At 73.3% G+C, this 55977-nt stretch carries 53 protein-coding genes and 1 riboswitch (2 of these 54 only partly in view); of the genes, 23 read left to right on the top strand and 30 right to left on the bottom strand.

The window, feature by feature from the left end:
• The 3 genes from ACZ6N8_RS12780 to ACZ6N8_RS12770 all read left to right on the top strand — a co-directional run.
• A protein-coding gene (locus ACZ6N8_RS12780) for an ROK family protein (protein ID WP_466009843.1) crosses the window boundary here: on the top strand, positions 1 to 925 show its 3' portion. 326 nt of this gene lie to the left of the window's left edge; the window shows 925 of its 1251 coding nt (coding positions 327–1251); its start codon lies beyond the left edge, outside the window; its stop codon occupies positions 923 to 925.
• A 136-nt stretch (positions 926 to 1061) separates the two neighbouring features.
• Positions 1062 to 2027, top strand: a complete 966-nt coding sequence (locus ACZ6N8_RS12775) for an ATP-binding cassette domain-containing protein (RefSeq protein ID WP_466009701.1) — start codon at positions 1062 to 1064, stop codon at positions 2025 to 2027.
• A complete protein-coding gene (locus ACZ6N8_RS12770) occupies positions 2024 to 2851 on the top strand; it encodes an ABC transporter permease (protein WP_466009699.1) in 828 nt (275 codons plus the stop codon). Before ACZ6N8_RS12775 ends, ACZ6N8_RS12770 begins: the two co-directional genes overlap by 4 nt.
• A 51-nt stretch (positions 2852 to 2902) precedes the next feature.
• Here ACZ6N8_RS12770 and ACZ6N8_RS12765 read toward each other — a convergent pair whose 3' ends face one another.
• The 4 genes from ACZ6N8_RS12765 to ACZ6N8_RS12750 all read right to left on the bottom strand — a co-directional run bounded on the left by ACZ6N8_RS12765 (position 2903) and on the right by ACZ6N8_RS12750 (position 7018).
• Positions 2903 to 4513 carry a metallopeptidase domain-containing protein gene (locus tag ACZ6N8_RS12765; RefSeq protein WP_466009697.1) on the bottom strand — a complete coding sequence of 537 codons (1611 nt, stop codon included), beginning with the start codon at positions 4511 to 4513 and terminating at the stop codon, positions 2903 to 2905.
• A gap of 200 nt (positions 4514 to 4713) precedes the next feature.
• Complete coding sequence (locus tag ACZ6N8_RS12760) at positions 4714 to 5703, bottom strand: ABC transporter permease (protein ID WP_466009695.1); 990 nt, start codon at positions 5701 to 5703, stop codon at positions 4714 to 4716.
• Positions 5700 to 6590: an ABC transporter ATP-binding protein gene (locus tag ACZ6N8_RS12755; RefSeq protein ID WP_466009694.1), complete on the bottom strand. Its 891-nt coding sequence runs from the start codon at positions 6588 to 6590 to the stop codon at positions 5700 to 5702. Before ACZ6N8_RS12755 ends, ACZ6N8_RS12760 begins: the two co-directional genes overlap by 4 nt.
• A 20-nt stretch (positions 6591 to 6610) precedes the next feature.
• Complete coding sequence (locus ACZ6N8_RS12750) at positions 6611 to 7018, bottom strand: GntR family transcriptional regulator (RefSeq protein WP_466009693.1); 408 nt, start codon at positions 7016 to 7018, stop codon at positions 6611 to 6613.
• A gap of 180 nt (positions 7019 to 7198) precedes the next feature.
• Here ACZ6N8_RS12750 and ACZ6N8_RS12745 point away from each other — a divergent pair, with 180 nt between their 5' ends.
• Entirely contained in the window at positions 7199 to 8467 is a 1269-nt protein-coding gene (locus ACZ6N8_RS12745; RefSeq protein ID WP_466009691.1) for an Nramp family divalent metal transporter, read from the top strand.
• Between the two features lie 12 nt (positions 8468 to 8479).
• Here ACZ6N8_RS12745 and ACZ6N8_RS12740 read toward each other — a convergent pair whose 3' ends face one another.
• Both ACZ6N8_RS12740 and ACZ6N8_RS12735 read right to left on the bottom strand, forming a co-directional pair.
• On the bottom strand, positions 8480 to 8752 hold the full coding sequence (locus tag ACZ6N8_RS12740) for a hypothetical protein (RefSeq protein WP_466009689.1): 273 nt from the start codon (positions 8750 to 8752) through the stop codon (positions 8480 to 8482).
• Positions 8753 to 8868: 116 nt separating this feature from the next.
• On the bottom strand, positions 8869 to 11151 hold the full coding sequence (locus ACZ6N8_RS12735; RefSeq protein WP_466009688.1) for a M64 family metallopeptidase: 2283 nt from the start codon (positions 11149 to 11151) through the stop codon (positions 8869 to 8871).
• Between the two features lie 355 nt (positions 11152 to 11506).
• On the opposite strand from ACZ6N8_RS12735, the gene ACZ6N8_RS12730 reads away from it, so the two are divergent.
• Positions 11507 to 12616, top strand: a complete 1110-nt coding sequence (locus tag ACZ6N8_RS12730; RefSeq protein ID WP_466009686.1) for a lectin — start codon at positions 11507 to 11509, stop codon at positions 12614 to 12616.
• A 59-nt stretch (positions 12617 to 12675) separates the two neighbouring features.
• Here the strand turns inward: ACZ6N8_RS12730 and ACZ6N8_RS12725 are convergent, their stop codons facing one another.
• On the bottom strand, positions 12676 to 13632 hold the full coding sequence (locus ACZ6N8_RS12725; protein WP_466009684.1) for a hypothetical protein: 957 nt from the start codon (positions 13630 to 13632) through the stop codon (positions 12676 to 12678).
• Positions 13633 to 13776: 144 nt separating this feature from the next.
• Between ACZ6N8_RS12725 and ACZ6N8_RS12720 the strand changes: the two genes are divergently transcribed.
• The 4 genes from ACZ6N8_RS12720 (at position 13777) to ACZ6N8_RS12705 (ending at position 17777) form a co-directional block, all read left to right on the top strand.
• Positions 13777 to 14877 carry an NHL repeat-containing protein gene (locus tag ACZ6N8_RS12720; protein ID WP_466009683.1) on the top strand — a complete coding sequence of 367 codons (1101 nt, stop codon included), beginning with the start codon at positions 13777 to 13779 and terminating at the stop codon, positions 14875 to 14877.
• 47 nt (positions 14878 to 14924) lie between these two features.
• The gene (locus tag ACZ6N8_RS12715) at positions 14925 to 15974 is read left to right on the top strand and encodes an NAD(P)H-dependent flavin oxidoreductase (protein ID WP_466009682.1); all 1050 of its coding nucleotides are present in this window, start codon (positions 14925 to 14927) and stop codon (positions 15972 to 15974) included.
• A 67-nt stretch (positions 15975 to 16041) separates the two neighbouring features.
• Positions 16042 to 17133 carry a cellulose binding domain-containing protein gene (locus ACZ6N8_RS12710; RefSeq protein WP_466009680.1) on the top strand — a complete coding sequence of 364 codons (1092 nt, stop codon included), beginning with the start codon at positions 16042 to 16044 and terminating at the stop codon, positions 17131 to 17133.
• Between the two features lie 14 nt (positions 17134 to 17147).
• Positions 17148 to 17777 carry a CG0192-related protein gene (locus ACZ6N8_RS12705; RefSeq protein WP_466009679.1) on the top strand — a complete coding sequence of 210 codons (630 nt, stop codon included), beginning with the start codon at positions 17148 to 17150 and terminating at the stop codon, positions 17775 to 17777.
• A gap of 41 nt (positions 17778 to 17818) precedes the next feature.
• Here the strand turns inward: ACZ6N8_RS12705 and ACZ6N8_RS12700 are convergent, their stop codons facing one another.
• The gene (locus tag ACZ6N8_RS12700; RefSeq protein ID WP_466009677.1) at positions 17819 to 19855 is read right to left on the bottom strand and encodes a glycosyl hydrolase family 28-related protein; all 2037 of its coding nucleotides are present in this window, start codon (positions 19853 to 19855) and stop codon (positions 17819 to 17821) included.
• 219 nt (positions 19856 to 20074) lie between these two features.
• Here ACZ6N8_RS12700 and ACZ6N8_RS12695 point away from each other — a divergent pair, with 219 nt between their 5' ends.
• From ACZ6N8_RS12695 to ACZ6N8_RS12685, 3 genes are all read left to right on the top strand, one after another.
• Positions 20075 to 21175: a PIN domain-containing protein gene (locus ACZ6N8_RS12695; protein WP_364371970.1), complete on the top strand. Its 1101-nt coding sequence runs from the start codon at positions 20075 to 20077 to the stop codon at positions 21173 to 21175.
• Positions 21176 to 21349: 174 nt separating this feature from the next.
• Positions 21350 to 21571: a hypothetical protein gene (locus ACZ6N8_RS12690; RefSeq protein ID WP_030335934.1), complete on the top strand. Its 222-nt coding sequence runs from the start codon at positions 21350 to 21352 to the stop codon at positions 21569 to 21571.
• A 177-nt stretch (positions 21572 to 21748) separates the two neighbouring features.
• A complete protein-coding gene (locus ACZ6N8_RS12685) occupies positions 21749 to 21907 on the top strand; it encodes a hypothetical protein (RefSeq protein WP_364371966.1) in 159 nt (52 codons plus the stop codon).
• A gap of 3 nt (positions 21908 to 21910) precedes the next feature.
• Here the strand turns inward: ACZ6N8_RS12685 and ACZ6N8_RS12680 are convergent, their stop codons facing one another.
• The 5 genes from ACZ6N8_RS12680 to ACZ6N8_RS12660 all read right to left on the bottom strand — a co-directional run bounded on the left by ACZ6N8_RS12680 (position 21911) and on the right by ACZ6N8_RS12660 (position 27051).
• Positions 21911 to 23050: a carboxypeptidase-like regulatory domain-containing protein gene (locus tag ACZ6N8_RS12680; protein ID WP_466009675.1), complete on the bottom strand. Its 1140-nt coding sequence runs from the start codon at positions 23048 to 23050 to the stop codon at positions 21911 to 21913.
• Positions 23051 to 23214: 164 nt separating this feature from the next.
• The gene (locus ACZ6N8_RS12675; RefSeq protein ID WP_466009673.1) at positions 23215 to 23766 is read right to left on the bottom strand and encodes a DUF1062 domain-containing protein; all 552 of its coding nucleotides are present in this window, start codon (positions 23764 to 23766) and stop codon (positions 23215 to 23217) included.
• Between the two features lie 192 nt (positions 23767 to 23958).
• Positions 23959 to 25020, bottom strand: coding sequence for a Gfo/Idh/MocA family oxidoreductase (locus ACZ6N8_RS12670; RefSeq protein ID WP_466009671.1), 1062 nt, complete (start codon positions 25018 to 25020; stop codon positions 23959 to 23961).
• 88 nt (positions 25021 to 25108) lie between these two features.
• Positions 25109 to 25774: a response regulator transcription factor gene (locus tag ACZ6N8_RS12665; protein ID WP_466009669.1), complete on the bottom strand. Its 666-nt coding sequence runs from the start codon at positions 25772 to 25774 to the stop codon at positions 25109 to 25111.
• Positions 25762 to 27051, bottom strand: coding sequence for a sensor histidine kinase (locus ACZ6N8_RS12660; RefSeq protein WP_466009667.1), 1290 nt, complete (start codon positions 27049 to 27051; stop codon positions 25762 to 25764). The genes ACZ6N8_RS12665 and ACZ6N8_RS12660 overlap by 13 nt, the downstream gene beginning before the upstream one ends.
• Positions 27052 to 27213: 162 nt before the next feature.
• On the opposite strand from ACZ6N8_RS12660, the gene ACZ6N8_RS12655 reads away from it, so the two are divergent.
• From ACZ6N8_RS12655 to ACZ6N8_RS12635, 5 genes are all read left to right on the top strand, one after another.
• Entirely contained in the window at positions 27214 to 27909 is a 696-nt protein-coding gene (locus ACZ6N8_RS12655) for an SDR family NAD(P)-dependent oxidoreductase (RefSeq protein WP_466009665.1), read from the top strand.
• On the top strand, positions 27903 to 29537 hold the full coding sequence (locus tag ACZ6N8_RS12650) for an MFS transporter (protein ID WP_466009663.1): 1635 nt from the start codon (positions 27903 to 27905) through the stop codon (positions 29535 to 29537). Before ACZ6N8_RS12655 ends, ACZ6N8_RS12650 begins: the two co-directional genes overlap by 7 nt.
• 54 nt (positions 29538 to 29591) lie before the next feature.
• Positions 29592 to 30359, top strand: a complete 768-nt coding sequence (locus ACZ6N8_RS12645; protein ID WP_466009661.1) for a TetR/AcrR family transcriptional regulator — start codon at positions 29592 to 29594, stop codon at positions 30357 to 30359.
• Between the two features lie 115 nt (positions 30360 to 30474).
• A complete protein-coding gene (locus ACZ6N8_RS12640; protein ID WP_466009660.1) occupies positions 30475 to 31677 on the top strand; it encodes a low temperature requirement protein A in 1203 nt (400 codons plus the stop codon).
• Between the two features lie 7 nt (positions 31678 to 31684).
• A complete protein-coding gene (locus tag ACZ6N8_RS12635; protein WP_466009658.1) occupies positions 31685 to 33865 on the top strand; it encodes a hypothetical protein in 2181 nt (726 codons plus the stop codon).
• 19 nt (positions 33866 to 33884) lie between these two features.
• Here the strand turns inward: ACZ6N8_RS12635 and ACZ6N8_RS12630 are convergent, their stop codons facing one another.
• From ACZ6N8_RS12630 to ACZ6N8_RS12620, 3 genes are all read right to left on the bottom strand, one after another.
• Entirely contained in the window at positions 33885 to 34280 is a 396-nt protein-coding gene (locus ACZ6N8_RS12630) for a hypothetical protein (protein ID WP_466009657.1), read from the bottom strand.
• Positions 34277 to 34726: a hypothetical protein gene (locus ACZ6N8_RS12625; protein WP_466009655.1), complete on the bottom strand. Its 450-nt coding sequence runs from the start codon at positions 34724 to 34726 to the stop codon at positions 34277 to 34279. The genes ACZ6N8_RS12630 and ACZ6N8_RS12625 overlap by 4 nt, the downstream gene beginning before the upstream one ends.
• 307 nt (positions 34727 to 35033) lie before the next feature.
• Positions 35034 to 35930, bottom strand: coding sequence for an alpha/beta fold hydrolase (locus ACZ6N8_RS12620; protein ID WP_466009653.1), 897 nt, complete (start codon positions 35928 to 35930; stop codon positions 35034 to 35036).
• 156 nt (positions 35931 to 36086) lie between these two features.
• On the opposite strand from ACZ6N8_RS12620, the gene ACZ6N8_RS12615 reads away from it, so the two are divergent.
• On the top strand, positions 36087 to 39380 hold the full coding sequence (locus tag ACZ6N8_RS12615; RefSeq protein WP_466009652.1) for a BTAD domain-containing putative transcriptional regulator: 3294 nt from the start codon (positions 36087 to 36089) through the stop codon (positions 39378 to 39380).
• Between the two features lie 97 nt (positions 39381 to 39477).
• Entirely contained in the window at positions 39478 to 41052 is a 1575-nt protein-coding gene (locus tag ACZ6N8_RS12610) for a Na+/H+ antiporter (protein WP_466009651.1), read from the top strand.
• 28 nt (positions 41053 to 41080) lie between these two features.
• Here the strand turns inward: ACZ6N8_RS12610 and ACZ6N8_RS12605 are convergent, their stop codons facing one another.
• From ACZ6N8_RS12605 to ACZ6N8_RS12590, 4 genes are all read right to left on the bottom strand, one after another.
• Complete coding sequence (locus ACZ6N8_RS12605) at positions 41081 to 41812, bottom strand: amino acid ABC transporter ATP-binding protein (RefSeq protein ID WP_364371918.1); 732 nt, start codon at positions 41810 to 41812, stop codon at positions 41081 to 41083.
• Positions 41809 to 42588: an amino acid ABC transporter permease gene (locus tag ACZ6N8_RS12600; RefSeq protein WP_466009649.1), complete on the bottom strand. Its 780-nt coding sequence runs from the start codon at positions 42586 to 42588 to the stop codon at positions 41809 to 41811. Before ACZ6N8_RS12600 ends, ACZ6N8_RS12605 begins: the two co-directional genes overlap by 4 nt.
• A gap of 45 nt (positions 42589 to 42633) precedes the next feature.
• Complete coding sequence (locus ACZ6N8_RS12595; protein ID WP_466009648.1) at positions 42634 to 43539, bottom strand: ABC transporter substrate-binding protein; 906 nt, start codon at positions 43537 to 43539, stop codon at positions 42634 to 42636.
• 271 nt (positions 43540 to 43810) lie between these two features.
• A riboswitch (SAM riboswitch) is annotated at positions 43811 to 43922 on the bottom strand.
• A gap of 85 nt (positions 43923 to 44007) precedes the next feature.
• The gene (locus tag ACZ6N8_RS12590) at positions 44008 to 45948 is read right to left on the bottom strand and encodes an APC family permease (protein ID WP_466009646.1); all 1941 of its coding nucleotides are present in this window, start codon (positions 45946 to 45948) and stop codon (positions 44008 to 44010) included.
• 225 nt (positions 45949 to 46173) lie between these two features.
• On the opposite strand from ACZ6N8_RS12590, the gene corA reads away from it, so the two are divergent.
• The gene (corA, locus tag ACZ6N8_RS12585) at positions 46174 to 47301 is read left to right on the top strand and encodes a magnesium/cobalt transporter CorA (RefSeq protein WP_466009645.1); all 1128 of its coding nucleotides are present in this window, start codon (positions 46174 to 46176) and stop codon (positions 47299 to 47301) included.
• Between the two features lie 15 nt (positions 47302 to 47316).
• Here corA and ACZ6N8_RS12580 read toward each other — a convergent pair whose 3' ends face one another.
• The gene (locus ACZ6N8_RS12580; RefSeq protein ID WP_354821650.1) at positions 47317 to 47502 is read right to left on the bottom strand and encodes a hypothetical protein; all 186 of its coding nucleotides are present in this window, start codon (positions 47500 to 47502) and stop codon (positions 47317 to 47319) included.
• Between the two features lie 212 nt (positions 47503 to 47714).
• The gene (locus ACZ6N8_RS12575) at positions 47715 to 48230 is read right to left on the bottom strand and encodes a 2'-5' RNA ligase family protein (RefSeq protein WP_466009643.1); all 516 of its coding nucleotides are present in this window, start codon (positions 48228 to 48230) and stop codon (positions 47715 to 47717) included.
• A gap of 77 nt (positions 48231 to 48307) precedes the next feature.
• Here ACZ6N8_RS12575 and ACZ6N8_RS12570 point away from each other — a divergent pair, with 77 nt between their 5' ends.
• Positions 48308 to 48817 (top strand): mycothiol transferase, encoded by a 510-nt coding sequence (locus ACZ6N8_RS12570; protein ID WP_466009641.1) that lies wholly within the window; start codon positions 48308 to 48310, stop codon positions 48815 to 48817.
• Positions 48818 to 48827: 10 nt separating this feature from the next.
• Here the strand turns inward: ACZ6N8_RS12570 and ACZ6N8_RS12565 are convergent, their stop codons facing one another.
• From ACZ6N8_RS12565 to ACZ6N8_RS12555, 3 genes are all read right to left on the bottom strand, one after another.
• Positions 48828 to 49874 (bottom strand): NAD(P)-dependent alcohol dehydrogenase, encoded by a 1047-nt coding sequence (locus ACZ6N8_RS12565; protein WP_466009639.1) that lies wholly within the window; start codon positions 49872 to 49874, stop codon positions 48828 to 48830.
• Positions 49875 to 49956: 82 nt separating this feature from the next.
• A complete protein-coding gene (locus ACZ6N8_RS12560) occupies positions 49957 to 50178 on the bottom strand; it encodes a hypothetical protein (protein ID WP_466009637.1) in 222 nt (73 codons plus the stop codon).
• Positions 50179 to 50286: 108 nt separating this feature from the next.
• Entirely contained in the window at positions 50287 to 50790 is a 504-nt protein-coding gene (locus tag ACZ6N8_RS12555; RefSeq protein ID WP_466009635.1) for a DinB family protein, read from the bottom strand.
• Between the two features lie 128 nt (positions 50791 to 50918).
• Between ACZ6N8_RS12555 and ACZ6N8_RS12550 the strand changes: the two genes are divergently transcribed.
• Positions 50919 to 51869 carry a DUF72 domain-containing protein gene (locus ACZ6N8_RS12550; RefSeq protein WP_466009633.1) on the top strand — a complete coding sequence of 317 codons (951 nt, stop codon included), beginning with the start codon at positions 50919 to 50921 and terminating at the stop codon, positions 51867 to 51869.
• A 58-nt stretch (positions 51870 to 51927) separates the two neighbouring features.
• Here the strand turns inward: ACZ6N8_RS12550 and ACZ6N8_RS12545 are convergent, their stop codons facing one another.
• Complete coding sequence (locus ACZ6N8_RS12545) at positions 51928 to 52296, bottom strand: hypothetical protein (protein ID WP_357986232.1); 369 nt, start codon at positions 52294 to 52296, stop codon at positions 51928 to 51930.
• Between the two features lie 166 nt (positions 52297 to 52462).
• Positions 52463 to 53095: a hypothetical protein gene (locus ACZ6N8_RS12540; RefSeq protein ID WP_466009631.1), complete on the bottom strand. Its 633-nt coding sequence runs from the start codon at positions 53093 to 53095 to the stop codon at positions 52463 to 52465.
• A gap of 195 nt (positions 53096 to 53290) precedes the next feature.
• On the opposite strand from ACZ6N8_RS12540, the gene ACZ6N8_RS12535 reads away from it, so the two are divergent.
• Complete coding sequence (locus tag ACZ6N8_RS12535; RefSeq protein WP_364371874.1) at positions 53291 to 53461, top strand: hypothetical protein; 171 nt, start codon at positions 53291 to 53293, stop codon at positions 53459 to 53461.
• A 37-nt stretch (positions 53462 to 53498) separates the two neighbouring features.
• On the opposite strand, the gene ACZ6N8_RS12530 is transcribed toward ACZ6N8_RS12535, so the two are convergent.
• The 3 genes from ACZ6N8_RS12530 to ACZ6N8_RS12520 all read right to left on the bottom strand — a co-directional run.
• On the bottom strand, positions 53499 to 54362 hold the full coding sequence (locus tag ACZ6N8_RS12530) for an alpha/beta hydrolase family protein (RefSeq protein ID WP_466009629.1): 864 nt from the start codon (positions 54360 to 54362) through the stop codon (positions 53499 to 53501).
• A gap of 100 nt (positions 54363 to 54462) precedes the next feature.
• Positions 54463 to 55719: an SGNH/GDSL hydrolase family protein gene (locus tag ACZ6N8_RS12525; protein WP_466009628.1), complete on the bottom strand. Its 1257-nt coding sequence runs from the start codon at positions 55717 to 55719 to the stop codon at positions 54463 to 54465.
• 178 nt (positions 55720 to 55897) lie between these two features.
• On the bottom strand, positions 55898 to 55977 hold the final stretch of the coding sequence (locus tag ACZ6N8_RS12520) for a hypothetical protein (RefSeq protein ID WP_466009626.1). Its footprint extends 619 nt past the window's final position; 80 of the gene's 699 nt are visible here — the last part of the coding sequence; its start codon lies beyond the right edge, outside the window; it ends in the stop codon at positions 55898 to 55900.

Raw genomic sequence — 55977 nt, 5'->3', positions numbered from 1 at the left:
CCGGTTGCGTGCCGCCCGGGTCGGCCTGGGCGGGCGCATCCTCGACCTGCGGGAGGTCGCCCGGCCCGGTGGCATGTCGGCGGTCGACGCCGTCGGGCCGCTCGCCGACCTGGTCCGCGACATGGAACGCGCGGTGGCCCCCGACGCGCTACTCGTCGGCGGCGCGGTCGCGGTGACCGACACGTCCCGCAACCCGGACGGCGAGATCCTGGTCGCCGGCGTCGAGGCGACCCTCGGCGCGGCGCTCGAGGCCGAGCTGTCCGCCTGCCCCGGCTTCGTGGCCGGGGACCTGGCCGACATCGCCGGGCTGGCCGAACACGTACGCGGCGTGGCGGCAGGCGTCGACGACCTCATCTACCTGCACGGCGACGTCGGGATCAGCGCCGGCATCATCGTCGGCGGCCGGCTGGTGATCGGCCACCGGGGGCACAGCGGCAAGGTCGGCCACATGGTCGTCAACCCGAACGGGCTGCCCTGCGGCTGCGGCTCGCGCGGCTGCTGGGAGACCGAGATCGGTGAGGCGGCGCTGCTGCGGCACGCCGGCCGGGACCCCCGCGACCGTACGGCGGTGGCCGCGGTGCTGCGCGCGGCGGAGCACGGCGACCCGACCGCGCGGGCGGCGGTCGAGCGGGTCGCCGACTGGCTCGGCTTCGGCGTGGCGAACCTCGTCAACGTGGTCAACCCGGACGCGGTGGTGTTCGGTGGCTCCCTTCGCGACATCTTCACCGCCGGCGCGGACACCGTACGCCGCCGGCTGGACACCATGCCGCTGCCGGGTTCCCGGGAGCACCTGCGCCTGCGCGCGGCCGCGCTCGGCCGGGACGCCGTTCTGATCGGCGCCGCCGAACTGGCCTTCGACAAGCTGCTTGCCGATCCGCTCAACGTCGGCGTCGCCGGACAGCGGGGATCCGCCGGCTCGGCCTAGGGATCCCCGCGCGGGATCCGGCAGTTGCCGCACCACCCGATCGTCATCGCGCTGAAGCCGGCCGGAACTCCTTCCCGTATTTGCTACCGTATGTCGTACGGTAGGCGCCGGTGGTCGCTACGGAGGGGAGATCGACGTGACAGCGAGCGGTGCGGCGATAGTCGCGCAGGGGCTGCGTAAGCGGTATCGGGACCGGTTCGCCCTGGACGGCTTCGACCTGCGGGTGGACGCGGGGACGGTGTGTGGCCTGCTCGGTCCGAACGGGGCCGGCAAGACCACCTCGGTGCGGATCCTGTCCACCCTGCTGCGGCTGGACGGAGGTCGCGCCGAGGTCGCCGGCTTCGACGTGACCCGCCAGCCGGACCAGGTGCGCTACCGCATCGGGCTGGTGGGGCAGCACCCCGCGCTCGACGAGGCGCTCAGCGGCAGACAGAACCTCGTGCTCTTCGGGCGGCTGTTCCACCTGGGGCGGCGCCGGGCCCAGCAGCGGGCGGTCGAGCTGCTGGAGCGGTTCGGCCTCGACGATGTCGGCGAGCGGCCGGTCCGCACGTACTCCGGCGGGATGCGGCGGCGGCTGGACCTGGCATCCGGCATGATCCTGGCCCCCGCCGTCCTCTTCCTCGACGAACCCACCACCGGGCTGGACCCTCGCGGCCGGAACGAGGTGTGGGTGTCGATCCGGGAGCTGGTCCGCGCCGGCACCACAGTGCTGCTCACCACCCAGCACCTGGACGAGGCCGACCAGCTCGCCGACCAGATCTCGGTGGTCGAGGCCGGTCACGTGATCGCCGAAGGCACACCCGACGACCTCAAGGCCCGCCTCGGCGGCGACCGGATCGAGCTGGTCGTCGCGGACGCCGCCGATCTCGCCACCGCCGTCACCCAGGTGCGCCGGGTCGTCGACGACGAGCCGACGGTCGACCCCGACCGGCGTGCGGTGAGTGTCGGCGTCGGGCATCGCGCCGGTGCTCTCGTCGAGGTGTTGCGGGCACTCGACGCCGCGCAGGTCACGGTGGCCGACGTCGCTCTCCGTCGCCCCACCCTGGACGACGTGTTCCTGCACCTCACCGGGCACCGGGCCGTGCGGGAGGTGACCGCGTGAGCACCACGACCCTGCCCTCGGCGGTGGACCTGACACCCGGCCGGCCCGCCGCGCTCACCGACAGCGGCACCCTCGTCTGGCGCGGCCTGGCCCGGTGGAGACGCGAGCCCGGGCCGCTTGTCGCCTCGCTCGGCTTCAACATCCTGATCGTGCTGATCTTCGCCTACCTGTTCGGCGGGGCGTTGCAGGTGCCCGGCGGGGGCAGCTACCGGGAGTTCCTGATGCCCGGCATGTTCGTGATGACAATGGTGTTCGGGATCAGCCTCACCACGATCGCCGTCGCCGAGGACCTGGAGCGCGGCATCACCGACCGGCTTCGCGCCATGCCTGTGTCACCCTTCGCGCCGCTCGTCGCCCGGGCGGTGACCGATATGCTGTTCGCCCTGGTCACCCTCGCGGTGCTGCTGGCCGCCGGCCTCGCGGTCGGTTGGCGGGCGCACGGCGGCGCCGGCGCCACGCTGGGCGCGGTGGGGCTGATCCTGCTGCTGCGGTTCGCCCTGATCTGGGTCGGCATCTTCCTCGGCCTGGTCACCAGGGGGCAGACGGCCGTGGTCGCCGTGCAGACCCTGGAGTTCCCGCTCGGCTTCCTCTCCAACGCGTTCGTCGCACCGGCCACGATGCCGGCCTGGCTCGGCGCGGTGGCCGCGTGGAACCCGCTGTCGGCGACCGTCGGCGCCACCCGCGAGCTGTTCGGCAACCCCGGCTGGGGAGGTGACTCGTGGGCGGCGCAGCACTACCCGTGGCTGGCGGTGGCCTGGCCGATCGTGCTTGTCGCCGTGTTCCTGCCGCTCTCGGTCGCCAGGTACCGGCGGCTGGCCGGCTGAGCGTCCAGGCGTACGCGCCCCCGGTGGCCGGGCCACCGGGGGCGCGGTCGGTCACCCGGCGGGGCGCAGCACCCGCCCCGGGCCGGCTGCGTTGTCGGCGGCGGCCTGGCTGCGCTGCGTCCCGGTGACGCAGACGTCGTCGCCGATGAACGCCTCGCGCCACACGTAGCCGGCGACGCAGGTGTGCGGGCCGTACGGGCCGTTGACCCAGCGGCTCGCCGCGGCCGCGTTGTCCGCGAGCACCTGGGAGCGGGTCGCGCCGGTGACGCAGACGTAGTCGGACTGGTCGGCGTCGCGCCAGACGTACCCGCTGACGCAGGTGTTCGGGCCGGAGACGAGCCGGGCCGGGTTGCGCCGGGACGCGGCCGCGGCGTTGTCGGCGGCGGCCTGGCTGCGCTGCGTCCCGGTGACGCAGACGTCGTCCCCGGCGTACGCCTCGCGCCACACGTAGCCGGCGACGCAGGTGTGCGGGCCGTACGGGCCGTTCACCCAGCGGCTGGCCGCGGCGGCGTTGTCCGCCCAGACCTGGCTGCGGGTGGCGCCTGTGACGCAGACCAGATCGCCGGCGCGGGCCTCGCGCCACACGTAGCCCTGGAGGCAGCGGTTCACCACGTCGGTCGTCACGGTCACCGAGGCGGCGTTGCCGGAGAGCCAGTTCACGCCGATCTGCACGCCGTTGGCGTTGAGCGACTGGGCCGGCCCGCCGCCGGGGCCGGTACGCAGCAGGGTCGGGGTGCCGTTGCGGACCTCGTGCAGCAGCACCGTGTCGGCGGGGATGCCCGCGCTCCAGCCGGTCTTACGGCGGAACTCGACCGTGTAGTAGTGGAACAGGTCGGCCGGATCGAACGGGATCCGGACCAGCTGCGGGCCGCTCGCGGCGGGCACCTCAAGCGGGGCCAGGGTGAGGGTGCGGGAGCCGACCCCGTCGGCGGCCATGGTGAACACCCGGTTCTTGGGCAGCCAGCCCAGCTCGTCGCGGTGCGGCCCGTTGAGCCCTACCGCGCTGGTGCCGTAGTTCGCGGTGCCGAAGGCGTGGATGTGCATGGCGCTCATCTCGTCCCACGGGTCGTCGTACTCGCCAGGCTGGGACCACGGCGCGTTCTGGTACGTGGTGTCGTTGGAGAAGGAGTGCCCCAGGTTGTAACCGTGCAGCATCTCGTGCGCGGCGAAGCCGACGTTCCAGGCGCCCGGGTCGAGCAGCACCCGGCCGCCTGCCGCGCCGGAATCCACCCAGTCGTTGAGCATGACCGCGATCCGGTTGCCGGCGGGCACCGCGTAGCCGGCGGTCGCCGCCGTGTCCACGCAGCGCTGGATCCGGGTCCACCTGTCGATCGACCCGAACTGCGCAAGCGTGTACGGCATCGTGTACCAGCCCCGCACCACCGACCCGGCCAGCGACACCCGTCCGCCGGACTGGTCGGCCAGGTAGTCCGCCACCCCGCCGGTGCCGACCCCGGCCGCGGTGAGGAAGTTGGCGAAGTGCGACGGCGGTTGAGGCTCCGCCGGTTTGTCGCTGAACTTGCACAGCAGCACCGACCAGGCGGTGGCGTTGCGGATCGGGCTGGCCGTCGCCGGGGCGGCCGGCAACGCGACCGCGCCCAGCGCGGCGCAGGCGAGCGCCACGGCCGACGCGGCGACCCGACTGAGGATTCTGGACTTCACGCGTACGCTCCCATCTCCACGGCCCGGCCAACCCGGGCCCGGAGTCCACATCGGAGCACCGTGGGTGAGTGAATCGGCACGTTGAGTCGCGTTGGCGACGGGCCGGAATCCGACTTCGCGGGCTCGTACTGACTGTCGAGCGCCTGCGCCCACGGGTGATCGCCGGGGCCCCCGCACCCCGACGAGCGCCCGCCGCCGCGCTACGCGATCCGGCGGATCCGCCGCACCGCGAGGTAGAGCAGGAGCAGGGCCAGGGCGACGAAGAGGCCCGTCTCGATGCCCTGGAACAGCCAGAACCGGTCCGCCGGCTGGTACAGCTGCCAGTTGTACGCGCCCGGTTCGAGGCCCAACTCGGCACCGCAGACCCGACCGTCAGGTCCCTTTCCGCCGGGCGGACACTGGATCCGGGTGTCCTGGGCGATCAACGTCCCGTCGGGGTTCCGGACGCCCTGGGTGAGGATCCAGTCTCCCCGGCTGATCTCCGGTGGCCCTTCCCCCTCGATCGGGAAGGTCTGGGTGCGGGCCGGCTGGTAGCGCGGTCGGGCCAGGATCTCCACCGCCGCCCGTACACCGATGTAGCCGGCGAGGGTGATGCCCATGGCGGGCAGCATCCGCTTCCACACGGTGCCGGCGAAGACGCCAAGCGCCACGGCGAACAGGGTGTACCCGATCGGGACGACGCCCTGCAGATCGAAGACGATCATGCCGAGCCGGCCCTCGTGCGCGGCCTTGGTGAGCGGGTCGACCCACCACGACATGCCCAGCCCGTACAGCGCCGCGAGGACCACGACGGCCCCGCCCACCAGTCCGAACTTCACCAGGGCCCAGCGGGTCCGGCCGACGCCCTGGGTCCAGACGAACCGGTGCGTGCCGTGCTCCACCTCGCGGGCGACGAGCGGAGCGCCCCAGAAGAGGCCGACAAGCGCCGGCAGGGTGATCAACAGCACGGCCACCAGGTTGAGGCTGCCGTACCTGTTGCCGAAGCGGCGGAAACCCGCGTCGCAGGCCTCCCGGGTCGCCGTCGCCACATTGGTGTCCGCGAGCTGGCGTGCGCAGTCCGTCAGCCCGAGGTCGCTGAAGGTGTTCCGCATCGACAGGCCGATCGGCACCAGCAGGGCGGCGAGCGCCGCGAGCCCGACCAGGGTGTAGAACGCCTGCTTGCGGTGTTGCCGCCAGGTCAGCCAGATCATGCCGCCACCCCCCACTCGCTGTGACTGGTCTGCGTGGTGCCGTCGGCCAGGTAGGCCAGCACGACGTCCTCCAGGCTGACCTCGCGGACCGTCCAGGCCGGGTTGGTGACCGGACCGTCGGTGCGGACCAGCAGCGTGGACTGCCGGTCGGTGTGGCTGGCCCGGACCACGGCGGCGACGCCCCCGACAACGCCGCCGTCGTGCCGGGGACCGACGAGCTGCCGGTGGGCGGCCACCAGGTCGTCGACCGCGCCGGTGAGCTGCACCCGGGCCGAGTTGAGCACGATCAGGTAGTCGCAGACCCGTTCGAGGTCGGCCAGCAGGTGCGAGGAGAGCAGCACCGTGGTTCCGGAGTCCGCCACGCTGCCCATCAGCGACTGGAGGAACTCCCGCCGGGCCAGCGGGTCGAGGCTGGCCACCGGCTCGTCGAGCAGGAGCAGCCGGGGCCGCTTGGCCAGCGCCAGGGCGAGCGCCACCTGGGCCCGCTGCCCGCCGGAGAGCTTGCCCACCGGCCGGTCCGGTGGAATGCCGAGCTGTGCCAACCGGGTACGGGCCAACGCCGCGTCCCACCGCCTGTTCAGCTTGCCACCGGCGAAGACCAGCTCGGCGGCGGTGAAGTCCCGGTACAGGGGCGTGTCCTGGGCGACGAACCCGATGTCGGCCAGGCCCTGCGTGTCCCCGTACGGGGACCTGCCGAACACCCGCACCGCTCCCGCGTCGGGCTTGAGCAGCCCGACGGCGAGGTGCAGCAGGGTGCTCTTTCCCGCGCCGTTCGGCCCGACCAGCGCGGCGATCCGGCCGGCCGGCAGGTGCAGTGAGCAGTCCCGCAGCGCCCAGGTGCTGCCGTACCGCTTGCCGAGCCGGTCGGCCTCCAAGACCATGTCCATCCGCTGTCCTCTCGTTCCACTCATGCGGGTTCGGGCTGCGGGGTGTCGTCGGCGAGGGTGGCGCGCAGCGTGGTCTCCACCAGGGCGATGACGTCCTCGGCCGTGAGGCCCGCGGCCTGCGCCCGGTGCAGCCAGGCGACCAGGTCGTCGCGCAGCTCGGCCTGGTTGGGCAGGGACGCGCCGGCAAGCGTGCGCTGCACGAACGTCCCCACCCCGGGTCGGCCGCCGACCAGACCCTCGATCTCCAACTCGCGGTACGCCTTCAACACCGTGTTCGGGTTGATCGCCAGTGACTGGGCGACGTCCCGGACCTTCGGCAGCTGGTCGCCCGGTGAGAGCAGGCCGACCCGTAGCGCCTGTTTCACCTGCTGCACGAGCTGCATGTAGGTGTTCACCTTCGACCGGCTGTCCAGCACGAACTCGATCACTCGTGATGATCCTTCCTCTTGTCCTACGACAGTAGGACTAATAGACAGCTTCGACGCACGGGTCGTACCTGTCAAGCGACTCGGCGCCAGTGGTGGCACCGGCGGGCCACGGATTGGCACCCGCGGGCCAGCGGACCGGGAAGGGGACGGCAGGCGATCCGCGCGACGGAGAGGTGGGCGATGGTCACCAGGCAGTTCACTGCGCCGACGGCGACACCGTTGCAGACGGCCCGCGCCCGGGGCCGGGTGCGCGGACGGCTGATCCTGCTCGGCCCGGCGTTCGTCGCCGCCGTCGCGTACGTCGACCCGGGCAACTTCGCGACCAACTCGGCCGCCGGCGCCCGCTACGGCTACCTGCTGGTCTGGGTCGTGGTGGTGGCCAACCTGATGGCCATGCTGGTGCAGACGCTCACCGCCAAGCTGGGCCTGGCCACCGGGCGCAGCCTGCCGGAGCTGTGCCGCGAGCGCCTGCCACGGCCGGTGAACCGGATGATGTGGGTGCAGGCCGAGCTGGTCGCCATGGCCACCGACCTGGCCGAGGTGATCGGTGGCGCGGTCGCGCTCTACCTGCTCTTCGGTATCCCGCTGCTGCCCGGCGGGATCATCATCGGCACCGCCGCGTTCGCCGTGCTGGCCCTGCGCTCACGGGGCTTTCGCGCGTTCGAGATCGGCATCGCCGTGCTGCTCGGTGTGATCGTGCTGGCCTTCGCCGCCAACCTGCTCGCCTCCGGCTCCGACCCGGGCTCCGCCGTCGCCGGCCTGGTGCCCCGGCTCCAGGGCACCGACAGCGTGCTGCTGGCCGCCGGCATCCTCGGCGCCACGGTCATGCCGCACGTCATCTACGTGCACTCCGCGCTGACCCGCGACCGCATCCCCGCCGCCGACGACACCGAACGTCGCACGCTCTTTCGGGGCCAGCGCACCGACGTGCTGCTCGCGCTGACCGCCGCCGGGGCGGTGAACCTCGCCATGCTGCTGATCGCCGCGGCCAGCTTCCGGGGCGGGGGCCCGGCCGGCGCGGACAGCCTGGAGGGAGTGCACGCCGGCCTCGGTCAGACGATCGGCACCGCTGCGGCGTTCGGCTTCGCCATCGCCCTGCTGGTCTCCGGGCTCGCGTCCACGAGCGTCGGCACGTACGCCGGTGAAGTGATCATGCAGGGCTTCCTGCGGCGGCGGATTCCCCTGCTGCTGCGTCGCCTGGTCACCCTGCTGCCCGCGCTCGCCGTCCTCGCCATCGGCCTCGACCCTACCCGGGCGCTGGTGTTGTCCCAGGTCATCCTCAGCTTCGGCATCCCGTTCGCGCTGATCCCGGTGGTCGCCTTCACCCGCCGCCGTGACCTGATGGGAAACCTGGTCAACCACCCCCTCACCACCGCCGCCGCCTCGCTTGTGGCCGTGCTTGTGGTCGCGCTCAACGCCTTCCTGCTCTGGCAGGTCGTCGCCGGGTGAGCCGGGGCGTGGTCAGGTCCGGCGGCCCTCGTCGCGGGCCGGGATCTGCTGGCGCTGTTCGAGGGCGTCCGCCGGGTCGGCGTCGGCCGGCAGTGACGTCCCCTCCTCCAGGGTGCCCGCCGGCAGGGCGCCCTGCTCGGCGAGGTCGGCCTCGGACGCCTCCGGGTCGACGTCACCCGACACCAGGTCCGGCGGTCCCACGTCGAACGCGTCCTGCCGTTGCTCGACGGCGTCCGCCTCCGGGGGAGGGATCGGAACGCCCTGGTCGTCCGGGTACGTGCTCATCGGAGCCTCCTCGCGGCGGTCGTCGACATGCCGCCGGGCCGCTGCCTACCCGGCATCGCCGCACTCAGACCTGCCCCGGGGGCGGGATCCGGGCGGGATCCCGAGCGGGTCGGGTGTCAGGCCGGCGGGGTCGCGCCGCCGCGACAGGACCGGGCGGTCGTGCCCAGTACCGTCGTGGGGGCACCGAGATCCACCGGAGTGGGGCCGCCCGCGCAGGCCAGCGCGCCCACCCGCCCGCCGGCGAGGATCGGTGCCGACGCCGTACCGGTCAGCGCCAGCGGGCCGTCCACCCGCGTGCCCACCACCGTGACGTGGCCTGTCGTGCCGGTCAGCGTCACCGCGCCGCGTACCTCGGTGCCCAGCAGTTCGACCGCGGCGGCGCCGGACGACGCCAGGCCCCCGCCGATCGTGGACCGCTCGGCGACCAGGGAGGCGCCACGTGCCACGGTGACCGGGCCGCTCACGGTGGCCCCGCGCAGGCAGGTGACGCCGGCGCTCGCCACCAGCGGGCCGGCGTGCCGCCCGGCGACCACGCGGGCGCAGGCAGGTGGCGGCGGGATCAGTGTGGCCACGAACGCACGGGACGACCCGACGTTGCCGACCGCGTCGACGCCCCGGTACTCGATGGTGTGCCTGCCGTACCCCGGGGAGCGCTCCGCGAACGGCGACACCGACAGCCCGCCCGAGCCGAGGTTGCCGTAGACCAGGCCGTCCACGTCGGTGCCGGTGGCGGTGAACAGGAACGGCGACCGGGCGTCCGTCGGCCAGCCGTAGTAGGTGTGCCAGCCGTCGCCGTCGAGCCGGAACTCCGAGGTCACCACCCCGGGGCGGTCGTCCGTGCCGGTCAACCCCATGGTGAACGGGCCGTTGTACACGTGCTCGGTGGGCCGGCCGGGCCGGGTCACGGTGAGCAGGGGTTCGGAGAGGGCGTACGCGACGTCGGGGCCTGTCGCGTCGACCGTCCAGGTGCGGGTCACCGCCTCCCGGGTCGCCGGATCGCTCACCCGGGCGGTCAGCCGGTGGGTGCCCCGCGACAGGCGCAGCGCGCCCAGGTCGAGGTCGCGGTCGCTGCCGGTGTCGGCCACCTGTCGCCCGTCCAGAGACCAGCGCACGCCCGGCGCCCGGTCGGTGGGTTGGCTGGTCTGCACGTATACCACGTCGTGTGCGCCGACCGGCCGGTCGGTCGCGGTGGACCCGGTGATGGCCAACGGCGGCGCCACCGGCGGGGTGCGGGTTCCGGTGTCCACCGTCCAGGTGCGGGTCTGGGTCAGCGCGGGGGAGGTGCGGATCGCCGGGTCGCGGACGAACTCCGTCGGGTCGGTCACCGTGGCGGTGACCGTGTGCCGGCCGGGGCGCAGCCGCAGCGTCCGCAGGTCCAGGTGGCGGGCGTCGCCGGTCCGCGGCACCACCCTGCCGTCCACCGACCAGGTCACGGCCAACGCGTGGCTCACCGGGTGCAGGGTGTCCACCCAGAGCAGCCGGTCCGCGCCGACCGGCTGGTCGGTGGCCGTGCCGCCCTGCACGATGCTCACCCGGTCCGCGATCCGCTCGGTCATCTGTTCGCGGCCGACCTGGTCGAAGTAGAAGCCCAGCGACTTCATCATCGAGTGCCGGCTCGGCCGCCACACCCCGCGCTGGAGGTACAGGCCGCCCTCGTAGCGGCCGATCCGGCCGCCGGACTCGCTCGGCTCACCCAGCCAGCGCCACCACTTGGCCCGGGTGTCGCGCATCTGCCGCTCGGTGAGCACCGTGTGGTGCGCCGAGTCCGGTTCGGGCCCGTCGTACGTGTCGCCGGGCACCCCGCGGGCGTAGTAGTCGTACTCGTCCTGCAACCCGCCGAGCGAGTGCCCCAGCTCGTGCGGGCTGATCAGCGCGGAGAGCGCGTTACCGCCGGACGCGGTGGCGTTGCTGCCGCCCGCCCCGCCGTACGTGCCGCTGTTGGCCAGGGCGATCAGCTGCCGGTTGCCCGGGTTGGTGCCGACGGCCAGGTCGGCGTACGTGTTCGCGGCGGCGCCGTCGACAGTGAGCAGGCGTTGCACGCTCGCCGGGTTGCACCCGCCCCAGAAACCCATGCCCAGCACTGTGTCGCGTCGCGGCGCGGACAGCCCGGGATCGCAGTCCACCCCCGACTCCGGCGAGACGATCTCGACGGCGTACACGTTGAAGTAGCTGCGGTAGGACTTGAACGGCTCGATCGTCCAGAGGGTGTTGAGGTGCCGGTCCACGTGCTCCCGGAAGGTGGGCAGGTCGGCCTCGGTGTAGCCGTCGCCCAGCAGCACCAGGTTGAACCGCTTCGCCGGGTCGCCGGTGACCTGGATCGGCACCACTGTGGCGCTGCCGGCCGGCGCGGCGGTGGCCGGTGTGGCGACAGCCATTCCCGCCGCGACCAGCGCCGCCACACACAATCCCGCTCTGATCCGCACCCCAGCGCCCCTTCCGACGTGCCGTGCGGCCGGACGGCGTGGGACGACCGGACCGGCGGGAGCGCCGGTGCCCGGTCCGCCGTGACCGCTGTCACCTCGGACCGTACCGGGGGCCGGGCCGGCACGTAACCCCGCGTCGTCGTGAGTGGACCGTGGCGGCGGGTGACCGCTCGGCGCAGCCAGCGCGGCGTTCGGCTCGCGCGCCCGCCGGTCCGGGTGTCGGGCCAGCCGTTCGATCGGGAAGCATCGATGCACCGTCCGGTGTGGCAGTTGTTGTCGGCGGGCGACGCCCCACGGTGCACCCGGACCACCCGCGAGGAGAGGGAACACCATGCGATGGAACCCACGACGGGCCGCCGCCGGCGGCTTCGGGCTCGTCCTCGGCGCCGCACTGGCGCTGGCCCAGGTCGCACCCGCCCAGGCCGAGTCGAACGGCGGCGTACGCGTGATGCCACTTGGTGACTCGATCACCGACGGGTACAACGTGCCCGGCGGGTACCGGATCAACCTGTGGCAGCGGCTGGCCGGCGGCGGCTATACGGTCGACTTCGTCGGCTCCGGGTTCAACGGCCCGGCCAGCCTCGGGGACCACGACCACGAGGGCCACTCCGGCTGGCGCATCGACCAGCTCGACGCCAACATCGTCACCTGGCTGCGGAACACCGACCCGCGTACCGTCCTGCTGCACATCGGCACCAACGACGTGAACCAGAACTACGACCTGGCCAACGCGCCGGCCCGGCTCTCCGGTCTCATCGACAAGATCAGGTCGACGGCTCCGGAGGCCGAGATCTTCGTCGCCACCATCACCCCGGAGTCCGACGCGACCCGGGAGGCGCGGGTACTGGCGTACAACGCCGCGATACCCGGGATCGTGGCGCAGAAGGGCAGCCGGGTGCACCTGGTCGACATGCACGCCGCGCTCACCACCGCCGACCTCGCCGACGGTGTCCACCCCAACGCCGGCGGGTACGACAAGATGGCCGCCCGCTGGTACGACGCGCTGCGCTCGGTGCCCGGCAGCCTGACCCCGGCCGGCGGCCCACCGGTCGGCACCCCTGTCGGTCTGGTCAACACCGCCTCCGGGCGATGCCTGGACGTCTCGGGCGCGAGCACCACGGCCGGCGCGCCCACCATCATCTGGGACTGCCACGGCGGCGCCAACCAGCGGTGGACCCGCACCGCCGCCGGCGAACTGCGGGTCTACGGCGACCGGTGCCTCGATGTGAACGGCGGGGCGAGCGCCGACGGCACAAGAGTGCAGATCTGGACGTGCAACGGCAGCGCCGCGCAGCGCTTCACCTTCCGCACCGACGGGGCCGTCGTGCTCGCCTCCGCCGGCAAGTGCGTGGACGTGACCTCCGGCGGTACGGCCAACGGCACGACGGTGCGGCTCTGGACCTGCAACGGCACCGGCGCGCAACGCTGGTCCACCCGGTAGCGGACGCCCGGCCGGTCCACGTCGTACCCGGCGGGACCGGCAGGGCGGCGGGTGCCCGCTCAGGGGGCGGTCGGGGTGCCCCTGCGGGTTGCGGCGGCCACACCCAGTGCGAGAAGTACGCACAGCGCACCGACCAGGAAGAGCAGCGAGCCGGTCGGCTGGCCCAGCCACTCCCACAGCGGATGCCAGGCCGGGTGCGGCTCGTCCAGGTGGTGGCGCAGCAGCAGCGGGACGGTCAGCAGTGCCGGCAGCCACCACAGGACCATTGCCACACCGATCAGGACATCGACTGTGCCGCCGCTGCGTCTCCCCGCCGTGCGCCTGCTGGCCCAGCCGAGGACCAGCCAGGCGGCCACCGCGCCCAGCATCGTGCCGAGCACACCGGCCGGCACCACCGCCGGGGGTGGCGCGCGGTTCACCTCGACCGTCAGGTACGTGGCGTCGAAGCCTCCCCGTGAGGAGATGGAGGCATTCAGCACGGTGTCGCCGCGCCGGGCGACAAGCGCCGTGTCGGTCACGGTCACCGGGGTCGCGCACACCTTGTCCACGCAGGTGGCCCCGTCGGACACCTGCGGGGCGTACACCCGCCAGCCGGAACTCACCAGCCGGTCCCGGGCCACCGCGACGGTCTGCTCGGCGGGCACCGGCGGAGCGCCGGAGGCGGCGGCGCTCGTGGCGCTCTCCTGGTACTCGCCGCCGTCGCCGAACAGCAGGGTCTTGACTGTGCCCAGGCGCACCGGGTGGGCGTAGACCACGAACAGCGCGGGCGGTGTGTCGATGTCGCCGAAATCGTGCCCGGGAAAGACCTCGGCCAGGATGGCGCCGGCCTCGGCCCGGTCGGGTTGTGGCCGCGAGGTCTCCCAGGCGACCCGACCGGCCAGCGCGCCGGTGAAGAGGCCGCAGATGACCCCGCCGAGCACCGCCCAGACCATGCCGGCGCTGCCGGCCGGAGGGCCCAGGCGACGGATCAGCGTCCGCGCGAACCGCCGGGCCACGGAGGTGTCGCTAGCGGGCATGGCCATTCCTCACATCCAGAATCCGGCGGGCTGACAGTACATCGACAAGGGTGTGGTCACGGCCCCGAGATGACCACGCCGGTGGTCGGGATCCGCCAGGATGGGCGGGGCGGCCGGGACGTGGCCGCGACGAGGAGGCGGGCGATGCGGGTACGCGGGTGGGTGACCCGGGGGCGGCGTGTCCGCGCGGCAGCGGTTCTCGGCGCGCTTGTCGTCGGCGCCGTGCCGGCCGTGGCGCTGGCGCCCGGTGTGGCCGGCGCGGCGGGCCCGGCACCTGTGTGCCAGGTGCGGGACGACCGGCTCACCGAGATCTCCGGGATGGTCGCCACGGACGACGGGTACGTGGTCGTCAACGACGGCGCCGACGACGAGGCCCGTCGCCGGATCTTCCACCTCGACCGCCGCTGCGCGGTGACGCGCACGGTCAGCTACCCGTCGCGCCCCCGCGACACCGAGGACCTGGCGATCGGCGCGGACGGCACCATCTGGGTGGCCGACACCGGTGACAACGACCGGACGCGGGAGACGATCGCCCTGTGGCGGCTCGCGCCGGGCGCGGACGAGCCGGTGCTGCTCCGGATGACCTACCCGGACCGCCCGCACGACGCGGAGGCGCTGCTGCTCGACGCCGACGGCCGGCCGTTGATCATCACCAAGGGTGGCAGCGGCACCGCCGTCCTGTACGCGCCGACCGCCGGGCTGCGACCGGGCGCGACGACGCCGCTGGCCTCGGTCGGCCAGGTGGTCCTGCCGTCCAGCTCCACGAGCAACCCGTTCTCGTTCCTCGGCCGGGGCGTGGTCACCGGCGCGGCGAACGCGCCGGACGGACGCCGGGTGGTGCTGCGCACCTACGCCGACGCCTTCGAGTACGACGTGCCCGACGGTGACGTGGTCGCCGCGCTCACCACAGGCGTCCCGAGGGCCATCGCGCTGCCGGACGAGCCCCAGGGCGAGTCGATCACCTACAGCCGGGACGGACGGTCGCTGCTCACCGTGTCCGAGTCCGCCGACCAGCCGGGCACCCGCCCGACGATCCTGCGGTACGCGGTCGCGCCCGCCACCGCCGCACCGCAGCCGGCGGAGTCCACCACCGCCCCCACGCCCGCGCGCACGACTGCCGTCCCCGCCGCCGAGAAGGCCGACGGGGGCGGCCGGATCTGGCCCCTCACGGCCGGGGCCGGGACGCTCCTGGGCCTCCTCGCGGTCGGCGGTGTGCTGTGGCGGCGGCACACCGACAGGCGGTGACCGGCGGCTCGTCAGCCGGCGCGCGTCCGGTGCGGCAGGATGGGCGGATGTCCGTCCTGTCCACGTTGCGTCATCCGATCGTCGCCGCCCCGATGGCCGGCGGGCCGTCCACCCCGGCACTCGTCGCGGCCGTCTCCGCCGCCGGTGGCCTGGGCTTCCTGGCCGCCGGGATGATCGACACCGGACGGCTGGTCGCCGACGTCGCGCAGGTCCGCGCCCGCACCGACAGCCCGTTCGGGGTCAACGTCTTCCTTCCCGGCGCCGGCCCGGTCGACCAGGCCGCCATCGAGGCGTACGCCGAGCGGCTCGCGCCGCAGGCCGACAGGCGCGGCGTGCGGTTGGGCGAGCCGGTGGGCGGCGACGACGCGTACCCCGAGAAGCTGGCGGCGCTGCTCGCGGACCCGGTGCCCGTGGTGTCCTTCGTGTTCGGCCTGCCGGACCGGGCGGCGGTGGCCGCCCTGCGCGAGCGCGGCACCGAGGTGTGGGCCACGGTCACCAGGCCGGACGCCGCCACGGCAGCCGTCGAGCTGGGTGTGGACGCGGTAGTCGTGCAGGGCACCGAGGCGGGCGGGCACCGCGGTGGGGTGCCGGACGACGACGACTACGCGCTGCTGCCGCTGCTCCGGTTGGCCGCCGCCCGGTGCGCCAGGCCGCTGGTGGCCGCCGGTGGCATCGCCGACGGTCCCGGCGTCGCCGCCGTGCTGACCGCCGGGGCCGCCGCCGCCCAGCTCGGTACGGCCTTCCTGCGCTGTCCGGAGGCGGGCAGCTCGCCCCTGCACCGGGCGGCGGTGGCCAGCGCCGACCCGACCGCGTTGACCCGGGCGTTCACCGGCAAGCGGGCCAGGGGAGTGGTGAACGACTTCCTGCGGCGGCACGACGCGGCGGCGCCGGCCGGTTACCCGCAGGTGCTGCACCTGACCCGGCCGCTGCTCGCCGCCGCCCGGCGGGACGGGGACGCGTCGATCGCCAACCTGTGGGCCGGTCAGGCGCACCCGCTGGCCCGGGAGATGCCGGCGGCCGACCTGCTCGCCGAGTTGAGCGCCGACGCCCGGGCGGCCCTGGAGGGGGCGCTGCGGCGGTCGACCCACTGGGGCTGACCAGCGCGTGCACAGTTGAGCCGGGCGGGCGGACGGCGCCGGACGGGAAACCCGTTAGAGTCTCGCCGTGATCGAGATCGGCACCCAGGTGGACCTGTCCCACCCGCCCGACCGGGTCTGGCTCGCCCTGACGGATCTGGAGCTGCTCGGCAGGTGGTTCGTGGAGGCCGAGACGGTCGAGGGTGTGCCGGACCGGCTGCTGCTGCACACGTCCGGCCTGCCGGGCTTCGACGCCGACGTCGAGGTCGAGGTGACCGAACGGAACGCGCCGGAACTGCTCTCGTTGCGCTGCGACGAGGCCGGCCGGCTCACCGAGCTGACCTGTGCCGTCACCGCCACCAGGGAGGGCTCGCGACTCGCGGTGCGGGAGGTCACCACGCACGGCGCCTGGTCGGCCGAGCAGCACGAGGCGCGTGAGCAGCAACTCCGGCAGGCGCTCACCGTACGCCTGCCGGCCATTCTCGACTGGCTCGCCTTCCAGCAGGTCGACCTGCGCCGGGGCGAGGCCGGGATGACCGCCGAACTGCCGGTGATCGGCGCGGGCGGCACGTCGGCCGGTCCCCGACGGCGGCGGCGCACGCTTGTGGCAGTGCTGGGCGGGGCTGTCCTGGTGGCGGGCACGGCCGCGTGGATCGCGCTGCCGACCGGGTCGGATCCCGCAGCCGCGCCGGCCCCGACGGGCACACCGTCGGCGAGCGCGACGGCCGTCGCCCCCACCGTCGCGCCCACGGTGACCCCGTCGGCGCGGCCGTCGCGGACCGTCGCTTCGGCGACCGCCCGCCCGAGCCGTACCCCGTCGGCGAAGCCGTCGCGGACGCCCTCGTCGGCCCCGCCGCCCCCGCCGCAGGTCGTGGTGGTGGCCCGCTACGAGACCGACTCCAGCCGGCTGTTCGGTTACACGGGCGAGATCGTGGTGGACAACCCGGGCGGCGCACCGGCGGCGAACTGGTCGGTAGTGGTCACGCTCGCCGAGGGCACCACAGTGGACGACGTGGACGACGCCACCTGGCGGCAGGACGGACGGACGATCACGTTCACCGGGCCCGCCGTGTCGGCCGGCGGGTCACAGACGTTCCGGTTCGACGTGCGCGACAGCCGGCCCAAGGCACGGGAACCGGAGAGCTGCACGATCGACGGGAAACCCTGCGCGGGCCTGTGACCTAGGCTGCCGGAATGGCTCTGCTGCACCGCGCGACACTGCGCCCCACGAAGCTCGACCTGCTGGCGACCTGGCTACCGGGCCGGCCCTGGTACCAGGGGCCGGCCGGCGCCGCCGTGGTGAGCCGGGGCGCCTACCGCTTCGACGACCCGGCCGGCGCGGTAGGCGTCGAGACGATGCTTGTGGGCGCCGCCGACGGACCGGTCCACCACGTCCCGCTCACCTACCGCGACGCGCCGCTCGACGGCGCCGACGACTCGCTGCTCGGCACCACCGAACACTCGGCGCTCGGCACCCGCTGGGTGTACGACGGCTGCGCCGACCCGGTGTACGCCGCCGCGCTGGCCCACGCCGTCCTGACCGGCGCCGGTCAGGCGGAGCAGTACTTCGAGGTGGGCGGGCGGCGGGAGGTGCGCGAGCCGACGATGACCGTCGCCGTCACCGGCGCCGGGCACGCCGACGTGGCACCTGTCGGCGTCGTACGTCGGGTGGTCGACGGGGACGACACGGTGATCGTCACCGACTCCGTCGAGCTTGTCGTCGTCCGCCGGCCCGCCCCGGCCGAGCCCGCCGGGCCCACCCTGCTCGGCAGCTGGGACGGGCAGCCGGCGAGCGTCCCGCTGGCGTACGCCCGGTTGGCCTGACGACGCGGTGGGCGGCCCGGCTGTGCGGCCGCCCACCGTGGTCACCACCGTGACGGAGGCGAGGGCGGCGACACCGGGGGCCGGTCGTCGCAGGTGATGGTGTTGGGCAGCAGCCACGGCGCGAGCCAGCCGCCGTCGTTGCCGCCGAGGTCGGTCAACCTGAACTCCGAGCCGGCCGGGGTGAAGTGGAACGACCCGCAGTTGTTGACGCCGACGGCTCCCACGTCGCGGGCGTCCACGTTGGCGAACGAGGCCGACCCCGCCGCGCGGGCGCTGACCACCGAGGTGCCGGTGCCGTCGACCCGGACGTCGCGGAAACGCACGTCGCTGATCGAGTAGAGGTCCTTCACCGGCCAGTCGCTGACCAGCATGATCGCGTTGTAGGTGTTGTCGAGGTACGCGTCCCCGGTCACCTCGATCGCCGCGTCGATGCTGCGGTCCAGGGCGAAGACCCAGATCGCGCCCAGCCCGATGTTCCAGTTCAGCTCGTACGTGCCGGCGCGGACCGTGGTGTTGTCGGTGAACCGCAGGTGCCCGGTGAACGGTTCCGCGCCGAAACGGGAACCGGCGTGCAGGCCGCTGCCCTCGCGTACCGGGTCGGCGACGAGGTTGTGCGAGACGGTGGTGTCCGTGCCGCCGTAGACGGCGATGCCGTTGGCCAGCGTCGGCGACTGCACGGTGTTGTGGTCGAACGTGTTGCGCGCGTTGGCCGTCTTCTCCGACCACATCGCCAGGCCGTCGTCGCCTGTGTTGCGGACGAAGGTGTGCGCGACGAGCGAGTCGGTGACGCCTGTGTGGAAGTTGAGCGCGTCGGCGATCTGGTCGACGACGATGGTGTTGGTGACGCGGACGTTGCGCATCGGGCCGTCGAACCACAGACCCGCCTTGGTGTGGCGCAGGTGCAGGCCGTCGATCGTCGAGTCGCTCATCGCCCCGCCGATCGCGTTCACCTGGTCGGTGTCGATGCGTTCCCGCACGTCGCCCTCGATGGCGAAGCCGGACAGGTGGACGTTGCGGCTGCCGCCGTCGGCGGCGTCGCGACCGTAGAACCCGACACCTGTGTGCACCGAGCCGTCCGGCGCGGGGGTCGGCAGGGCGACCTCGCGGCCCTTGATGATGGTGTGCCAGTTGCCGGCGCCCTCGATGGTCACGTCGTCCACGATGATGTGCCTGTTGACCTGGTAGGTACCCGGCGGGATGTACACCTTCAGGTGGGTGCGCCGGGCGAAGGCGATGGCCCGGTCCAGGGCGTCGGCGGAGTCCCGCCGGCCGGTGGGGTCGGCGCCGAAGGCCAGCACGTTCGCCGCGAGCAGGCGGATGCGCGGCGGCGCCACCAGTTCAGAGTCGAGCAGGTCGATGACCGTCCAGGCGGCGGCGCTGCCGGCCGGCGCGGTGAGCCGGATCCGGTCACCGGCCCGGTAGGTGCGCCCGAGCAGCAGTCGCTGTTCGTCGTAGAAGTGGGTGGGCCGGAACGGCTTGCTGATGCTCGGGTACGGCGTGGTGGCCGACGGCACGCACTGGCACTCGGTGATCCACCAGTCCGGGTGCAGCAGCCCGGCCTGCGGGTCGTTGGTGAACGGGTACTGGTTGTAGAGCCACGAGTACTGCGAGGTGAGCGTCATGGTGCGCACGTGCGTGCCGTTGACGGCGACCCGCAGCGGCGCGGTGATTCCGCCGCCGGAGGGCGCGTCCGGGATGCTGTACCGCACGGTGATCCCGTTGGCCGCGCTGGGCAGGACGAACTCCACGTACTCGCCGGGGGTGAGCCGGACTGCCCGACGACCGGACGCCTCTGCGGGCAGCGTGTAGGCGGACCGGTCCGGGCCGATGACCTCGCCCGTGGTGCGGGCGGTCTCCGCCTCCTGTTCGACGAAGTCGACGTCGGCACCGCGCCCGGTGACGAGCGCAGGATCGAGGGCGGCGCGGGTGACCACCGGCCGCGCGGCGTCGGACGCGGACGGAGCGGCGACGGCGACGGCGGGCGCGGCGGCCAGCACGGCGAGGCCTGTCGCGAGCGCGACCGCCGCCGAGGTGGGCCGGCCCGGGCGTCCCCCTGGCGGCATGAGGCTGCGAAACATCGGTGACCCTCCTGGGTGGATGGTGGTGGAGGTCCGCCCGGCGTCCTCCGACGCCCGACATTGATCTGCATGATGCAGCACCGGACAGCCTGCTGCAAGACAACAATCGAACACCGAAAAGAAGCGACTGTGGGATCGCAAGAAATGGACGGTTGGTGAGTTGAGGTGTCGCGCCTCGCCTGCGCCCGGACGGCCCACGGTCGGCGTACGCTGGGCCGCGTGGATCAAGAAGACCGGATCGCCCTTTTCCTCGACTACGAGAACCTCGCGCTGGGGGCGCGCGACCACCGTGGCGGCGCGGACTTCGACTTCCGGCCGATCGCGGACGCGCTGGCCGAGCGGGGGCGGGTGGTGGTGCGCCGGGCGTACGCCGACTGGTCGTACTTCGACGAGGACCGCCGCATGCTCACCCGGTCGCACGTCGAGCTGATCGAGATCCCCCAGCGGATGGGCGCGTCCCGCAAGAACGCGGCGGACATCAAGATGGCGGTCGACGCGATCGAGTTGGCGTTCGAGCGCGACTACATCTCCACCTTCGTCATCTGTAGCGGTGACAGTGACTTCACGCCGCTGGTGCACAAGCTGCGCGAGCTGAACAAGCGGGTCATCGGGGTCGGGGTCGAGGGGTCGACGTCGGCGCTGCTGCCCCCGGCGTGCGACGAGTTCCTCTACTACGACCGGCTGGAGGGCGTCGACATCCCGCCGGCCCGCGGCCGGCGTGCCCGCCCCGCCGCTCGGCAGGCCGGCCCGGACCAGCGTCCGTCCGAGCCGGAGCGGCAGCACGAGCCGGAACCCGACGTGGACGGTCGCCCCGCCGGGGAGGAACCCGGCCGTGACGTGGACGCCCTCGCCGTGCAGGTCGCCCAGACCGTGGCCGGGTTGCAGGGCAGCGCCAACGGCGAGGTCACCGCCTCCCGGCTCAAGCGCACCCTGCTGCGCAAGGACCCGACGTTCAGCGAGTCCGACTACGGCTTCCGCACCTTCGGCGAGCTGCTGCGCCACCTCGCCGAGCGCAACGTGATCGAGTTGGCCGAGGGCCCCGCGAAGGGCGACCCGGAGGTCTCGCTGCCCGAGCACGGCGACCGGGAGGTGGCGTTCGGCCTGCTCCGGGGCGTCGTGGCGGACCTGGGCAGCGGCGGCAACCCGGTGGCCCTGTCGGGCCTGAAGAACCAGGTACGCCGGGCGCGCCCCGACTTCAGCGAGAAGAAGCTCGGCTACCGCAGCTTCCTTCAGTTCTGCAAGGCCGCCGCCACCGCCGGCGTACTCGACCTGCGGTGGAGCCCCGAGGCCGACGACTACCTCCTGACCACCCGGGCCTGACCGCCCGGGCGGGTCCGACGTGCTCCTGATCTGCAAGTCAGGAGGGGAAGATCCGCCGTTGTGGTTTCGAACTGTCAACGCTTGGCCCGAAATACGCCTGGAATGCGGCTCTTGCCCTGGTCTGAGCCCTCCTGCGCCGTACCCTCGGCGCGGGAATTGCTATACGGTCGGCGAATGAAGGTCGAGGAGCATTGGTGGAACGGAGACACGACCCCGCGCGGGCGCCGGGACGTGTACATCCGTACTGATGGGCAGGGTTGGGAGGTTCGCGCCCAGATCGGTGGGGCGTCGGGCCGTGAGCGGGTGCAGCAGTGCCCCAGCCGGGCCTCGGCGGCCATCCTGGCCGACGCCTGGCGCGGCACCCACCCATCCTGGCGCGAGCTGAAGCAGCGCTGATCCGGCGCCGGGCCGGGCCGGCACCGCTCCTGGGCTTGCGCCCGGGCGCACTCGCCGACCGGCCCGGCGCACGGCTTTCACCCCGTGCGCCTCCGGGCCTCCGAGACACCTCCCGCTTTCCGTGTCCCCGCCGTCAGGCCGGGTACCCGAAGCGTCCGTGCCCGACGGAGGTCGCCCATGTCGCAAGGTCCTGACGAGGAGAACTCCCGGCTCGACGAAGAGGTCCGGGAGGCCGAGCGTCGGCTCGCGAACCTCACCCACTCGTCGGACGACACGCTTACCGACGACGACGCCCGGGTGCCGGACGACGCCCTCTCCGAGCGGGAAGCCGAGTAGCTCTCAACCTCGGTGGCCGTCCTGGTGGGTCCCACCCTGTGCGGGTCCGCCGTACGTGCCAGGGAAACCGCCACCCACTGGCCTGTGCAGGACGGCTGTCGGCGCGTCGGTCATGCTCCCGCCACCCACAGGCCTGAGCACCGTTGTCGGCGCGTCGGCCATGCCCCCGCCGGCCGGCGCCGACAGTGGTGGCGTCGAAGGAATCCCCGCCTCCGTTGCGTTCCTCCGACGCATCACCAGCAGTACGAGCGTGCCCAGGCCCGCGGCGACCAGTAGGCCGCCCAGGACGAAGGGCAGCGCCGAACTGCCTTCCCCGTCGCTGACCGCCTTGAGGGTGGGCGGCGCGGCCTCGGGGGTACCGTCGGCCGCCTCGTCGAGCGGGCTCGCCTCCACGGCGGGCGACGACGACGCCGTGGAGGGCGCCGGCACCGCGGAGAGGGTCAGCCGCACTGTCGCGACGGCGCCAGCCGTGCCCCGTACGGTCGTGCTGGCGGCGCGGTAGCCGTCCATTGCCGCGCGAACCGTGATGGGGCCCTCGGCGATCGTCCTGCCGGCGCTCGCCGTGATCGAGAACTGGCCGCTGCTGCCGCTTGTCGTCCGGTACTCGTGCCCGGCGCTGTCCCGGATGGTCAGGGCCACGCCGCCGATCGCCTTCCCGCCGGAGTCGCGCACCCGGCCGGAGACCCCGCTCACCCCTGCCGCCGGCTTGTCCCCGGCGGACGGCGACGCGCCCGGGCCGTGGACGTAGACCATCTTGTAGGCATAGCTGTTCTCCCCGGCAAGCCGCACGCCGATCGAGATGTTGAGGCCGGTGGTCTCGCCCGGGTGAGCCGCGGGGGCGACGACCGTCGCGTCGAAGGTCTGGCTGCGGCCGGGTGCGAGTTTCGGCTCCGCCCGGCATCCGGAGGTGCACGGCAGGCCACCGCCGACCACCACGATGGCCTTGTCGGCCCGGCTTCCGTTGTTGGTGACGCTGAACCGCACGCGTACCTTCTCGCCGGGTTTCACGTTCTCCGCCGACACGCTCAGGATGCGGACGGTCTCCGGGGCGGCCGTCGCGGGTACCGCCGACACCGCGAGCGTCCCCCCGGCGAGCGTGATCAATGCGGCCGCCACCGGCCAGCGGACACCTGAGCGCGTCACTTCCACCACCCTCTCCAGGAGCGAGCAACATCGGTCGATGGCGCCGCCGGCCACTATGCCCTGTCCGGTACGGACGGCGCGACCCGCCCGCGCGCCCGATGAGACACGGACCGGGGCCTGCCCGGCGGATCGTGCCGGACAGGCCCCAGATCATCGATGACGGATCAGCGTTTGAGCGTGAAGGTGAAGTCGCCCGAGAGCGTGCCCCCCAGCAGCCGGGCCATCGACACGATCTTCCCTTCCGTGATCAGCCGCTCGACCTCCCCGCGCGACAGGCCGCACCCGTCGGCGATCAGTCGTACGGGGCGGACCGGGATCCGGGCGGCGAAGCGGACCTCGACGTCGATCCTGTCGTGGTCCAGGTGATCCGGTCCGTCCGTGTCGAGCCGCCAGGCGTCGGTCCAGTCCAGCTCGAACCGGTTGCGGCGCCGCACGTCCGGATCCTGGAGCAGTTCGGCGGTCAGACCGGGATCGTTGTCGTGCAGCCGGTCCAGCAGCTCCGGTCGGATGGAACGCACCGTGTCCCGTTCCAGGACCGTGAGCTTCGCCGTTTCCCCGCAGACGGTGCAGAGCGCGAGGATCCAGACGTCGATGAGCTTGCGGTTGGCGTTGACGCGGAATTTGCCGCTTGGTCGAAGGAGTTCGGACGCACATGCGCGGCAACGGCGGCGTACGAGCGGCAGGCAGGTGGGCACGACGGCCCAGGTTGTGAGCACAGAGGTACACCGGTTTCAGTGAGAAGTCCGCAGCAAGAAGGAGCGCGGCGCAGATGCGACGCGCGACAGATCAGCGCTCGGGAGGTCTCACAGGGTGTACAACGGCCGGCCCTTTACCTGGACGACGTGGTTGCGCCGCACGGTAGTGGCGCAGGGCGGCGCCACTCCACCGGTTTTTCGGGCAGGCGCCGCTCAGGCGGTCGGGACCGGCAGCACCGCGCCCTCGGCCGCCGACCGGTGGGCCAGTTCGATCAGCTCGACCGTGGCGACCGAGTCGCGTGGGTCGACAGGCATCGGCGTGCCGTCGCGCAGTGCCGCCGCCACCTGCGCGTAGAAACTCTGGTACGCGCCCGGCTCGGTCGGCACCGGCCGCAGGTCACCGTCCACACCGAACATGCCGTACCGCTCCGGCGGGACCTCGCCCCAGCCCGGCTGATCCGGTCGGCCGCCGTCGTGCAGCGCCGCCTCCTGCACGTCCAGCCCGTACGTCGTGTAGCCGGCCCGGTCGCCGAGCACCCGCAGCCGGGGGCCGAGCTGCGCGGTCACCGCACCCATCCACAGGTGCGAGTGCACACCGCTGGCGTGGGTCAACGCCACGAAGGCGTCGTCGTCCACGGCGGCACCCGCGCGCCGCCGGTCCACCTCCGCGTACACGCGGTCCACCCGGCCGAACAACTGCACCGCCTGGTCGACGAGGTGCGCGCCGAGGTCGAACAGGGCGCCGCCGGCCTCCTCGGGACCGGCGAGCTCCCGCCAGCCCGGCTTGATCGTGGGCCGGAAACGCTCGAACCGGGACTCGAAGCGCAGCACCCGCCCCAACTCGCCCTGCTCGACCAGGCGGCGGGCGGTCAGGAAGTCGCCGTCCCAGCGCCGGTTCTGGAACACCGTCAGCGGCACCCCACGCTCGGATGCCTCGTCGACGAGCGCACGGCCCTCGGCAGCAGTGGGGGACAGGGGCTTGTCGACGACGACCGGCAGGCCCGCCGCGAGCGCCGCCCGCGCCATCGGCACGTGCTGCCGGTTCGGCGTCGCGACGACGACCAGGTCCAACGCGTCCGGCGTACGCCACAACTCGTCGGCGTCGTCGACCAGGCGGGCGTCCGGGAAGTGCTGCCGGGCCTGCTCGCGCCGCTGCGGATCGCGGGTCACGATGGCGTCGAGGCGCAGGCCCGGTGTCGCGGCGATCAGCGGCGCGTGGAACACCCGGCCCGCCAGCCCGTACCCCAGCAGGCCAACCCGCAGCGCCTCCGCCATGCCGCACCCCCGTCTCGCCGGTCCGCGGCCCCTGAGCGGCGGCGGTACCGCTGATCGAATCTACGCCCCGCTCCCGGCCCGGCGCTGGTCAGGCCGCCGGGTCGCTGCGCAGGTAGGTGAGCACCGCGAGCACCCGCCGGTTGGTGTCGTCGCTGGGTGGCAGGTCGAGCTTGAGCAGGATGTTGCCGACGTGCTTGCCGACCGCCGCCTCGGTGACGTGCAGCCGGGCCGCGATCGACGCGTTCGAACGGCCCTCGGCCAGCAGCGCCAGCACCTCGCGTTCCCGAGCGGACAGGGCGGCGAGCGGATCACGCGGGCGGTGCAGGAGTTGCCGGACCACGTCCGGGTCGATGGCGGTGCCGCCCGCGGTGACCCGGCGCAGGGTGTCGACGAACTCGGCGACCTCGGCCACGCGGTCCTTGAGCAGGTAGCCCACCCGCTGGCCGTCGCCGCTGTCCAGCAGCGCCGCCGCGTACCCGGTCTGCACGTACTGGCTGAGCACCACCACCGGGAGCCCGGGCCGTTCGGCGCGCAGTGCCACGGCCGCGCGCAGCCCGTCGTCCCGTCGACCGGGCGGCATCCGGATGTCGGTAAGCACCAGGTCCGGCTGGTGCTCCCGGGCGGCGTCCAGCAGCTCCGGCGCGGAACCGACGGCGGCGCACACCGTGAAGTCGAAGCGGGTCAACAGTGCGACGAGCCCTTCGCGCAACAGCACCTCGTCCTCGGCGAGCACCACCCGGGTCACCGGCGACATGGCAGCTCCACCCGGACCAGGGTAGGCCCGCCCGGCGGGCTGGACAGCAGCAGCCGCCCGTCGACGGCGGCGACCCGGTCGGCGAGACCTGTCAGGCCGGTGCCCCGGGCCGGGTCGGCGCCGCCGCGACCGTCGTCGGACACCTCGACCACGAGGTCGCCGCCGGCCCGGGTGAGACGCACGTCGGCTCGTGTCGCCCCGGCATGCCGGGCCACGTTTCCCAGCGCCTCGGACACCACGAAGTACGCGGTGGTCTCGACGATCTCCGGCAGCTCGCCGTCGATGTCGGCGTGCACGGTGACCGCGACGGTGGCCGCGTCCGCCAGCTCGCGGACAGCGCCGGCCAGGCCCAGATCGGTGAGGCTCTGCGGCCGGATGCCGTGCACCAACTGCCGCAGCATCACCATCAGGCCGCGCGCCTGGTCGTGCGCCACGGCGAGCGGCCGGGCGGCGGGGGAGTCCTCCGGTACGTCCAGCCGGGCCAGACCCAGCTGGAGGGTGAGGCTGGTCAGCCGGGGCTGCGCGCCGTCGTGCAGATCCCGCTCGATGCGGCGCCGTTCGGCCTCGTACGCGCCGACCAGGCGGGTGCGGGACCGGGAGACCTCGCGCAGCGCCGCCGCGTCGACCGGCCAGGCGAGCGCCCACCGGGCCACGGCGGCCTGGACTGCGGCGAGCAGACCGGCCGCGTACCCCAGGACCGGTAGCAGCAGCACACCGACGACCGCGTACGGAACGGCCTCCCCGGTGGTCTCGATCGGCTGCCACACCACCACCGGGTCGGCGTCGCTGACCAGCCAGGGGCTGGTGACCATCCCGAGGTCGAGCAGCACCAGCAGCAGGAACACCCAGTACGCGACCGGAGCTATCCCGCCCAGCCAGAACAGGTACGCCACCTCCCGCCAGCCGGCTGCGCTGCGGTACCGGGCGGCCAGGCCCGGCCACGGGGACGCCGGCAGGGCGCGGCCGTCCACGAGCCCGAGCCGCCACCGCTCCACGGCGGCGACCGGGAAGCTCACGATCGGCGCGAGCGCCAGCAGGGTGAGGCTGCCGACCGCCAGGAACAGCATCAGCGGTATCTCCGGCGGTCGTCCGTGCAGCCGCAGCGCGTTGACCGCGGCGAGCAGGGGCGCGCCGATGACGAGCAACCCGACGGCGAGCACACCCGCGATCGGCACGGTGCTGACCAGGTAGGCCAGCGCCCGCCAGGGCCAGGCGGACACCAGCCAGTCGCGGCGACGCAGCGCTTCGGCCAGGTGGGAGGGACGGGGCGAGGTCATGCCGGAGACGCTAATCGCGGGCGGACGGCCGCCCCAGCCGTCCAGATCCACTTCTCGGGTATGCCCAGCACTACCGGCCGGGCGGGTGTGCGGGGTCCGGAAACGGGAAGAACGCGCCATCACGCGACAGGCGTGGGTTGTGCTCGCGACGGTGGGAGGGACATGGGGGCCAGAACCTTCGTGGTGGTCGGCGGTACCAGCGGACTCGGTCTCGCGGTGGCCCGGCTGCTTGTCGAAGAGCACCGGGTGGTGGTGTTCGGCAACGTGCCGGCCGAGGTCGCCTCGACGGCCGACGAACTGGGCTGCGACGGGGCGGTCTGCGACGTCTCCTCGTACGAGCAGGTCCGCGACGGGTTCGCCGAGGTGGTGGGACGCTACGGCACGATCGACGGGGTGGCGGCCTGCGCGTCGATGTGGGCCGGCGGCGATCTGATGGACCTGCCGGTGGAGCACATCCGGCGGGCCGTGGAGATCAACGTCCTGGGCGTCACGTACCTGCTGCGGGAGGCGCTGGAGCACCTGCACCGGCAGGGTCACGGGAACGTCGTCTACATCGGCGCGATGGCGCTGGCCGCGCCCCGCCCGGGCATCCCGGTGTACCGGGCCACCAAGAGCTACGGCAGCAGCCTCGTCGACTCGCTCGCCGAGGCGCAGCACAGCAACCGGGTCAAGGTGATGCAGCTGCATCCCGGGCCGATGCCGACCCGGCTCCAGGAACGGGTGGGCGCCGAGTTCCTCGACGAGGTGTACGCCCTACCGGAGCAGGTCGCCGCCGAGGTCGTCCGGCTGCTGCTGCTCGAACCCGACGACCTGTATGTGTCAGGCGAGCGCGTGCTGCGCGCGGACGGGCGGTGGTGACGGCCGGAGCCGGACCCTCCGACCGTCCGGCCTCGGCGTGGGCGCCGCTGCGGACAGCTGTCTACCGCAACCTGTGGCTGGCCCTGCTCGTCGCCAACATCGGCACCTGGATGCAGACGGTCGGCGCGCAGTGGCTGCTGATCCACCACTCGAACGCCTCCACCCTCGTCGCCCTGGTCCAGACCGCCAGCCTGCTGCCGGTCCTGCTGCTGGCACTGCCCGCCGGAGTGCTCGCGGACAGCTTCGACCGCCGGCACCTGCTGCTCGCCGTGCAGCTGTTCCTGGTCGCGGTGGCGCTCGCCCTGACGCTGCTCACCCTTACCGATCGGATGCCGCCGGCCCTGCTGCTGACGCTCACCTTCGCGTTCGGGGTCGGGCAGGCGCTCACCCTGCCGGCCTGGGCGGCGGTGATCCCGGAGCTGGTGCCGCAGGAACAGCTGCGGTCGGCGTCCGCGCTCGGTTCGATAAGCGTGAACGTGGCGCGGGCGGTCGGGCCGGCGCTGGCCGGTGTGCTGATCGCCCGTACCGGTGTCGCCCCGGTCTTCGGGCTCAACGCGGTCGCCTTCGCGATCTTCACGTACGCGCTGTGGCGCTGGCGGCCCGGCAACGCCCGCGCGGTCGAGGTCCCCGAACGCTTCACCGCCGCCCTGCGCGCCGGCAGCCGGTACGTCCGCCACTCGCCCATCGTCCGTCGGTTGCTGCGTCGGGCGCTGGTCTTCGTGATCCCGGCCAGCGCGCTGTGGGCGTTGCTGCCGTTGGTGGCGAGCCGTCGGCTGGGGCTGGGCTCCGGCGGGTACGGGCTGCTGCTGGCCGCCCTCGGGGTGGGCGCTGTCGTCGGTGGGGTGCTGCTGGCCGTGATCCGTACCCGCCTGTCGGCCAACCAGCTCCTGTTCGGCGCCGGAGCGGTGTTCACCGTGGCGCTGGCGGTGGTCGCCACGGTACGTGTGGTGCCGCTCGTGCTTCTCGCCCTGCTACCCGCCGGGATGGCCTGGGTGACGGTGCTGGCCAACGTCAACGCCGAGATGCAGCTCTTCCTGCCGGCCTGGGTACGCGCTCGTGGCCTGGCCGTCTACCAGGTGTGCTTCGCGGGCGGGCAGGCGGTCGGCGCGCTGCTGTGGGGGCTGGTGGCCGACATGGGTGGCCTGGTCCTCGCCTATCTCGCGGCGGCGGCGTTGATGCTCGTCGGCACCGTGACGAGCCGGATCTGGCCGCTTCCCGACCTGCGGGCGGTGAACCGGGAACCGGCGGCCTACTGGCCGCAGCTGCACCTGGCGTACGAGCCGGACCCGAGGGTGGGGCCGGTGCTGGTGGAGGTGCGGTACAGCGTCCGGCCGGATCGGACCCGGCCGTTCCTGGCGGCCATGGAGCTGGTGCGCGCCGCACGGCAGCGGACAGGTGCGATGCGCTGGGGGCTGTTCCGTCCGGCCGAGACCACCGACCAGTTCGTCGAGGTGTATCTGGTGCCGTCCTGGGACGAGCACCTGCGCCAGCACGGTGGCCGGCTGACCGGCGAGGACCGCGAGGCCGAGGAGCGGGCCCGGGAGTGCGCCGACGGCGCCCCGGAGGTGCGGCACCTGGTGCCGGCCGCCGCCGGCCGCACCCTGACCGACGACAGCGAGGCCACCTGACCGGCAGGCCGCGCGGCGTACGTCGTACGCCCGCGTTGTTAGGATGGCCGCACCATGGCGAGTGAGCGCAAGGCGACCGCGGACCCGGCCCGCAGCCTGGCCATCCTCTGGCGTACCCGGGAGCCGACCAGCCGCAGCGCCGGGCAGGGGCTCAGCGTCGACCGGATCGTCCGTGCCGCCATCGACATCGCCGACGCCGAGGGCCTCGACGCGCTGACCATGCGCCGCGTCGGCGAGGCGCTGGGGGTGGGCACGATGTCGGTGTACACCTACGTGCCGGGCAAGGCCGAACTCGTCGACGTCATGATCGACACGGCGTACGGCGAGATGCCGCGCCCCGCGGTCGAGGGGGACTGGCGGGTCCGGCTGGAGCGGATCGCCCGGGACAATCTCGCGCTCTACCAGCGGCATCCGTGGATGCTGCGGGCCGAGACGACCCGACCGGTGCTCGGGCCGCACCTGGTGGCCAAGTACGACCACGAACTCGGCGCGGTCGCCGACATCGGGCTCACCGACGTCGAGATGGACGCGGTGCTCACCCTCGTGCTCGGGCACGTGAAGAGTTCCGCGCGCTCCGCCTCGGAGGTGGTCGACCTGGAGCGGGACACGGGCCTGACCGACGGCCAGTGGTGGCAGTCGCACGCGCCCTGGCTGGAGACGTTCCTGACGCCCGACCGCTATCCCACCGCGTCCCGGGTCGGCACGGCTGCCGGCCAGCAGCACGGTGCCGCGTACGGCCCGGAGTACGCCTTCGAGTTCGGTCTGCAACGGGTCCTCGACGGGATCTCGGTGGTGGTCGCCGAGCGGGCGGCCGACCGGTAGCCCTTCCGCTCAGGGGTACGGCCGCACCGGTGTCCCAGGCTCGACGGAACCCGCCCGCGCCCGGTCGCCCGGGTGGTACGACTGGGACGGCGGGCGACGTCCGGGAAGGGGGGCGATGAAGAACGGCCTCCCCGAGCGGCTGCTTCAGCGGCGCGAGAACCCTCGCCGGACGTCGTTCCTGGAGCTCTTCTTCGACCTGGCCTTCATCTTCGCGCTGACCCGGCTGTCCCAGGCGCTGCTGGCCGACCACAGCCTCAACGGCGGGTTCCAGGCACTGGTGATGCTGGCGGCGCTCTGGTGGGTGTGGTTCGTGACCGCCTGGTCGGCGGACTGGTTCGACCCGAGCGCGCCGCTGATCGTCGTACTGCTGCTCTGGGTGATGTTCGGCGGTCTGCTGATGGCCTCCGCCGTGCCCACCGCGTTCGACTCGCACGCCGTGCTGTTCGCCGTCGCCTACGTCGCCATCCATGTGGGCCGGGGGGCTCTGCTGATCCCGGCACTGCGGGGGCACCCGCTGCAGCTGCGCAGCCTGCGGGTGGCGATCTGGTTCGCGATCTCCGGTGTGCTCTGGGTGCTCGGTGCGGTCGTCGCACCGGCACGCGAGGCGCTGTGGGCGCTCGCCCTGCTGCTGGAGTACTCCCTGGCCCGGCTGCGCTGGCCGTTCCCGCGGCTCGGGCGCAGTTCCTGGCCGGACCTCCAGGTGAACGGGGAACACCTCTCCGAGCGCTACCAGCAGATCTTCATCATCGCGCTGGGTGAGCTGATCCTGATCGCCGGTTTCACCTACAGCCAGTCGGACCTGGACCGGGAGCGCACCGTGGCGTTCGCCCTGGCGTTCGTGACCGCGGTGGCCCTGGCCCGGCTCTACCTGGTGCCCGCCGGCACGCGGCTGGGCGCCGCCATCACGGCGCAGGGCCCGCCTGGCAGCAAGCTGGCGCTCCTGGCCGGCTACCTGCACCTCGTCATGATCGCCGGGGTGCTGGGCACGTCCGTCGCCATGGAGATGACGATCGCCGACCCGGGCGAGCACAGCACGGGGCAGTTGGCGGTGGGCGTCCTCGGCCCGGCGCTGTTCCTGACCGCCCGGATCCTGCTCTCGGCCGTGATCGACGCCAGCCTGCCCTGGGCGCGTCTGATCGGTGTGCCGGCCATCGTGGCGGCCGGCCTGACCAGCGAGGGGCGTCCGCAACTCGTCAACAGCGCAGCCGTCGCCGGGGTGTTGCTGCTCATCGTCCTGGTCGACTCGATGCCCGGCATACGGCGGTTCGTGTGGCGCGCCAACGGCGACGGCGCGTCCGAGCTGCGGCGGCACGGGTAGCCCCCCGATGCCGGAGAGGTCAGCGCGGCACGGCGACCAACCGCGACGGCACGACGTGGTGCAGTTGCGGGTGCACGGCGTGTCGGGGGCGCAGCCGGCGGTCATTCTCGACCGGGCGCACACCCGCCAGGTCGCCGGCGACGGCAGCGGGGGCTTCCACCGCGCCGACGAGCCGGACGGCACCGACCCGAACGGGGTGACCGTCGAGGCGTACCGGTGGGGTGACCTGCCCTCGGGCACCGTGGCCCGGACCATCTCCATGGTCTTCCTGCTGCCGTTCATGTTGAGCAACGTGGCGGTGTGGATGCGGCCGACGGGTCGTCGCAGCGCCGGCGGCGTCGCCATGCTGTGCCGCCTCCTCGCTCTCAACCTCACAGCGGTGTACGTGGTGGCCGTCGCCGGTGTCGCCCTCGACCTGGTCGCCTGGCGGTGTCTCAGCGACACCAGGTGCCGGGGACCCTTCGACACGATGGCCGGGCTCGACGACAGGCACGTCGGGCAGCGGCTCGCCGCGCTGGCGCTGGTGCCGATCGCCGCGGTCGTGTTACTCCGGCTGCTCGGCACCCGCCGGCCCCGACCGGCCGACAACCCGCTGTGGGCCGTGGAGCCGCTCGTGGGACGTCTGCGGGCCATCCACGTCGCCGGCGCGCTCGCCGTCCTCAACCTCGTGCTGCTCGTGGCCCGTCGCGCCGGCGGCGCGACTGTCGCGACGACGCTGCTGCTGGTGCTCAGCGCGGCGGTGCTGCTGGCCTGCGTCGGCCTGCTCGCCGCCCCGGGGCTGATCGACCAGGTGGCTACCGCGCGGACGGTCACCCGCAGCGCCCGCGCGACGGGCGTGGCCGCTGTCGGCCTGAGTGTGGCGACGCTCGTCGCCGTCGCCCGCGATGAGCGGGACTGGCCGCCGTCGGGCGGGCTACCCGGCTACGACGGGGTCGCTGGCACGGTGCTGCTCGGCCAGATGGCACTGCTGGTGCTGCTCAGCGGCCTGGTCCTCTGGCAGCGCGGTCGGGTGGACGGCCGCGTCGTGCTGCGGCACGGACTGGGCGCGGTAGTCATCGCGGCGATCGCGGTCGGTCTGGCCGGTGCGCTCTCCGCCGGCCTGGCCTACCAGACGGGGGCGGTGCTCGGCGGGTACTTCAGTGACGGCGGGCCGCCGCTGCCGTACCGCTGGACACTGCTTGCCTTCTTCCTGCACGTGGGCGCGGCGGTGCTGCTGTGTGGCGCGATAGCCCTGCTGTCGCGCTCGCGCCGGCGCCGAGCGGCGGAGGCGATCACCGCCCGCGACTTTCCCGCCGCACCGCCGGAGGCGGCCGGGCGGCTGCGGCAGGCCACCAGGGCCATCGCCCGGGCGCGGTTCACCGAGTGGCTGGGCGTGCTGGCCGCCACGTACGCGGTTCTCACGGCGGTCGGACTGGCCACCAGCCTGCTCGGGCTCACCGGTCGTCAACCGGAGGAGTTGGCGCGGGCTGTCGGGCTGCCTGCCGAAGCCGTCGGGATGGGGCTGACCGCCGGCACCTACCTCGTCGCCGCAGTGGTCCTCACCCTGCTGGTGGGTGGTGTGTTCGGGTACCGGACGGCCTGGTTCCGCAGGCACGTCGGGATCCTGTGGGACCTGGGCACCTTCTGGCCCCGGGCCGCCCACCCGTTCGCCCCGGCGAGTTACGCCGACCGGGCGGTGCCGGAGCTGGCCGACCGGATCATCCAGCTCGCCGGGCGGCACACCGGGGTGCTGCTCTGCGGGCACAGCCACGGTTCGGTGTTGCTGGCCCTGGCGGTGCTGCGGCTGCCCCCGCAGGTGCGTCGGCGTGTCGCTCTGCTCACCTACGGATCACCGTTGGACCGCCTGTACGCCCGGCTCTACCCCGCGTACCTCAACGAGGAGATGATGCGTGAGGTGGGGCAGCGGGTCGGATGGCGGTGGATCAACCTGTGGCGCGACACCGATCCGGTCGGCGGATGGATCTTCTACCCGAACCGCCCCGGTGACCCGCCTCCGGACGCCGCCGACCCGGCCGGTGCCGTCGACCGGCGGCTGCGGGACCCCCGGGACCTGCTGGCCGCGCCGGGGGACCATCTGCCACCACCGGTCCTGGGCCATCATCCGGGCGAATCCGAGCCCGAGTTCCGAGCCGCGGTGCGCGAGCTCGTCAGACGACTCCGCGACTCCGGGTCCGCCGGCCACCGATGAGCCGGAGATGGCGGGCCGGTCAGCCGCCGTCCGGTAGTCGTTCGGACTCCGCCACCACCGCTCGAACCTTGCGCAGGGTCGCGTCCGGCGCGCGGATCGCGGCCCGCCAGCGGTCCAGCGTCCGGGTGAGCACCCGGACCATGTACTGCAACTGGTTGACCTGCTCGCGCAGCGTCCCCAGCTCCGAGCGGGCGTGCAGCGCCTCGCCCTCCAGTTCGGTGATCCGGGTCTGCAACGGCTGCACCAGGGTGAGGGCGGCCTCGGTGAGGGTGTCGGCGGCATCGGCCTTGAACTTTCCCCGCTGCACCAGCACCGTGGCGATCGCGGCCAGACCGGTGGAGCCGCCGAGGATGCCGAACACGCTGAGCGCCACCTGCACCCAGTGTGGTGCCGCCGGCGCCGGCGCGGTGTTCACGGGACACCCCCCTGTAGTTGCAGGTCGGGCAGGCATTCGCAGGCGCGGACCAGGCGGCGCAGGTCGACGGCGATCTGGACGCCCCGCCAGATCGAGCCGATCGTCACCGCGGCGACGAACGACGCCGCGACAAGGGACTGGTGGTTCCACAGCGACACCAGGGCGACCACGTACATGCCGGTGATGGTGCCGAGCACCAGGACCGACGCGAGTTCGATGCCGAGCCCGGTGGAGAGCCGGCCGGGCCACAGAATACCCAGCAACCCGCTCACCCCCACCAGGATCAGGCCGATCTCCCAGGCCGCCTGCACGGGCGCCGGCATGGACGTCTGGACGGAGGTCGGCCGGACGTCGAGGGTCAACATCAGGATGCCGCAGACCGGTGACGTGGCCAGGACGGCCATCTCGTACGGCCGGTGGCGGGATCGGATACGCAGATATCTCACGGCAACTCCCTGGTCGAGGACCGTCCCATCCGTCATCGGCCGTCGGGCCGGTGCCGTGTGGAGACGGTGCTGACCGGGGGTGCGGTCCTGCGGCTAAGGCCCGTGGAGTGGCGGTTTCGTGCGAACGGTCGGTGGCGAGGAGATGGGCGACGGGCCGTCGTTGGCTGCCGGTACCTGCCTGTGTATCACCGATGACCGGTTGGCGTCCACCTGGTGTAACGTCGCATTTCCGCAGGTCAGAGCCATTAAGTGGGTCGGGCGGCCCGGTTCCGCCCCGGGCCGCCCGTGACATGGGGTGTCGGAAATCTTACCGAGGGTTGTGGGTCGGGCGGGCGAGCAGGGCACGCAGCGCTCCGACCACCTCGGCCGGCACCTCCTCGGCCATGAAGTGCCCGCAGGTGACCGTCTGGTGGGCCAGGTCCGGCGCCCACGCCCGCCACAGCCCGGCCGCGTCATAACCGAGCGCCGCGCCCCAGTCCTGCTGGAGCACGGTCACCGGCATCGACAGCTGGCGGCCGGCGCTCCGGTCGGCGGCGTCGTGGGCGACGTCCACGCCTGCGGACGCGCGGTAGTCGGCGACGATCGAGGTGACAGCGTTGCGGGACGCGCGCAGGTACGAGGCCCGCACCTCCGCCGGCAGGGCCTGCGGATCGCGGGTCCAGACGTCCAGGAAATGACCGAAGAAGGCGTCCGGGTTGGCCCCGATCATCTCCTCGGGCAGACCGGGCGGCTGAGCCATCAGGTAGAGGTGGAAGGCGACCGCAGCGCTGGCGCCGTGCAGCACGTCCCACATGTCGAGGGTCGGCAGCACGTCGAGCAGGGCGAGCTGGCTGATCGCCGCCGGGTGGTCGAGACCGGCGCGGAACGCGACAAGGGCACCCCGGTCGTGCCCGGCCAGCGCGAACCGTTCGTGGCCGAGCGCCCCGGCCAGCGCCACGATGTCAGCGGCCATGGTGCGCTTGGCGTACGCGGTGCCGTCGCTGTCCACGGGCTTGTCGCTGTCGCCGTACCCCCGCAGGTCGGGGCAGATGACCGTGTGGTCGGCGGCCAGGTCGGCCGCGACGTGCCGCCAGATGAGGTGCGTCTGCGGAAAGCCGTGCAGCAGCACGACAGGTGGCCCGGAACCGCCCACGGCGGCGTTGAGCGTCACGCCGTCGGCCACGGTGACGCGCTGGTAGTCGAATCCGTTGATCCTGGGGTCCACCTGTGGAACCTTCCTGGTGATGAGGGCGGGTCCGGCGCGGTGACCGGACGCCGTCGTACGTCGTCGAGCCTGCCCCGTGGCGATCAGCGGACGGTGAGCGTCCGATCAGTGCGGGCGGGCGGCCGTGGTCCGCGCCGGCCCGCCTAGATTGGTGCCATGACCAGGCAGCCGGCGGCCGCTCCGGCGGTGACCTTCGGTGTGCTCGGGTCGGTGACCGCCGCCACCGAGAGTGGCCCGGTTCCGCTCAGGGGGCACCGGCAGCGCCTCGTGCTGGCCCGGCTGTTGATCGCCCACGGCCGGGTGGTGCCTGTGGAACGGCTCGTCGACGACCTGTGGGACGTCGCGCCGGACGGCGCGGTGGGCGCCATCCGCACCTTCGTGGCCGACCTGCGCCGGGCGCTGGAGCCCGACCGGCCGCCCCGCACGCCGCCCCGGATCCTGCTCACCGAGGCGCCGGGGTACGCGCTGCGGGCCGGCCCGGACGCGGTGGACGCCTACCGGTTCGAGGCGGCAGTCGGCGAGAGCGGCCCACTGTTGGCCGCGGGACGTCCCGCCCCGGCTCTGGAGGCCCTGGATGCGGCACTCGGGTTGTGGCGCGGCCCCGCGTACGCCGACTGCGCGAACGAGGCCTGGGCGGTCGCGGAGGTCAACCGACTGGACGAGCTGCGGATGCTCGCCGTCGAACGGCGGGCCGAGGCGCTGCTGGCGTTGGGGTGGCCGGACGAGGCCGCCGCCGACCTGCCGGCCCACCTCGCCGGCAACCCGCTGCGCGAGGACGCCTGGCGGTTGCTGGCGATGGCCAGGTACCGCGCCGGTCGGCAGGGTGACGCGCTGGCCGCGCTCCGCGAGGCCCGGGCCGCCCTGGTGACCGCGCTGGGCGTGGACCCGGGGCCGGAGCTGCGGCGGCTGGAGGCCGACATCCTGGCCCAGGCCCCGCACCTCACCCCGCACCTCGACGCCGCCCCCGACGTCGGGACCGCCGATCGTCCCGTCGTGACCGCGGACCGCCCCGTCGCGGCGGCGCGGGAGCGTCCGTTCGTCGGCCGCGACGCGGAGCTGGCCCGGCTGCGGCTGGCCGCCGACACCGCCGCCGGTCGCCGCCGGCCCGTGCTCGCCCTTCTCAGCGGCGAGCCGGGAGCCGGCAAGACCGCGCTTGCCGAGACGCTCACCCGGCAGCTGGCCGCGCAGGGATGGGCCACGGCGTGGGGACGCAGCCCGGAGTACGAGGGCGCACCGGCGGCCTGGCCCTGGACGCAGGTCACCGAGGCGCTCGCCGGCTCGACAGGCGTCGACGAACAGGACGACGCCGCCACGGGCGGGGCAAGCGTGACACGGTTCCGCAGGCACCGCGCGGTCGCCTCGCTGGTCTCCGCGGTCGCCGACCGGCAACCGGTGCTTATCGTCCTGGACGACCTGCACCGCGCCGACGGCGACACCCTGGACCTGCTGACAGGGCTCCTGGCCGGTCCGCAACCGGCCGGCGGCCCGGTCCTGATCCTCGGCACGTACCGGGCCACCGAGATCGGTCCGGCGCTCACCGCCGCCCTGGCCCGCGCGGCCGGCCTCGAACCGGTGCGCGAGTATCTCGCCGGACTGCCCGCGCCGGCGACAGGCGAACTGGCGAGCGCCGTCGCCGGAGTGGACCTGGACGCGGCCACCGCCCGGCTGATCCACCACCGCAGCGGCGGCAACCCCTTCTTCGTACGGGAGCTGGCCCAGCTGTACGCGGGCGAGGGCGACGCCGCGCTGGCGGCGGTGCCGCCCGGCGTACGCGACGTGATCCGGCACCGGCTGGCGCAGCTGCCCGCGCCCACCCGTACCGTGCTGCGGCAGGCGGCGGTGCTCGGCCGGGACCTCGACCCGCAGGTGCTCAGCGCGTTGGCGGACGACCCCTCGACAGTGCTGGACGCCGTGGACCGCGCCCTTCAGGCGGGCTTCCTCGTCGAGCGGGACACCGACGGACAGCTGCGCTTCGCCCACATCCTGGTCCGCGACACGCTCTACGCCGATCTGTCCGCGCCGCGCCGCGCCGCCTGGCACGGTGCCGCCGCCGAGGTGCTGCGACAGCGCGAACCCGTCGAACCCGCCGCCCTCGCCCACCACCTGCTGCGCGCCGGCGGGCCGGTCGCCGCCGGTCGCGCCGCCGCGTACGCCCGCACGGCGGCCCAGCAGGCCGAACGGGGCGGCAACCCGCACGAGGCGGCCCGGCTGTGGCGGCAGGCGGTCGACGCGTACGACCGGGCCGGCGGGGTCCACCACCGCGAGCGGTTGACGGCGCTTGTGGGTCTGGGGCGTGCGCTCGCCGTCACGGGCCGCCTCGCCGAGGCGCGGCGGGTCAGGGCCGAGGCGATCACGGCGGCCGAGTCCGTCGGCGACCCCCTGCTGATCGAGGAGGTGCTCACCGGCTTCGACGTGCCGGCGATCTGGACGCGCAACGACGACGACCTGCTCTCCGGACGGATCGCGCAGGTCGCCGAGCGTGCCCTGGCGGCCCTCGGCGCGACCGGGTCGGCGCGGCGCAGCCGGCTGCTGAGCACCCTCGCCCTGGAGCTGCGCGGCACCGTCACCGACCGTGGGCGTCGGGCGGCCGACGAGGCCGAGTCGACAGCCCGGACGGTCGGTGACCCCGGGCTGCTGGCGTTCGCGCTGAACGCCCGCTTCATGCACGCCTTCGACCGGGTCGGCCTGGCCGGTGAACGCGCCCGGATCGGCGCCGAGCTGGTCGACCTGGCCGCCCGGCACCAACTGGTGACCTTCGAGGTGGCGGGTCACCTGATCCTGGTCCAGGCCTCCTGCGCGCTGGCCGACCGGCAGGCCGCCGACGCCCACGCCCGCGCCGCCGACCGCCTCGCCGAACGGTACGAGCTGCCGCTGGTCGGCCTCTTCACCAGGTGGTACGCCGCGCTGCGGCTGGCACTGGACGGCGAGTCGGCCGCGGCTGCCGACGCGTACCTGGCGGCTGCCGACCGGCTGCCCGGTGACGGTATGCCGGGCCTGACCCGCGGTCTGCTCCCGCTGGCGCTGCTCGGCCTGCGGCTGGCCGACGACCGTCCGCTCCCGGGGCCCGGCGACGGGGGTTGGGCGGGTCTGGACTGGGGGCCGCACGAGCCGTGGGTCCGCCCGCTGCTGCTGGTCGCCGCCGGTGACCGGACCGCGGCCGGGGAGGCCCTGCGGGCACTGCCGCCGGGGCCGCACGACCTGCTGCGCGAGGTCCGCCTCTGTCTCGTCGGCCGGGCGGCGCGGCTGCTCGACGACCGGGTCACGATGGACCGCGTCCACGCCGAGCTGCTGCCCGCGGCCGGGGAGCTGGCCGCCGGCAGCGGAGTGCTCACCGTCGGTCCGGTGGCCGGGCACCTCGCCGACCTCGCGGCGGCACTGGGCCGCGACGACGAGGCGGCCCGGCACCGTCGTACCGCCCGAGCGCTGACCGCCCGCGCCCGCGCCGCCTGACCCCACCGCGACTTGCGGACTTTCCGTCGGAACCGGCCGGTGGGTGCGGTCAGATGGAGGCACCGGCGCGTCGGCCGGGGGATCGAGGGGGTACGCCGTGCAGGGGCTCGTCCTGATCGTGGTGCTGGGCGTCACCGTCCTGGTCGGCACCACGCTCGGCGGCCGGTACCGGGTCGCGCCGCCGGTCCTGCTCATCGGGTTCGGGGTGCTGCTCGGGCTGGCGCCCCCGCTGTCCGAGTTGACCCTGGAACCGGACCTGGTGCTGCTGATCTTCCTGCCGGCGATCCTGTACCGGGAGAGCCTCACCATCAGTCTGCGCGAGATCCGGGCCAACCTGCCCGTGATCGGTCTGCTCGCCGTGGTGCTCGTGGTGCTCACCATGGTCACTGTGTCGTTCACCGCGCAGGCGTTCGGGGTGAATCCCGCCGCCGCCTGGGTGCTCGGCGCCGTCCTCGCACCGACGGACGCGGCGGCTGTCACAGGTCTGGCCAAACGGCTGCCCCGCAAGCTCCTCACCACCCTGCACGCGGAGAGCCTGATCAACGACGGCACCGCCCTCGTGGTCTTCGCGGTGGCCGTGGGTCTGCTCACCCAGAGCGCGGAGCCGGGCGTGCTGGGCATCGGCGAGGAGTTCGTCGGGGCCAGCGTCGGCGGCGTGCTCGCCGGTCTGCTGGTGGGCTTCGCCGTGGTGCTGATCCGCAAGCGGCTCGACGATCCGCTGCGCGAGGGCGCGCTGAGCGTGCTGACCCCGTTCGGCGCGTTCCTACTCGCCGACTCCGTGCACGCCAGCGGTGTCCTGGCGGTGGTGGTCGCCGGTCTGATGCTCGCCTACGCCGGTCCACGGGTGATCCGCGCCCGCTCCCGGGTGCTGGCGTACGCGTTCTGGGACCTGTCCACGTTCCTCATCAACGGCGGCCTGTTCGTGCTGCTCGGCACGCAGATCCCCCGGGCGGTGCGGGGCGTCACGAGCACCTCGCCGGCGAGGGCCGTGGTGATCGTGCTGGTGGTCACGCTCGTCGTCCTGTGCACCAGGCTGTTCTTCATCTACCTGACCGCGCAGTCGGCGAGGCTGCGACGCCGCCGGATCGTCGAGCGGGGCCGGGGACCGTCGAGCTGGCGGGTGGGGACCGTCGCGGGCTGGGCCGGCTTCCGGGGCGCCGTGTCGCTCGCGGCAGCGCTTGCCGTCCCGACGATGACTGTCGCCGGTCGCCCGGTCGTCGAACGCGACCTGATCATCTTCGTGACGGCGCTGGTGATCGTGTTGATCATGCTGATCCAGGGCACCACCCTGCCGCTTGTGGTGCGCTGGGCGGGGCTGGCCGGCGACCCGGAACGGGTCGACGAGGCCCGGCTGGCCCGGATGCGCGCCACCCAGGTCGGCCTCGCCGCGGTGCCCCACGTGGCCGCCGAGGTGGGCGCCGGCGAGGAGGCGGTACGCCGGTTGCAGGCCGAGTACCAGCGGCACCTGGAAGACGTCAACGAGATCGGCGGGGACACCGCCGAGGAACGCCGGCTGGAACGCGACCTGCGCCTGGGCGTCCTCGCCCACAAGCGCCGGGAGGTCACCCGCCTTCGCGACAGCCGGGAGATCGACGACCTCGTGCTGCTGGAGTTGCAGGCCGCGCTTGACAACGAGGAGATCCGGCTGCTGGGACGCGGATCCGGCGAGTGACAGTCGCCGGGCCGGTGAGCGAGGCTCCTCAGAGCACCTGCGCGAGGAAACGGCGCAGCCGGGGATGCTCGGCGCCCTCGAAGATCGCCTCGGGCGGGCCGGCCTCCAGCACCACGCCCCGGTCCATGAAGGCGACGGTGTCGGCGACCTGCCGGGCGAACCCCATCTCGTGGGTCACCACCACCATTGTCATCCCGGCGGCGGACAGGTCGGCCATCACCCCGAGCACGCCCTTGACCAGCTCGGGGTCGAGCGCCGAGGTGGCCTCGTCGAAGAGCATCACCTCGGGTCGCAGGGCCAGAGCCCGGGCGATCGCCACACGCTGCTGCTGACCGCCGGAGAGCTGCGTCGGCCGGGAGTTCGCCTTGCCGGCCAGCCCCACCAGCTCCAGTTGGGCGCGGGCGACCGCGTCCGCCTCGTCCTCGCCGAGCTTGCGCAGGCGGCGCAGGGCCAGGGTGATGTTGCGCAGCACGGTCATGTGCGGGAACAGGTTGAACTGCTGGAACACCATGCCGACCCGCTGGCGCAGCGCGTCCGGGTCGTCGCGCAGTACGCTGCGGCCGTCCAGCAGCACGTCGCCGCGGTCGGGCTCGATCAGCCGGTTGAGGGTCCGCAGCAGTGTGGACTTGCCCGACCCGGACGGCCCGATCACGCAGGCCGTCGCGCCGCGCGCCACGGTGAGGTCGACGCCGCGCAGCACCCGGTTCGGTCCGAAGGCGAGGTGCACGTCGCGCGCCTCCAGGCTCACCGAGGTGGTCATCGCCTGTCTCCTTCCGGGGCCCCGGCGAACGCCGGGGTGTCGTCCTCGTCCTCGTCGGCGGCAGCGGTGGCCGGTCGGCCGTGCCGCAACCGCCTGTCGATCCAGTTGACGACGTGCGTCAGCGGGACCGTCAACGCCAGGTAGAAGAGCCCGGCGAGCAGCAGCGCGGACTCGTTGCCGGTGGTGGCCGCGTAGTCCTGTCCGATCCGGAACAGCTCCCGCTGGCTGGCCACCAGCCCGAGGAAGTAGACAAGGCTGGAGTCCTTGATCAACGCGATGAGCTGGTTCACCCAGGCGGGCAGCACCCGCCGGATGCCCTGCGGGATGATCACCAGCCGCATCGCGTCGGCCCAGGAGAAACCCAGGGCACGGGCGCCCTCCAACTGGGCGGCCTCCACCGACTGGATGCCGGAGCGGAAGATCTCCCCGATGTACGCCGCCGCGATCAACGACAGCGCCAGGATGCCCAGCGGGTACGGGTCCGGCCCCCAGATCTCCATGCCCAGCGGCGCCAGCCCGACCCCGATCAGCAGGATCGTCGCGGCGGCCGGCAGGCCCCGGAACACGTCCGTGTAGACCCGCGCCGGCCAGCGCAGCCACCGGGTGCGGGAGATGCCGGCGACGGCCAGCAGCAGGCCCAGCACCGAGCCGAGCAGGGCGGCGGAGACCGCCAGGATCAGCGTGTTCGGCAGCCCGACGGTAAGCATCTCGGGCAGCGCCTCACGCATGGCCTCGGCGTCGAAGAACGTCTCCCACAGGGTGCTCAACGGATCCATCGGTCGCCTCTCCTGCCGCCCCGCTCGCTCGTCACCGGTTACCGCTCAGGACGCGGTCGACGCGGACGCGGACGGCGCCACCGACGCGGACGCCGACGGCGCCACCGACGCGGACGGCGCCGCGACCGCGCCGCTGCCCGGCGTGAAGTCCGCCGGGATCGGCCGACCCGGGTAGTACTGCGCCTGCAGACGGCTCCAGGTGCCGTCCGCGATGACCTCGTCGAGGGCCTTGTTCAGCGCCTCGCGCAGCTTGTCGCCGCCCTTGGCCACGGCGTACGCGGTAGGCGCCGGGCTGAGCTGCTTGGCCGCCACGGTGATCTTGCCGTTGCTGTCGGCTGCCGACTTCTCGCCGATCTCCGCCGGGGCGATCCACGCGTCGGCGGTGCCGGCCTTGAGCTGGTTGATCGCGCCGTTGTAGTCCGGCACCCGCACCGGGTCGAGCTGCTTGCCTGTGGCGTAGTCGTCCTGGACGGTGCCCTGCACCACCACGACCCGCTTGCCTGTCAACTGGTCGAAGCTGGTGATCGGCGAGCCGGCCGGGACGTCCAGGCCGAAGTAGCCGAAGTCGTAGCCGTTGCCGAAGTCGACTGTCTTCTTGCGCGCCTCGGTGATGGTGATCGAGGAGCTGCCGACGTCGAACTTGTGGTTGTTGACCTGGCTGAGCAGGGCGGAGAAGTCGGTACCGACGAACTCGACGGTCAGGCCGAGCTTGCCGGCCACCGCGGTCAGCAGGTCGTTGTCGAAGCCGGTGAACCTACCGTCCTTGAGGTAGACGTTCGGCGGGGCGTCGGTGAGCGTGCCGGCGCGCAGGACACCCGGCCGCGCCAGGCCGTACGGGTTGGCGGAGGCGTCGGTCGAGGCGTCGTCGCCGCAGGCGGTAAGCGCGGTCGCGGCCAGGATGGTGGCCGCGCCCAGGGCGGCGACACGGGTCAGGGCAGGAAGGAATCGCACAGGTCTCTCCGATGGGGTGCGCCGCGGCGGGTACGCGCCGCGGACGGTGCGCCCGATGGGCGTACCGCTGGAAAAGTGGTGTGAGAAGAGGGACGCGTCAGAGCGAGGCGCGGCGGCGACACGCCGCGCTGCACATTCGCATCATGTCCACGTGCCGACGCCTGGTCAGTGCCGCCGAGAGGCGGCCGACGCGGAGATCCGCGAGGTCGGCCGGTGGGATGGAGCTGAGGATGCGCATACGGTCTCCCGGGTCTGTGCTGACCTGGGTGCCAGGCCACGCTTGCACCGACGTCCTGCCGGTGCCTGGTCTTCACCCGGGGCACCCCACCGCGGAGGAGGGTTGCCGGCCAGCGAGCCGGGGCTTCGCGCTGGCGCTCATGACCTGCGCCGAGGCTAGCAGCCGGAACCGGTGGGTCGTCCAGCCGTTATGACCACGCTCACCGTCCGCGACGGCCGTCGACCGGCAGGTCAACCGGCGTGCACGTGCGGGCGGCGGCGAGGGTCGGGCTCCTGGCGGCGCAGGATCTCCCGGGTGACCGGGGCGATCGCGCCCTGCCCGAACGCCAGGTAGCGCAGCAGGTTGCGAACCGGGCCGCCCTCGGTCCACTCGAAGTAGATGTGGGGGCGACGCCGGCTCCGGTCGCGGATCTCCAGCAGCAGGGCGGCGAGCGCGCTGGGCACCGAGGAACTGGCCAGACTGAGCACCTGGTAGCTGTCGTGCGCCACGCTGCCGCGGACCAGCAGCGCTGTCTCGAAGTCCGACGGGTCGGTGACGTGCACCTCGACGAAGATGACGTCGCCGTCGTCGGGAAAGTCGTTGTCCGCCATGGTCTGGGCCAGCTTGGCGCGGTACTCGGCCGGGTCCCGGCGCTCCGGCTCGTGCGCGACGAGGCGGATCCGGCGGGTGGCCCGCTCGTCGATCATCCGGGCCGCTGCCGGGTCCAGCTCCACGTGGTCGACCCGCAGCTCGTAGGCCCGCATCAGTCGGGACAGCACCGACACCAGGATCATCCCGCCGATGAAGCACGCCGCGATCTTGACGCCGTCGGGGCGTTGCACGACGTTCGCCACTGTCGTGTACACGAAGATCACCGCGATGGTCCCGAACGCGAGGGTCCGGCCCCGCTGCCGCCGTCGCCGCGCCGCGAGGGTCACCGCCGTCGCCGCCGAGGTGATCAACACCAGGACCCCTGTGGCGTACGCGCCGCCCTGCGCGTCCACGCTGGCGTCGAAGATCACCGTGATCAGGAACGCCACTGTGGTGAAGACCAGGACCAGCGGGCGTACGGCCCGGGCCCAGGTCGGAGCCATGCCGTAGCGGGGCAGATAGCGGGGTACGAGGTTGAGCAGACCGGCCATCGCCGAGGCGCCCGCGAACCAGAGGATCCCGATGGTGGACAGGTCGTAGACGGTGCCGAACACCTCGCCGAGGTGCTGGTGCGCCAGGTAGGCCAGTGCCCGGCCGTTCGCCGGGCCGCCCGCCTGGAACGCCTCTGGTGGGATCAGCACAGTGGTGGTCACGCTGCTGGTGAGCAGGAAGACGCTCATGATCGTCGCGGCGGTGGTGAGGAGCCGGCGCGCGCCTCGGATCCGGCCCGACGGTCGCTCCTCGGAGTCCCGCCGGTCACCACGGATGTGCGGCATCACGGCCACCCCGGTCTCGAAACCGGACAGGCCCAGCGCCAGTTTCGGGAAGACCAGCAGGGACAGTCCGACCACCAGCAGGGGGTCGCCGTGCCCGGTGGTCAGTGCGGTGCCCCAGTCCGCGACAGCGCTCGGGTGCGTCGCCACCCGCCACAACGCGTCGGCGATCACCACTGCGTTCAGCGTCAGGTAGACAGCCACCAGGACGACCGCGATCCCGATCGCCTCACCGAATCCCTTGAGGAACACCGCGCCCAGCAACGCCACCAACAGCAGCGTGAGCGGCAGCTCGTGTCCCTTGAGCGCGCCGGGCAGGAACGGATTCTCGTCGATGTGGGCGGTCGCGTCCGCCGCCGACAGGGTGATGGTGATGATGAAGTCGGTCGCCGCGAACCCCAGCAGCACCAGCACGAGCAGCTTGCCCTGCCAGTAGTTCAGTAGACGGACCAGCATCGCGATGGAGCCCTCACCGTGCGGGCTCTCCACCGCCACCCGCCGGTACACGGGCAGCGCGCCCAGCAACGTCACAAGCACCAGCACCAGAGTCGCCACCGGCGACAGCACCCCGGCGGCCAGCGCCGCGATTCCGGGCTGGTAGCCGAGCGTCGAGAAGTAGTCGACACCGGTCAGGCACATCACCCTCCACCAGGGGTGCTGCCGGTCCCGCCGCGGGCGGCCGTGCGGACCGGGGTGCCGCCCGGCCCGCTCCGTTCCGCCGCCGAGCAGCCAGCCGCGCAGCCGCCCGGCGCGCCTGTCGACCCGCACCGGCGCTTCCCCCGTCCTCCGCCCCTGCTCACCGCGAGTATCCGCCCGGTCGTACGCGCCCGTCCGCAGGTACGCCGAACCCGTCTGTGCCTGTCCGGCCGTCCCGGCGGTCGGACGGGTTTCGGCCCCGGGGCAGGGGGGATGCAGCGCCTCCGGCGCCCCGCACCGATCCGCCCGCTCGGGCCGAGGCCGCCGGACGCGATGCCACCGGGGAGGGAGCGGCTCATGGTCGGCGGCCGTCGCTTGCGCCCGGGTGGTGGCTTCGGCCGTCAGCTCGACGAGCACGCGACAGCCGTCGGCGTACCGCCGCCACCCGCGCCGGCCCCGCCCGCCGGTGGCATGGTGGAGAGCGCCGTCTACATCCGGGGACACCGCTTCGCCTCGCCGGCCGGCCTCGCCGAGACGTACCGCTGCCTCCAGGAGCAGGACGACGCGATGGCCTGGATCGGGCTTTACCGGCCCGACATCGACCAGATCACCTCACTGGCCCGGGAGTTCCGGCTGCACGACCTGGCGGTCGAGGACGCCATCAACGCCCACCAGCGGCCCAAGCTCGAACGGTACGGCGAGACCCTGTTCGTGGTGCTGCGCGCCGCCCGATACGACGACAGGCGCGAGGAGGTCGAGTTCTCCGAGCTGCACCTGTTCATCGGGCCGGGGTTCGTGGTCACCGTCCGGCACGGCGAGGCGCCCGACCTGGCCGCCGTACGCCGTCGACTGGAGACCGACGCGCCGATGCTCGCCCAGGGCCCCGAGGCGGTCCTGTACGCGATCCTCGACCAGGTGGTCGACGGGTACGCGCCGGTGGTGGCCGGACTGGAGAACGACATCGACGAGATCGAGACCCAGGTGTTCGGGGGTGACCCGAACGCCAGCCGGCGCATCTACGGGCTCAGCCGGGAGGTCATCGAGTTCCAGCGGGCCGCCCGTCCGCTGCTCACCATGTTGGACGCGCTCGCGGCCGGCGCGGGCAGCTACGGCACCGACGAGGAACTGCGCAGGTACCTGCGCGACGTCACCGACCACCTGACCCAGGTGGTGGAACGGGTGGACGGGTTCCGGCACCTGTTGCAGAACATCCTCACCGTCAACGCGACACTCGTCTCGCAGCAGCAGAACGAGGAGATGCGCAGCCTCACCGCCGCCAGCTACGCCCAGAACGAGGAGTTGAAGAAGGTCTCGTCCTGGGCCGCGATCCTGTTCGCCCCCACCCTCATCGGCACGGTGTACGGGATGAACTTCGTCCACATGCCGGAGTTGGACTGGCGTTTCGGCTACCTGTTCGCGTTGCTGCTGATGCTGCTCGTGTGCGGCACCCTCTACCTGGTCTTCAAACGGCGCGGTTGGCTCTGAGCCGGTGCGTCGGGGTCACTCGATGCCGCGCAGGATGTGCCGCTCGTCCTCGCTGTCGTCGTCGCCCGCGGCGATCCGGCCGAGCAGCACCGCGGCGGCCCAGATCGTCAGTGGCGTGGCCGCCCCGGTCATCCCGCCGCCGGTCCGGTCGTCCCGGGTCTGGCTCCGCTCCGTGCGCGGTGGCCTGCGCTGAGCCTGCATGGGCCCTGCCTCTCCTCGTCGAAGCCGCCGCGGGCGGCGCGGGCGTAGGCCGCGCCGCCGGGCCGGTCGCCCGCGCGAGCGGGTCGCACCGGTACGGCAGCCATCTCGAACCATCCCACGCCCGGACGCGTCCGCACCGCTTCTTTTCGGTTTCCCGACTGCGGCCCGCCAAACCGGACATTCTCCGCTATCGTCCGCTTTCGGGTCGGCGGTCAGGGCAGCGGGTGGGCGATCCCGCGCGCGTGGTCGGTGAGCGCCGCGCTGACCACTGTCGCGGCCACCGGCAGCACCTCCAGGCAGCGACGCACCGCAGCGGCCATCAGCGCGTTCGGCACCCGCATGGACAGCGTGCAGTGCGGCACCCAGCGGCCCGGCTGGTAGTGCTCGGCCAGGGGGATGCCGGCGGCGGCCAGCCGGTCGTGCACCAGACGATGGTGCGCCAGAAGTTCCGCGGTGGGCGCCGGACCGAGCCAGAGCACCCGGCCGACGAACTGCCCGGCGTGTTGAAATTCGAGTCGCAGCGGGGCGGCCACGACCGTCCCGCGCAGCGCGGCGGCCACCTGTTCCGGGTCGAAGCGGGGCGCCACCGCGAGCGAGACGTGCGGGCGGTGACGCTGCTCCAGCAGCGAGCGCATGCTCTGCACGCCCTCGGCCTCCAGCGCGTCCCACAGCACCCGGATCCGGCGGGTGGCGTCCGGATCCAGGTACAACTCCAACGCCGCGACCACGTGATCACCGTAGCGGCAGAGGTTTGATCGGCCGTGTCGGCGGTACCTGTTCGGAAACCGACCAGGAGGCGTGCGCCGTGGACGTGAGTGACCTGCTGACCGAGACGTACGACAGGCTGCCCGACCTCGTCCGCGCGGCGGTCGACGGCCTGAGCCCGGAGCAACTGCGCCACGAACCCGGACCGGGCGCCAACTCGATCGGCTGGCTGGTCTGGCACCTCACCCGCATCCAGGACCAGGCCGTCGCCGACCTGCTCGACGCCGAGCAGGTCTGGGTCGGCGGCGAGTGGGCAGGCCGCTTCGGCCTCGCCGCCGATCCCGACGACACCGGCTTCGGGCACTCGCCCGCGCAGGTAGCGGCGGTGCGGCCGGAGAGCGCCCAAGCGTTGATCGACTACTACGGCGCGGTGTCGGGGCGTACCCGATCATTTTTGGCCGGGCTGTCCCCGGCGGACCTGGACCGGGTCGTGGACGAGGCGTGGGACCCACCCGTCACCCTCGGCGTGCGGCTGGTCAGCGTGGTCGAGGACGATCTGCAACACGTCGGGCAGGCCGCCTTCGTCCGTGGGCTCCTCGGGGCCGACTGACCCGACGGGCTCAGGGCACGATCACCGCCCTGCCCTCCAGCGTGCCCTCGCGCATCTGGCGGTACGCGTCCGTGGCCTCGTCCAGCGCGAAGGTGGTGGTCTTCGGCCGGATCAGGCCGCGCGCCCCCAGGTCCAGCACCTCCACCAGCTCCGGTCGGCTGCCCCAGTAGGTGGTCGCGATGCTCACCTCGTACGGCACGGAGAAGAACGACACAGGCAGGGTGCCGCCGCCGATTCCCACGATCGTCAGGTCGCCCACGGTACGGGCCACCGCCGCCCCGAGCGTCAGCGTGGCGTCCGCGCCGACGAAGTCCAGCACCACGTCGGCGCCCCTCCCACCGGTGGCGTCCCGGATCTCCTCGGCCGCGCTCGGGCCGGAGGCCACCGTGCGGTCCGCCCCGCACTCCGTGGCCAGTCGCAACGCCTCGGCGCGGTTGTCCACAGCGATCACGCGGGCGGCGGTGGTGGCCTTGAGGATCTGCACGCCCACGTGCCCCAGACCGCCGACCCCGATCACCACGGCCGTGCTTCCCGGCGGGAGCTTCGGCCAGGACCGCCGCACGGCGTGGTACGGGGTGAGCCCGGCGTCGGTGAGCGGTGCGGCCTGCACCGGGTCCAACCCCTCGGGCAGCGGTACGACGTGTCGCGCGTCGGGTACCAGCTCGTACTCGGCCATGCCGCCGTCCAGGCCCAGGCCGCCACCGCCGCCGGGCACCGGCGCGCCGGCCGGGTTCTCGCAGTACGGGTCGATGCCGACCCGGCAACGGGCGCAGGTGCCGCAGCCCCACGGGCCGTAGACAGCGACCGGCTCCCCGACGCGCAGCCCGGTCACGCCGTCGCCGAGGGCGTGCACCCATCCCGCGTTCTCGTGGCCCAACGTGAACGGTGGGTTCCAGGGCACCGACCCCGACTCGAACTCGTCCATCAGGTGAAGGTCGGAGTGGCAGGCACCGGCGCCGCCGATCCGCACCACCACCTGGCCCGGGCCGGGCGTCGGTTGGGCGACCTCGACCAGTTCCGGTTCCGACTTCCAGTCCATCAACCGCAGTGCCCGCATCCGAACGCCCCCCGTCTCTGAGCCTGCGGATGGCTGCCCACTTCGTGGCCCGGCAAACGGGTTCACGTCCGCGCGGTGCGGCTCACCCGATCGGGGTTGAGCCACGCTCACCCCGGCGCGGTGTGCGCCGGGCGCTGCGGAAGGCCTGCACAGCGAGACCTTCACCTGCCAGTTCGGCGGGGCGCGGCGCGGCGCGGACGGCGGACAGCAGCAGCACGAGCGGACGAGGGCCGGCCGACGGGTCGACAGGACCGCCGCCGAGCAGCCGCTCGGCGGTCTCCTGGTCCATCTGATCCGCGTCCATCTCGTGACCCTCAGCGCCGCCCACCTGCGCGGCGTCACATCCGCCAGGTGGGCGGGACGGGAGGCGACACGCGACGGGGCGCATCAGCCCCGTCGAACGCTCGTCGGCTCAGCCCATGGTCTTGCTGCCGTCGATCGCCTCCCGCAGGATGTCGGCGTGCCCGGCGTGCTGGGCGGTCTCGGCGATGAGGTGCAGCAGCACCCGGCGGACCGTCCAGCTGGCCCCCGGCTCGAACCAGGGCGCCTGCGGCAGCGGGTGCGCCATGTCCAGGTCGAGAGTGGCCACCAGCTCGTCGGTGTGCGCGGCCACCGCCTGGAAACGTTCGACCATCCCGGCCAGGGTCTCGCCCGGCGCCATCCGGAACTGACCCACCCAGTCGATCTCGGTGCGCTGCATCGCCTCGGCACCGCCCACGGCGAAGAGCATCCACCGCTCCTCGGTGCCCGCGACGTGCTTGACCAGACCACCCGGGCAGAGCTCGCTGACGGTGCTGCGGGTGGCGGCCTGCTCGTCGGTCAGCCCCTCGACCGTGTGCAGGAGGAAACCCCGGTGCCGGCGCAGGGTCTGTAGCAGGTCGGCCCGTTCCCCGGTGAGCTGCGCGGTGCTGGTCATGGTCACCCCTTTGTCGAAGTCCGTCGCGCGCCAGACTAGGAAGGGGCACCGACATTCCGGCGTCGACACGGCGTCGGCCGGATCGCCAGCGGTTGCCGATCCGCGCGCGGGACTGTCCACTGAATGACATGGGTGTGATTAAGGTGGGCACGTCGTCCTGGGCCGACCAGTCGCTGCTGCGCTCCGGCTGGTACCCGCGCTCGGCCAACACGCCGGCCGCCCGGCTGGCCTTCTACGCCGGCCGGTTCCCCCTGGTCGAGGTGGACACCTCCTACTACGCGGTGCCGGTGCCGGAGACGACCCAGGGCTGGGTCGACGCGACACCCGAGGACTTCACCTTCGACGTCAAGGCGTTCCGCCTCTTCACCGGTCACCCGACGCCTGTCGCCGCGCTGCCCCGTGACCTGCGGCCCGCCTCCGGCCCCGGCCGGGTCCGCCGCCGCGACCTGCCCGAGCAGGTGTACGACGAGCTGTGGGCCCGCTTCCGCGCGGCGCTGGACCCGATCGCCGGCGCCGGCAAGCTGGGCGCGGTGCTGTTGCAGTTCCCGCCGTGGCTGGCGCGTGGCGAGGCGGCCGAGCGCCGCATCGTCGAGCTGGCACAGCGGTGCCGGCCGTGGCGGGTGGCGGTGGAGGTGCGGCACGGGTCCTGGTTCGACGGTGCCGCCCAGGCGGCCACTCTGGACCTGCTGCGCGCCCACGACCTCTCGCTTGTTTGCGTGGACATGCCGCAGGGCCATCCGTCGTCGGTGCCGCCGATCCTCACGCTCACCGCGGAACCGGCTGTCGTCCGGTTCCACGGGCACAGCGACGCGTGGCGCGACGGCGACAAGGAGGACAAGTTCCGCTACGCGTACGCGGAGTCGGAACTCCGGGACTGGGCCGCACGGCTGGCCGAGCTGGCTGGCCGGGTCGACGACCTGCACGTGCTGTTCAACAACTGCTGCGCCGGGCAGGCCCAGCGCGACGCCACCCGGCTGGCGCAGGTGCTCGCCGAGACCATGCTCGTCGAGGCGCCGGCCGGACCGGGTCGGCCGGCCGACGGCCGGAGCGCGCCGGCGCCTGTCGCGTCGGCCCGCTGACGGCTCGCTGCCCGCGTTCCCTCCCGGCCGTACCGGGGGACGCGGGCAGCGCGGTTGTTCAGGAGCGCCGACCCCGGCTGCGCAACGCGTCCTGGGTCCGCTCGGTGACGTCCGCCTCGTCCGGGAACGTCCGGCCGCTGGGCGCCGGGTCCGGTGGCGCGCCCGGCCCGGCCATCGGCGTACGGGTGGGCTCGACCGGACCGAAGCCGTGCCGACCGGCCGGACCGGACCGGCCGGCAGGGGCGCCCGCGCGCCGTTCACCACGCCGTCCCTCGGGCACCGCCGTCTCCTCGCTGCCCTCGTCCATGGGCGAATCGTCGTCCGCGCCCCACGGCGCGTCGGCGTCGAAACCGTCGCCGGTGCCCCACGGGTTGACCGCCTCCGGTTCCAGGCGGTCACCGCCGCCACTGCTGCGTGCCTCGGTCATGGCCACCTCGCTCGTCGGTCCGCCGCTGCCGGGCGGACACAGTGCCCGTCCCCGGGCCGGTCCCGCCCGCTCGCTCGCTCGCCACGGCGTACACCGTGGGCGGGCGCGCAGGGCCGGCCGCTGTCCCGCCGTCGACGGTCCGGCGGGGCACCGGCCGGCCCGACGCTCAGCGTCCGGACATCGCCAGGTGCCGCTTGCCGGCCCCCATGCTCATGCCCATCTTGGCCATGCTCATCGGGGCGCTGCGCATCCCGTTGGTGCGGCTCAGGATGCCCCGCAGCACCTGACCGGGCTTCTGCTGTTCGCCCATGTACGCGGTGACCACTACCAGCGAACCGGTGAGCGCCGGGATCGCCCACTGGAGCAGCTTCATCTGTCGCTGCGAGGAGGCGACGTTCGCCGGGGTCTGCTGGTTGGGCTCGGTCGCGCCGCTCACCGGCGGGCCGCCCGCCTTCTCCAGCCGCATGCCGACCAACCGGCTGTAGCCGGTGACCGCGAGCGCGCCGATGGTCAACGCGGTCTTGATGGCACTGGCCCGGCCGACTCCCCGCTGGGCCGCCACCCGAGGGCTCTCCGTGACCAGTTCGCCTACCGCGCCGGCCAGGTGCGCGCCGATAGCGGCCGCGTTGACAGGTGTCCACTTCGACCATCCGGCCGAGGCGATCGGGAGTCGCTGGGTCGAGTCGTTGATTTTCGCCGCTGCGCCGTTGACGCCGAAGGCACCCATGAGGGAGCCGCCGAACCAGGCCGCCAGACCCAGATCGTGCATCGAGCGCAGTGCGGTGTGTCGTTCGGACATGTGATCCCCTTCCGCCGTGTCGGGCGATGCGGCTTACCCGCCGCCCGGGCGGCTAACCCCGTCACCCGCCGGCCGATCCCGGCCGCACCGGCACGGTCGGGACATCGGTGCGTCGCGGTGCGGGACCGCCGCCGGCAGGAGTCGTCCGGGCGGTGGCGGGTAGAGCCGTGGGACGCCTACCGAGAGGGGAACGGGATGTCGCAGCCGGATGAGGTTCGGGAGAAGACCCCCAAGACCGACGCGGTGCTCATGCATCCGGACAACGACCCGCACCGGAACACGGCGGAGGTCGCGCCGCGCAAGGACCACGCCGAGATCCGCGTGGAGCGCGACGGTGAGTCGACCCCGTTGGACCAGGACGGGTGAGCCGCCCGGCCGGGCCACGTGCGCGGCCGGTGACGCCTCAGCGCGGCGGCAGGTCGCCGGCGAAACGGGCGATCCGCCCCGCCAGGGGTGTGCTGGCGCGCACCCAGGTGAAGTGGTCGAGTGCCGCGCCGGCCTCGGTGACCGTGTACCGCTGGCGGGTCACCGGCGCCGACGCGAGCTTCGCGCACAGGTGGTCCATGGTCTCGTGCGGGGTGTACTGGTCGTCGTCGACGCTGACCGCCAGCACGGGTGTGCGCACCGCGCGTACCGCCGCTTCGGTGTCGGTGCCGTCCAGGTGCGGGAAACGGCCGGTCCGGGCGGTGTGCGCCCAGTCCCGGATGACCCCGCGCGCCTGCCGGCCGCCGAAGCCCCAGCCCGGCCAGACCCCGAGCAGCGCCGCGGTGGCGGCGATTCCCTGGGTGTACGGCAGGACGCCGACGCCGCGCCGGCCCGGGTAGACGCGCCAGTAGGGGACGCCGACCGCGACCAGTGCCAGCCCGTCCACGTCGGCGTCGCCGTGCAGGGCGAGGTGCAGCAGGGCCGCCTGCCCGCCGAGTGAGTGGCCGAGCAGCAGTCGGGTGCGCCCGTCCAGCCGTGGCTTGAGGGCGGCCAGGACGGCGCCGACGTCGCTTGCCAGTTCGCTGTAGCCGTGCCGGTCGGCGCGGTTCGGCGCGGGAGTGCTCGTCCCGGTGCCGCGCAGGTCGGCGACGACCACGGCCAGCCCGGCGTCGCGCAGCGCTGCCGCGAACGGGCGGTAGTAGCGGGCGCGTACCCCCATCGCGGGCCAGATGACCACGACCGGCGCGCCCGCTGGTCCGGCCGGATCGGGATACACCTGCACACCGAGTCGGGCGCCGTCGACGTCGACGAACTCCTGCGCGTACTCCGCTTCCCCGTTCACCGGGCCAGCTTACGGCCCGACGTTACCGGCGGGTAGTCGAGGCGGGCCCGGACGCGACGAAGGCCCCGCCGGGTGGCGGGGCCTTCGGTGACGCGGCCGGTCAGGAGACGGAGATCGCCCCGTTGCCGGCCCTGACACACGCCACCGCGCGGGCGGCGGTGGTGGCGGCGCCGGCCAGGCACTGGCCGAGCACCTGGTGCCCTGTGGCGTTCGGGTGCCACGACTCCTGGCAGGTCTGGAAGTAGCTGACGCAGGTGTTCGCGATGCGCTGGATGGCGATCTTGTCCTTGCCGGCGAGGCTCGTGACGAAGGTGCCGTTCGCGCCGTCCTGGAGGCGGATCGGGGTGGCAAGCGCGCCGGTCGGGCTGTTGGTCTGCTCGCAGAGCCGGGCGCCGTCGAAGGCCCGCTGCACGTTGAGGTAGACCAGGTCGGCCGAGGGGAACTCGGCGGCCAGGGTGTCCCGGGTGGACTTCACGATGCCGCCGAGGCCCTGGGAGAAGCGGTGCCCGGGCGCGAGGCTGGCGCGGTGGATCGGGCAGCCGGCCGCGTACCGCTCGGCGCCCAGGTCACGGAACTTGTCCCGGGTGTCGTCCCGGCCGTCCTCCTCGTGGAACGTCGCGTTCAGCTCCAGCGGCAGCGGGTTCGTGTAGTCCTGGAACACGACTCGGTGCTGTCCGTCCGCGTCCACCTGGTCGAGAGTGGTCAGGATCTGGCGTACGGCGGCGGTGGTCTCCGCGGTCGCGGCGCTGAGCTGTGCGGCGGTGGCCAGGTCGGCGTCGCTGCACGGCTTCTGCTCCACCGGCCCGTTCAGGTACGCCCAGAACTCCCACCAGCCGGTCCACGCGTCGGCGATGAACCGGTTGGCGCACTTCTCGGCAACGCTGCCGAAGGTGAACGAGCTGTTGTTGGAGCCCAGGCCGATCAGCACCAGGTCGATGTCCTGGGTCTGCGCGACGGCGCGGAGCTGGTCGAGCTGCGCGGCAACCGTGCGGCCCTTCTCCCGGGCGGCGGAGGCGGTGGCGATGTCACGTGGCTGACCGCCGGAGCAGGCCAGGTTGAACCGGTTCTGGATGCCCGGCAGGTTCGCCTGGTTCAGCGACGCGTTCGCCGAACGGTGGCAGAAGTACGCGTTGTTGTTCGGCGCCGTCCAGCCGGGGAAGCCCTGGGCCACCCCGTTGACGTCGACCACCGGGGTGTACGCCCCGGCGCCCTCGCCGCTGATGAAGCTGTCGCCGAGCGCCACCGCGGCGGTGGGCAGCGCGGCGGTCGCGGGGGAGGGCAGCGCGACGGCCGTCGACAGCGCGGCCGTGACGATCGTGAGTGCCGCGGCGAGCGCGGTACGGCGGAACCTGGGCATGGGGCTCCCATCCATCGAAAGATGAAAGATTCTCTGAGAGCGCGATCAGATCACTCCTGTGCAACGGGCGTCAATGGCCCGTAACAGAATCTTTCGATGAATGACATGTCGGCCCGGTACGCCTACGCCTCCGAACCGGACGACCTGGTGGCGTACCGGATCGGGCCGTGCCCGACCGCTACCTCCGCGCGGCGGGCCCGCCCCGCCGCAGCACGGCCGCGCCCAGGGCGTTCAGACCCACACCCCAGATCAGCAGGA

Source organism: Micromonospora sp. NPDC047521 (genome assembly GCF_055587305.1).
The sequence above is the reverse complement of the archived record's forward strand: the minus strand, read 5'-3'. Positions and strand labels throughout refer to the sequence as shown.

Coding starts and splice junctions, on each gene's coding strand:
- ACZ6N8_RS12760 (WP_466009695.1), bottom strand. CDS start 5,703: ATGATCTGGCTGACCTGGCGGCAACACCGCAAGCAGGCGTTCTACACC.
- ACZ6N8_RS12755 (WP_466009694.1), bottom strand. CDS start 6,590: ATGGACATGGTCTTGGAGGCCGACCGGCTCGGCAAGCGGTACGGCAGC.
- ACZ6N8_RS12745 (WP_466009691.1), top strand. CDS start 7,199: ATGGTCACCAGGCAGTTCACTGCGCCGACGGCGACACCGTTGCAGACG.
- ACZ6N8_RS12740 (WP_466009689.1), bottom strand. CDS start 8,752: ATGAGCACGTACCCGGACGACCAGGGCGTTCCGATCCCTCCCCCGGAG.
- ACZ6N8_RS12730 (WP_466009686.1), top strand. CDS start 11,507: ATGCGATGGAACCCACGACGGGCCGCCGCCGGCGGCTTCGGGCTCGTC.
- ACZ6N8_RS12725 (WP_466009684.1), bottom strand. CDS start 13,632: ATGCCCGCTAGCGACACCTCCGTGGCCCGGCGGTTCGCGCGGACGCTG.
- ACZ6N8_RS12720 (WP_466009683.1), top strand. CDS start 13,777: ATGCGGGTACGCGGGTGGGTGACCCGGGGGCGGCGTGTCCGCGCGGCA.
- ACZ6N8_RS12715 (WP_466009682.1), top strand. CDS start 14,925: ATGTCCGTCCTGTCCACGTTGCGTCATCCGATCGTCGCCGCCCCGATG.
- ACZ6N8_RS12705 (WP_466009679.1), top strand. CDS start 17,148: ATGGCTCTGCTGCACCGCGCGACACTGCGCCCCACGAAGCTCGACCTG.
- ACZ6N8_RS12700 (WP_466009677.1), bottom strand. CDS start 19,855: ATGTTTCGCAGCCTCATGCCGCCAGGGGGACGCCCGGGCCGGCCCACC.
- ACZ6N8_RS12690 (WP_030335934.1), top strand. CDS start 21,350: ATGAAGGTCGAGGAGCATTGGTGGAACGGAGACACGACCCCGCGCGGG.
- ACZ6N8_RS12685 (WP_364371966.1), top strand. CDS start 21,749: ATGTCGCAAGGTCCTGACGAGGAGAACTCCCGGCTCGACGAAGAGGTC.
- ACZ6N8_RS12670 (WP_466009671.1), bottom strand. CDS start 25,020: ATGGCGGAGGCGCTGCGGGTTGGCCTGCTGGGGTACGGGCTGGCGGGC.
- ACZ6N8_RS12665 (WP_466009669.1), bottom strand. CDS start 25,774: ATGTCGCCGGTGACCCGGGTGGTGCTCGCCGAGGACGAGGTGCTGTTG.
- ACZ6N8_RS12660 (WP_466009667.1), bottom strand. CDS start 27,051: ATGACCTCGCCCCGTCCCTCCCACCTGGCCGAAGCGCTGCGTCGCCGC.
- ACZ6N8_RS12655 (WP_466009665.1), top strand. CDS start 27,214: ATGGGGGCCAGAACCTTCGTGGTGGTCGGCGGTACCAGCGGACTCGGT.
- ACZ6N8_RS12645 (WP_466009661.1), top strand. CDS start 29,592: ATGGCGAGTGAGCGCAAGGCGACCGCGGACCCGGCCCGCAGCCTGGCC.
- ACZ6N8_RS12640 (WP_466009660.1), top strand. CDS start 30,475: ATGAAGAACGGCCTCCCCGAGCGGCTGCTTCAGCGGCGCGAGAACCCT.
- ACZ6N8_RS12635 (WP_466009658.1), top strand. CDS start 31,685: ATGCCGGAGAGGTCAGCGCGGCACGGCGACCAACCGCGACGGCACGAC.
- ACZ6N8_RS12615 (WP_466009652.1), top strand. CDS start 36,087: ATGACCAGGCAGCCGGCGGCCGCTCCGGCGGTGACCTTCGGTGTGCTC.
- ACZ6N8_RS12605 (WP_364371918.1), bottom strand. CDS start 41,812: ATGACCACCTCGGTGAGCCTGGAGGCGCGCGACGTGCACCTCGCCTTC.
- ACZ6N8_RS12600 (WP_466009649.1), bottom strand. CDS start 42,588: ATGGATCCGTTGAGCACCCTGTGGGAGACGTTCTTCGACGCCGAGGCC.
- corA (WP_466009645.1), top strand. CDS start 46,174: ATGGTCGGCGGCCGTCGCTTGCGCCCGGGTGGTGGCTTCGGCCGTCAG.
- ACZ6N8_RS12580 (WP_354821650.1), bottom strand. CDS start 47,502: ATGCAGGCTCAGCGCAGGCCACCGCGCACGGAGCGGAGCCAGACCCGG.
- ACZ6N8_RS12565 (WP_466009639.1), bottom strand. CDS start 49,874: ATGCGGGCACTGCGGTTGATGGACTGGAAGTCGGAACCGGAACTGGTC.
- ACZ6N8_RS12560 (WP_466009637.1), bottom strand. CDS start 50,178: ATGGACGCGGATCAGATGGACCAGGAGACCGCCGAGCGGCTGCTCGGC.
- ACZ6N8_RS12555 (WP_466009635.1), bottom strand. CDS start 50,790: ATGACCAGCACCGCGCAGCTCACCGGGGAACGGGCCGACCTGCTACAG.
- ACZ6N8_RS12550 (WP_466009633.1), top strand. CDS start 50,919: ATGGGTGTGATTAAGGTGGGCACGTCGTCCTGGGCCGACCAGTCGCTG.
- ACZ6N8_RS12545 (WP_357986232.1), bottom strand. CDS start 52,296: ATGACCGAGGCACGCAGCAGTGGCGGCGGTGACCGCCTGGAACCGGAG.
- ACZ6N8_RS12540 (WP_466009631.1), bottom strand. CDS start 53,095: ATGTCCGAACGACACACCGCACTGCGCTCGATGCACGATCTGGGTCTG.
- ACZ6N8_RS12535 (WP_364371874.1), top strand. CDS start 53,291: ATGTCGCAGCCGGATGAGGTTCGGGAGAAGACCCCCAAGACCGACGCG.
- ACZ6N8_RS12525 (WP_466009628.1), bottom strand. CDS start 55,719: ATGCCCAGGTTCCGCCGTACCGCGCTCGCCGCGGCACTCACGATCGTC.